Below are 48,889 nucleotides of genomic sequence, written 5' to 3'. Positions count from 1 at the left end.
AAGGGATAAGTGCTGAAAGCATCTAAGCATGAAGCCCCCCTCAAGATGAGATTTCCCATAGCGTAAGCTAGTAAGATCCCTGAAAGATGATCAGGTTGATAGGTTCGAGGTGGAAGCATGGTGACATGTGGAGCTGACGAATACTAATAGATCGAGGACTTAACCATATAATATGTAGCAAATGTTATCTAGTTTTGAAGGAATATGCCTTCAATAGTTTGGTGATGATGGCAGAGAGGTCACACCCGTTCCCATACCGAACACGGAAGTTAAGCTCTCTAGCGCCGATGGTAGTTGGGACCTTGTCCCTGTGAGAGTAGGACGTCGCCAAGCAACTAAAAACACAAGTCTTTTGACTTGTGTTTTTTTGTATTGTTAAAAAGAATGGGAAAGAAGTAATGGTAATACAAACACGTTGCCCAAGAGTTAATCATATTATATAAGAGATGAGTGTATATTTTTCTGGAAATTGTTAAGGATTAGAAGTATAAAATAGGTTCACTTAAATAGGGAGGGAAGGTTATGAAATTACAAAGTGAAGTTTGTATTGTTTGTGAGACAAAAAGAAAAGAAGGTATATATGTTTATAATAATTTAATATGTTATGAATGTGAAAAGGATATGGTGAATACAGAGACAGATGATCCGAAATATATACATTATTTAAAGCAACTTCGAAAATTAGAAGTATCATATTTTTAAATAGGCATATGCCTATTATTTTTTTTGTTCTGTATAATAGATGGAGAATGAATAATAAGGAAGAGATGTAGATGAATCAAAATCATATGCCTTTATATGAGGCGTTAATCGAGTTTAAAGAAAGAGGGCCGTTATCCTTTCATGTCCCAGGTCATAAGAATGGTTTAAACTTCCCTCAGAAGGCAATAAGAGAGTTTAAAGATATTCTATCTATTGATGTAACTGAGTTAGCAGGACTAGATGATTTGCATAGTCCGTTTGAATGTATAGATGAGGCACAACAATTATTGGCTGAAGTGTATGATACAAAGAAAAGTTATTTTTTAATTAATGGTTCAACAGTCGGGAACTTAGCGATGATTTTGTCTTGTTGTGGGGAACATGATATTGTTCTTGTACAAAGAAATTGTCATAAATCAATTATTAATGGTTTAAAACTAGCGGGAGCAAATCCCATTTTTTTAGATCCATGGATTGATGAAACTTATAATGTACCAGTGGGAGTTCGTAATGAAATTATTAAGAAAGCAATTGGAAAATATCCAAATGCGAAAGCACTCATTCTAACGCATCCTAATTATTATGGTATGGGGATGGATTTAGAGGCAAGCATCGCTTTTGCACATGCACATGAAATCCCTGTTTTGATAGATGAGGCACATGGGGCACATCTTTGTTTAGGAGAACCATTCCCGAAATCAGCGTTAACATATGGTGCAGATATTGTAGTGCATTCTGCACATAAGACATTACCCGCAATGACAATGGGTTCCTATTTACATATAAATAGTCACTTAGTAGACGAAGAGAAGGTTACTACTTATTTAAGTATGCTACAATCTAGTAGTCCATCGTATCCAATTATGGCTTCCTTGGATATAGCACGCTTTACAATGGCGCGTATAAAAGAAGAAGGTCATGGTGAAATTGTTGAGTTTTTACGGAGATTTAAGGAACGGTTACGTTCTATTCCCCAAATCGCCATTTTAGAATATCCGTTGCAAGACGAGTTAAAGGTTACCGTACAAACTCGTTGTCAGTTATCAGGGTACGAATTACAGTCCGTATTTGAAAAGGTCGGTATATATACAGAGATGGCTGATCCGTACAATGTCCTATTTATTTTACCCCTGCAAGCAAATGAGGGGTATATGAAGGTTATAGAGATGATCCGAGTAGCATTGCAACATTATGACGTGAAAGACAAGAGGGAATCTATTCGTTATACTTATAAAGGTGAATTCTCTCCGTTGCCGTATACGTATAAACAACTAGAAAGATATGGAACAAGGATAGTATCTATAGAAGAGGCTGTTGGAATGATAGCGGCGGAAATGGTGATTCCGTATCCACCTGGGATTCCATTGGTTATGTATGGAGAGAGAATTACTTCAGAGCATAAAGAGCAAATTATGTACTTAGAGAGAGCGGGAGCTCGTTTTCAAGGTAATACGAAATATATGAAAGTGTATGATATAGAAAGTAGGTTTTAGGATGAAGGGATTATTTGTAACAATTGAAGGCCCAGAAGGTTCAGGTAAAACAACGTTAATTAAAAGCTTATTGCCATATTTTGAACAAAAAGCACAAAAGGTAATGGCGACAAGGGAACCAGGTGGTATTGCAATTTCTGAGGACATTAGGACGATTTTACATAAACAAGAATATACGATGATGGAAGCACGTACAGAAGCGCTTCTTTATGCTGCTGCGCGCAGACAACATTTAGTAGAAAAAGTTATGCCAGCACTTAATGAGAACTATCTCGTGTTATGTGATCGTTTTATAGATAGTTCTTTAGCATATCAAGGCTATGCAAGAGGATTGGGTATGGATAAGGTATTTGAAATAAATCGTTTTGCAACAGAGGACTGTATGCCTAGTTTAACAATTTATCTAGACATTGAGCCTGAGGTTGGCTTGGCTCGGATTGAAAAAGATGCAGGACGTGAAGTAAATCGACTAGATATGGAAGATATCTCTTTCCATAAACGTGTGCGCGAAGGGTATTTACAAGTTGTAGAACGTTTCTCGGAGCGTATTGTATTGGTAAATGCTGATCAGCCGATGGAAAAACTTATAGAAGAAGTTGTTCAGATTATAGAAGATAAATTGTTATAATAGAAGGAAAGAATGAAATAAGTGAGGTATGCATTATGATGAAGACGTGGGAGCAGCTTTCTGCTATACAACCCATCGGTGTAAAAATGTTGATGAATAGCATTGCAAAAGAGCGTATATCCCACGCTTACTTGTTAGAGGGAGGGAAAGGTACGGGAAAGTTTGCGACAGCAATTCAAATGGCAAAGAGTTTCCTCTGTTCTCAGCGGAATGGAGTAGAGCCCTGTCATGTATGCACAAATTGTAAGCGAATTGATTCAGGTAACCACCCTAACTTACATATTGTAAAACCAGACGGATTATCTATTAAGAAGCAGCAAATTCATGATTTACAAGAAGAGTTTTCAAAAACAGGATTAGAGGCAAATAAAAAGTTATATATTATTGAGCACGCAGATCGTATGACGGCAAATGCGGCAAATACACTTTTGAAATTTTTAGAAGAACCAAGTAGTGATACAACCGCTATTTTACTTACTGAACAAAGTCATCAAATTTTAAATACGATTTTATCTCGTTGCCAAGTTGTTACGTTTAGACCGTTACCTACAGAATCTTTAATTAGAAGATTACAGGAAGAAGGTATTACAGCATCTTTATCGACACTTGCTGCTCAACTCACAAATAGTTTTGATGAAGCTTTAGCTTTATGTAGTGATGAATGGTTTGCACAAGCACGAGCTTTAGTGATAAAATTATGTGAAGCGCTCGAAAAAGATAAAACCTCTATTTTTTTTGTACAAGAAAAATGGGGAAAACACTTTGGAGAGAAAGAACAATTACAGCAAGGGTTAGATATGTTACTCCTTATTTATAAGGATTTACTATATGTTCAACTTGGAGAAGAAGATCGTCTTGTTTTTCATGAGCAGAAAGAGATGTTTGAATCGTTTTCCTATGCTCAGAAGCGCATTGTATCAGCTCTCTTTAATATATTAGAGGCAAAAAATAGAATCAACGCTAATGTAAATGCGCAGCTTGTGTTCGAACAGTTAGTGTTGCGGTTGCAGGAGGGATGACCGTTTTGTATGATGTAGTAGGTGTTCGCTTTAAGAAGGCCGGAAAGGTATATTACTTTGATCCAAATCAGTTCGATATCTCTGAAAATGAGTTTGTTATTGTAGAAACGGTAAGAGGTATTGAATACGGAAAAGTAGTTATTACCAAAAAGCAAGTTGATGAAAACGACGTTGTATTACCGCTAAAAAAGGTTATTCGTATTGCAAATGAAAATGATCGTACCATTGTTGAAGAGAACAAACATGCTGCAAAAGAAGCATATCAAGTCTGTCAGCAAAAGGTAGTAGAGCATAATCTTGATATGAAACTTGTAGATGTAGAGTATACATTCGATCGTAATAAGATTATTTTCTATTTTACTGCGGATGGTCGGATTGATTTCCGCGAACTAGTGAAGGACTTAGCGGCAATTTTTAGAACAAGAATTGAACTAAGACAAATTGGTGTTCGTGATGAAGCGAAGATGCTAGGTGGTATTGGTCCATGTGGTCGTATGCTTTGTTGTTCTACTTTTTTAGGAGATTTTGAACCTGTATCCATTAAAATGGCAAAGGATCAAAATTTATCATTAAATCCTGCAAAAATCTCTGGTTTATGTGGTCGCTTAATGTGTTGCTTAAAATATGAGAATGATGAATATGAGGCAGCAAAGGAACAACTTCCTGATTTAGATCAACGTATACAAACCCCGCATGGTACTGGCCGTGTGATCGGATTAAATATTTTAGAAAGATTAATTCAAGTGGAACTAGTAGACAAGGAACGGATAGTAGAATATACGTTAGATGAGTTAGTGAATAAAGGGGTCGTTTCGAGTCAAACCACAGATTAATGAGGTGGGTGCTTGTGGAGAAAAAAGATATTTTTGAATCGGTTTCTAGTATGGAAGAGCAAATTGGACATTTATACAAACAGTTGGGAGAGTTAAAACAGCATCTTGCAGAGTTGTTGGAAGAAAACCAGCATATAAAAATGGAAAATAACAATTTGCGACACCGTTTTGAAGAAGTGCAGAATAAAGAAAAACAAAAAACTCAAAAGCGTAAAGAAGTGAAGCCGAAGACAGATATTGGTGAAGGCTATGACAATTTAGCGAGACTGTATCAAGAAGGTTTTCATATTTGCAATCTACATTATGGAAGTGTACGTAAAGAGGGAGATTGTTTGTTCTGTCTGTCATTCTTAAATAAAAAGTGAAATTACCTTTCCAATTATAATTGGAAAGGTAATTTTTTATACATGAAATAGGGTAGGTTAAGGGTAAGAAAAGGAGCAGTATATGAATTTATATGAAGATGAACGTTTAGATTACTTATTAGCGCAAGACATGAAGATTATACAAAGCCCATCAGTATTTAATTTTTCTTTAGATGCTGTTTTACTGGCAGATTTTGCATGGGTACCAATTCAAAAGGGGAATTTACTTGATTTGTGTACAGGTAACGCAGTTGTCCCCCTTCTATTAAGTACAAGAACAAAAGGAAAGATTACTGGTGTGGAAATTCAAGAACGCTTATATGATATGGGAGTAAGAAGTGTTCAATATAATGGGCTGGAAGAAAGAATTCACCTCATACATGGAGATTTGAAAGATATGCCAGAGAAACTCGGACGTCATCAATATGATGTTGTTACATGTAATCCACCATATTTTCAAACACCTCAAACTTCAGAGAAAAATATGAATGAACATTTAGCGATAGCTCGTCATGAAATTATGTGTACATTAGAAGATGTTGTATCTGCAAGTAGTCAGTTAGTAAAACAAGGTGGGAAAGTGGCGTTTGTACATCGTCCAGGGCGATTACTCGACATTGTCACATTAATGCGTAAATATAAAATTGAACCAAAGCGTGTGCGATTTGTTTATCCTAAGGTTGGAAAAGAAGCAAATACATTGTTAATTGAAGGAATTAAGGATGGAAATGCAGATTTAAAAATTTTACCACCTCTCGTTGTATATGAGAAAAATAACGAATATACAAAGGAGATACGTTCAATTTTATATGGAGAAGAATAAGCATTTTTTTTATGTGGTAGAGTGCTCTGATGGAAGTTATTATGCTGGATATACAAACCATATAGAAAAACGAATACAGACTCATAATAGCGGCAAAGGAGCTAAGTATACACGCGTCAGGCTTCCTGTCGTTTTAAAATATGTAGAGACCCATGATGATAAACGTACAGCTATGCAAGCGGAGTATTACTTTAAGCAATTAACGAGAAAACAAAAAGAGGCATATATGCAAAAAGGAGAACGCTATGTGGCAACAAAAAAGCTTTCAACAAAATGAAAAGGGAGTTTTATATTTAGTACCAACTCCTATTGGAAATTTAGAAGATATGACATTTCGTGCAATCCGAATTTTAAAAGAAGTGGATTTAATTGCTGCTGAAGATACGAGACAAACGAAAAAACTTTGTAATTATTTTGAAATTGAAACACCTGTCACGAGTTATCATGAGCATAATAAAGAAGTAAGTGGAAAGAGAATATTAGAGAAGTTAGAGGATGGAAAGAATGTAGCACTTGTTAGTGACGCTGGTATGCCGTGTATTTCTGATCCGGGTTACGATATTGTTGTTGAGGCAGTAGCTGAGCAATATCATGTAATTCCGCTTCCTGGAGCAAATGCAGCCCTTACAGCATTAATTGCATCCGGTCTTGAAACAAAGCAGTTTTATTTCTATGGTTTCTTGCAGAGAAACAAAAAGGAACGGAAGATGGAGTTAGAAAAGCTTCGTTATGTACAAACTACAATGATGTTTTATGAAGCGCCTCATCGTTTAGATGATACTTTAATTTCGATGCAGGAAGTGTTGGGAAATAGAGAGATTGTATTGTGTCGAGAGTTAACGAAAAAATTTGAGGAATTTATTCGAGGGACAATTCAAGAAGCAATTGAGTGGACGAAGCAAAATGAAGTACGTGGTGAGTTTTGTATTTTAGTAGCTGGTTCAACAGAAGAACCTGCTCCAGAAGAACAATGGTGGGAATCTCTTTCAGTATATGATCATATTGAACACTATATAAATGAAAAAGGTATGAATTCAAAAGAAGCGATTAAAACAGTCGCTAAAGATCGAGATTTGTCGAAAAGAGATGTATATCAAATCTATCATGTCGATAAAAAATAAGCTTCTCATAATTGAGAAGCTTATTTTGCTGTTTCGATATAATCTTGAAGTTCGTTTAAGATTTGCTCAGCGCCTTCTTTGCTTAAGATGATTTTACCTTCAGCTAAAGAAAGGTTACCGTCAGATACTTCACCAGTTACTTGGCAAGTCATGTTTGGTTTATATTTCTTTAAGATGATTTTTTCGTCATCAACATAGATTTCAAGAGCGTCCTTTTCTGCAATACCTAAAGTACGGCGTAATTCGATTGGAATTACTACACGACCTAATTCATCAACTTTACGAACAATACCAGTAGATTTCATAATTTTTTTCCTCCTAAATAAATAGTTTATAAGTTTCGAGTCTATTTTTAGATTCGTCATTTTTCGACAAAATACCCTATGGACATATGATACCAATCATTTACATTTCCGTCAATTCTTAAATTCTATATTTTTTAAAAAGATTTATAGATTTCTTATTTCTTATATATAATAGATTGAGAGGAAATTCCACAATTATTTACAATATTTTCAGAAAAAAATAACAAATTTCAAGTGGAGATTGTATATTTTTTTGAAATATGAGCAATAGATGATAAAGATATCGAGCATTAAGACCCAGAATTCAAAATTAGGTTGGCTTAAAGAAGATAATTGAGATTCGGGCTGCTCGTAAAAGCCCGATTGATGTGGGCTAATAATCAGTGGGGATGAAGAAAAACCCCACTGATTAAAGTTTCACTTTATATATGAGTTTTTGATATACTGTTTATAAATACATATGAGGTTATTCGGGAGGTCCAAAACAATGACAGAGGAAAATAAGTCCTTTTATATTACTACCCCAATTTATTATCCAAGTGGAAAATTACACATTGGACATGCTTATACGACAGTAGCAGGAGATGCAATGGCACGATATAAGCGTATGCAAGGATATAATGTGCATTATTTAACAGGAACTGATGAGCATGGACAGAAGATCCAAAAGAAAGCAGAAGAGTTAAATATTACGCCACAGGCATATGTTGATAATATTGTTGCAGGAATTAAAGAGCTTTGGGAGAAGATGGATATTTCTTATGATGATTTTATTCGTACAACTGAAGATCGTCATAAAGATGTTGTCGAAAAAATCTTTAAGCAATTAGTAGATCAAGGTGACATTTATCTTGATGAATATGAAGGTTGGTATTCTGTACAAGATGAGACGTTCTATACAGAGCACCAATTAGTAGATCCAATTATGGAAGGTGACAAAGTAGTTGGAGGAAAAAGCCCAGATAGTGGTCATGATGTAGAACTTGTTCGTGAAGAATCTTATTTCTTTAGAATGGGTAAATATGTCGACAGACTATTAAAGTTCTATGAAGATAATCCACATTTCATTCAGCCGGAGTCTCGTAAAAATGAAATGATTAATAATTTTATTAAACCAGGATTAGAAGATTTAGCAGTTTCTCGTACTTCATTTGACTGGGGAGTTCGTGTTCCTGGTAACCCAAAACACGTTATTTACGTATGGGTTGACGCATTATCTAACTATATTACGGCGTTAGGTTATGGAACAGCAAATGAAGAGAAATATAAAAAATTCTGGCCTGCAGATGTGCATTTAGTTGGGAAAGAAATCGTTCGTTTCCATACAATTTATTGGCCGATAATTTTAATGGCATTAGATTTACCTCTTCCAAAGAAAGTCTTTGCTCATGGCTGGATTTTAATGAAGGATGGAAAGATGAGTAAGTCAAAAGGAAACGTAGTAGATCCAGTTACATTAATCGATCGTTATGGATTGGATGCATTACGTTATTACTTACTTCGTGAAGTTCCATTTGGATCTGATGGCGTATTTACACCAGAAGGATTTGTGGAGCGTATTAATTTCGACTTAGCAAATGACTTAGGTAATTTATTAAATCGTACAGTAGCTATGATTGATAAGTACTTTAACGGAGAAATCCCTGCATTTAAAGCAAATGTAACAGAATTTGATGAAACGTTAGTAGCGTTTGCACAAGATACTTTGAAAAAAGTAGAAGAAGCAATGGAGAATATGGAGTTCTCTGTAGCGTTAGGATCTATTTGGCAATTGGTTAGTCGTACGAATAAATATATTGATGAAACACAACCATGGGTATTAGCAAAAGATGAGAATGATCGTGAAAAGTTAGCTTCTGTAATGGCTCATTTAGCAGAAGTACTTCGTCAAACAGGTATTATGCTTATGCCATTCTTAACAGTAGCACCAAGCAAGATGTTTGCTCAGCTTGGCCTTACTGATGAGGCTCATAAATCTTGGGAAAGTTTATCTACAATTGGCTGTATTCCAGCTGGAACAAAAGTAGAAAAAGGAAACCCAATTTTCCCTCGTTTAGAAATAGAAGTGGAAGTAGAGTACATTAAAGAACAAATGAAAAGCTCTGCCCCTAAAGTAGAAGAGAAAAAAGAAGAAGAGCCGAAGGCAGAAGAAATTACAATTGATGATTTCTTTAAAGTAGAATTACGCGTAGCTGAAGTACTATCTGCTGAACCTGTGAAAAAAGCAGACAAGTTGTTAAAAATTCAACTAGACTTAGGCACAGAAAAGCGTCAAGTTGTTTCTGGAATTGCAAAATTCTATTCGCCAGAAGACCTAAAAGGTAAAAAGGTTATTTGTGTAACAAACTTAAAACCTGTAAAATTACGCGGTGAATTATCGCAAGGTATGATTTTAGCGGGTGAAGAGAATGGCGTATTGTCATTAGCATCAATTGACCAAAATCTACCAAATGGTACAAAAATCAAGTAATTAAGACAAGAAAAGAGATGTTTCACGTGTAACATGTGTGAAGCGTCTTTTTTCTTTTTACATTCTCTATTTTTGCATTAAGATTGTAGTATTGTTATCGTTAAGTTATTAAAGAACTTATTTTTGTAGAATAAACTTGATTTCAATATAAAAGGAGTTATGTATTATGTTGTTTGATACACATTCGCATTTGAATGCAGAGCAATTTGAAGAAGATTTGCAAGAAGTTATTGCCCGAATGAAAGAAGCGGGAGTTACTTATACAGTTGTTGTTGGTTTTGATGAAGTAACGATAAAAAAGGCGATGGAATTAGCTGAAGCTTATGATTTTATTTACGCTGCGGTTGGATGGCATCCAGTTGATGCAATTGACATGACAGAAGAACATTTAGCTTGGTTAGAAGAACTTGCTTCTCATCCTAAAGTCGTTGCACTTGGAGAAATGGGTTTAGATTATCATTGGGATAAGTCTCCAAAAGAAATACAGAAAGAAGTATTTCGTAAACAAATTGCATTAGCGAAAAAAGTGAAATTGCCGATTATTATACATAATCGCGATGCAACTCAAGATATTGTTGATATTCTAGAAGAAGAGAATGCAGCTGAAGTAGGAGGCATTATGCATTGTTTTAGCGGCAGCGTAGAAGTAGCAGAGCGATGTGTTGATATGAACTTTCTAATTTCGTTAGGCGGACCAGTTACATTTAAAAACGCTAAAAAGCCGAAAGAGGTTGCTACGGAGATTCCATTAGAGAAATTGTTAATAGAGACGGATTGTCCATATCTAACGCCGCATCCATTTCGAGGGAAACGAAATGAACCGAGTTATGTAAAACTCGTAGCAGAAGAAATTGCGAATTTAAAAGGTGTTTCTTATGAGGAAGTAGCAGAAATGACAACCAAAAATGCAAAAGCTTTATTTGGTGTTGAATAAAAAAGAATGGGGAAACCTGTTCTTTTTTATTTTGAAAAAACACTAGTAGAAGTGATGAAGAAAATAAATGTGAATGATGAAGTGTTACAATAAGGACAGAGAACAAAGATTTTTCTATTCTATTTTTTAAAATATAAGAATGAGGAAAATAATAATGGAAAAGTCGTCATTTTTTTGTTTTACTAAGTAGAGACGAAACGAGTGTGGAGGCAAGCATGAAAATAAAAGAGATTATCGTTGTAGAAGGTAAAGATGATACAGTTGCGATTAAGCGTGCTGTTGATGCGGATACAATTGAAACGAACGGTTCAGCAATCGGTGATCAAGTTATTGAGCAAGTTAAATTAGCGCAGCAAAAAAGGGGCGTTATTATTTTCACAGATCCAGATTATCCTGGAGAGCGTATTCGAAAAATTATTTCTGACAAGGTTCCCGGCTGTAAGCATGCCTTTTTACCGAAGGAAGAAGCGCTTGCTAAAAGGAAAAAGGGAGTTGGGATCGAACATGCTTCTAATGAGTCGATTCGCCGTGCTCTAGAGAATATACATGAAGAAATGGAAGCTTATACAAGTGAAATTAGTTGGAGTGATTTAGTCGATGCAGGCTTAGTGGGCGGAGAAATGGCAAAGAGCCGCAGAGAAAGAATGGGTAAGCTATTAAAGATTGGTTATACAAATGCAAAACAGTTACATAAACGATTACAGATGTTTCAAGTTTCAAAGGAATCATTTGGAGAAGCTTATAAGCAAGTAATACAGGAGGAAAAAAAATGAAGGATATCGCAACGCCAAATCGTACAAAAGACATTGTTGAAAAGTATGGATTTTCATTCAAAAAAAGTTTAGGACAAAACTTTTTAATTGATACAAATGTATTAAATCGTATTGTCGATCATGCAGAAATTGGTTCAGAAAGTGGTGCAATTGAAATTGGACCAGGTATCGGTGCATTAACAGAGCAATTAGCGAAGCGTGCTAAAAAAGTAGTGGCTTTTGAAATTGATCAAAGACTATTACCAATTTTAGATGAGACGTTAGCACCATATGGTAACGTTACAGTTATTAATAAAGACGTACTAAAAGCGGATGTACATGAAGTATTTAATGAGCAATTTGAAGAAGGGCAAGATGTAATGGTAGTAGCTAACTTGCCATACTATATTACAACGCCAATTTTATTTAAATTGCTTGAAGAAAAGTTACCAGTTCGTGGATTTGTTGTTATGATGCAAAAAGAAGTTGGAGATCGTTTAGCTGCTAAACCTGGAACGAAAGAGTATGGTTCTTTATCGATTGCTATTCAGTATTATACAGAAGTTGAAACAGTTATGACTGTACCGCGTACAGTGTTTGTACCACAGCCAAATGTTGATTCTGCAATTATTCGCCTTCTAAAGCGTCCGAAACCGGTTGTAGAGGTGACAGATGAAACATTCTTCTTTGAAGTAGTACGAGCAAGTTTCGCACAGCGCCGTAAAACTTTGATGAATAATTTATCAAATAATTTAAATGGTTTCCCGAAAGATAAGGAATTATTGGATCGAATTTTAACAGAAGTAGGAATTGATCCAAAGCGAAGAGGCGAAACGCTATCTATTGAAGAGTTTGCAACATTAAGTAATGCATTGGTTCTTCATAAATTATCATAAGAATATGAAAGGGACAGTTCAACTTGAACTGTCCCTTTTGTCACCTTTCTCCCTCTAAATTCATATTTTAAAAACAGGTAAGATGGCCTAATGAGTTTGGAGGTAGGAGAATGGTTTTACATGTTGGAGAATTAGTGGAACGATATTCTCATAAGAGGGATATTCTTTTTCGTATTATAGAAATAAAAGGCGAGATAGCTATATTGTTTGGAGAGGAAATTAGACTGGTGGCGGATGCGCCACTTGAAGATTTAATTAGTATAGATCAACGAGAACATAAAAAAAGGGTGAAGCGTGAGAAAGAAACAATGGAGCGCACGTATCGTTTGTTTCAACAAGATTATGTGTTAATGAAACAAAGGCATGAACATACTTCAACTGGTGGATACACAAGTGAGGTGAATTATTTTCAAATGCCGGGACGTGTATTGCATATAGATGGAGACCCTTTATATTTGCGCAAGTGCTTAGACTTATATAACAAAATTGGCGTTCCTGTACAAGGTATTCATTGTAAAGAAACGGAGATGCATGAAAAAGTAGTAGACTTAATAGATCACTTTCGCCCAGACATTCTCGTTATTACGGGGCATGATGCATATACAAAATCGAAAGGAGTGAAGGGAGATTTAGCGGCATATAGGCATTCAAGGCATTTTGTACAGGCTGTTCGAGAAGTGCGAAAAAAATATCCATCATTGGATCAACTTGTTATTTTTGCTGGGGCATGTCAATCGCACTTTGAGGCACTAATTCGTGCAGGGGCCAATTTCGCTAGTTCACCATCTAGAATTAATATTCATGCACTAGATCCTGTATATGTAGTTGGTAAAATTAGTTTTACTTCATTTATGGAGAGAGTCAATGTATGGGATGTCGTACGTAATACAATTACTGGTGAAAAGGGACTAGGTGGAATTGAAACGAGAGGGATTTTACGAACGGGATTACCTTTTCAACATTACGAAGAGTAAGCAGGGTACATATGTATCTTGCTTTTTTGTATGGAAGGATTTAAATGAATTTGGATAAAAAGAGACAAGAACGTACAGACTACGTAATGATACTTTTACAATATAGTATTTCTTCTATCTATTCAAACGCAAGATGATATTAGCTGTGAATCGAGGTTAATAATTAGGATAGATATATCGTGTTTTAAGTGTTCAATCTAAATTACAGCGAGGTGTAGCGAAGTATATGTCAAAACGTTTAGATGAAATTAAAAGCGAATTAGATCACCATCTTGGACAGCGACTTATGTTAAAAGCAAATAGTGGAAGAAGAAAAACTGTGGAGCAATCAGGTGTACTAGCAGAAACATACCGTTCTGTTTTTGTTGTACAATTGGATCAACAAGAAGATGCGTTGCAACGTGTATCTTATAGTTATGCAGATGTTTTAACAGAGACAGTAGAGTTAACATTTTATGGAGACCCTCATGATGAGGTCATTTTATAATCCGCATATCATTACATATATTTCCACAAATGAAAAGCTATATTATTTTGCATACTAACTATACCGTAGCAAAATAAGGAGGGACTCTGCATTGAGTAGACGAAGAGGTGTCATGTCAAACCAATTTAAAGAAGAGCTAGCAAAAGAGCTTGGCTTTTATGATGTTGTTCAGAAAGAAGGATGGGGCGGAATTCGTGCGAAAGATGCTGGTAACATGGTGAAACGTGCTATAGAAATTGCAGAACAGCAATTAATGAAACGAAACCAGTAGTTGTAAGATACTTTCTATGCTACGGTAGCCGAGGAGACATTCCTCGGCTTTTTGTACTCTAAAAGGTGCCATCATTTTACATAAGTAGTTTCATTCTGAATGCTTTTCGTTATAATTAGGGAAGTGTCATCGTCTTACTATAAATTTATGGTAAAATAAACGATAAAAGATTGAGTACATAGAGTGGGTGAATAGATTGAAGCTACTAGTGAAAGCACCAGCAAAGATTAATCTGTCGTTAGATGTACTGGGAAAAAGACAAGACGGATATCATGAAGTGAAAATGATTATGACAACCATTGATTTAGCAGATCGTCTAGAACTAACGGAATTAGCAGAAGACCGTATTGAAATTTTATCCCATAATCGGTATGTCCCAGACGACCAACGAAATTTAGCTTATCAGGCAGCGAAATTATTAAAAGAGAAGTTTAATGTAAAAAAAGGTGTATCTATTACTATTGAAAAAACGATTCCAGTAGCAGCTGGATTAGCAGGTGGAAGTAGTGATGCAGCAGCGACATTACGTGGTCTTAATAAATTATGGAATTTAGGGCTTACAATTGATGAGTTAGCAGAGCTTGGCGCAGAAATTGGATCAGATGTATCTTTCTGTGTATACGGCGGCACAGCAATTGCCACTGGAAGAGGAGAGAAAATTGAGCATATAAAGACTCCGCCTTCTTGTTGGGTTATTTTAGCGAAACCACATATAGGTGTATCTACTGCTGATGTGTATGGAAATTTAAAGTTAAATCGAGTTACACATCCAAATGTAGATAAAATGGTTGATGTCATAAATTCTGGAGATTATAAAGGGATTTGTGATACTGTTGGTAACGTTTTAGAAGATGTAACATTTGGAATGCATCCTGAAGTTGCACGTATTAAATCACAGATGAAGCGATTCGGAGCGGATGCTGTATTGATGAGTGGAAGTGGTCCAACTGTATTTGGACTTGTACACCATGATTCTCGAATGCATCGCATTTATAACGGATTAAAAGGATTTTGTGAACAGGTCTATGCGGTACGTTTATTAGGGGAGCGAGAAACGCTTGAATAAAGACGTATAATACGTTATGATTTGTTTAGAATATTCGTGATTTGAGGTGAGAGTATGAAAATTAGAAGAAGTACAAGATTAGTCGATATGACTTATTACTTGCTACAAAACCCTCGTCAGCTAGTATCTCTCACTTTTTTTGCTGAAAGGTATCAATCGGCTAAGTCTTCCATTAGTGAGGATTTAGTTATTATTAAGCAAACGTTTGAGCAACAAGGGGTCGGCACATTGCAAACGATACCAGGAGCAGCAGGAGGAGTGAAATATATACCGTATATAAGTGAAGAAGAGGCAGATCTAATTATTGATGAGCTTTGTGGCTTATTTGAAAACCCAGATCGTATTTTGCCTGGCGGTTACTTATACATGACAGATTTATTGAGTAATCCTCGCCATATTAATGGCGCAGGTCGTTTGTTTGCTTCTGTTTTTGCTAGGCAATCAATTGATGCGGTTATGACAGTGGCAACGAAAGGGATTCCACTTGCTTATGCAGTGGCAAATTACTTAGATGTACCAGTTGTAATTGCAAGGAAAGATAATAAGGTAACAGAAGGTCCGACTGTTAGTATTAACTATGTGTCGGGTTCTTCTAAACGAATTCAAACAATGACGTTAGCAAAACGCAGCCTTCCAGAAGGATCGAATGTTTTAATTATTGATGACTTCATGAAAGCTGGTGGAACGATTCAAGGTATGATGAGTATGTTAGAAGAGTTCAAGGCTAATGTTGTTGGTATTGGTGTATTAGTAGAATCCACAGATATTGAAGAACGACTAATTAATAATTTTGTATCATTAATTCGTCTATCGGAAGTTGATGTGAAAGAAAAAACAATTCAAGTGGAAAAAGGGAATTATTCTCTTGCACCATTTGATGAAGGGCTTGTAGAGGCTGAATAAAAGGTAGAGCAGATAGCTCTATCTTTTTTTATTTTATTTTATTTTATTTTATTTTATTTATAGATTATAAAATAGATGGACAAACTGCCTTTCGTACACTATTTTTAAAGAGTAAAATAAATAATAAAAGGGTGAAAAGTATGAAAGTTGTTCAAACAAGCAAGGCACCACAAGCGATTGGACCTTACTCACAAGGGATTATTGTAAATAATATGTTTTATAGCTCAGGACAAATTCCATTAACGGAAAATGGGGAGCTTGTAACAGGAGATGTAACAGTACAAACAGAACAAGTATTTCAAAATTTACAAGCGGTATTAGAGGAAGCGGGTGCTTCATTTGATACAGTCGTAAAAACAACAGTATTTTTAAAGGACATGGATGATTTTAATGCTGTGAATGAAGTATATAGCTCTTATTTCTCTACTCATAAACCAGCTCGATCTTGTGTGCAAGTAGCAAAATTACCGAAAGATGTTTCCGTTGAAATTGAAGTAATCGCCCTAGTTAAGTAACCTTTTGTAAGCGATAACCTCCACTAATCTCTATATTCAACTACATTAAAAATTTTTATCTTAAAAATTTTTAAAAAATTAAAGGGAAAATAGAAAATTTGTGGAATTTATACAAATATATCGCTTATTTAGAAAAGGGTGGTGAACACAAGATGGAAGTGACTGACGTAAGATTACGCCGCGTAAACACAGAAGGCCGCATGAGAGCAATTGCCTCTATTACTTTGGACCATGAATTTGTTGTTCATGATATTCGTGTAATTGATGGTAATAATGGATTATTTGTAGCAATGCCAAGTAAACGTACTCCAGATGGAGAGTTCCGTGACATTGCACATCCGATTAATTCTGGTACACGCTCTAAAATTCAAGATGCGGTTTTAACAGAGTATCATCGTTTAGGCGAGTTAGAAGAGGTTGAGTTTGAAGAAGCAGGTGCTTCGTAAAATTCGAATGAAAAGGGCTTTGACGAAAAGCCTTATAATTTTGTAGCAAACTCCTGTAAGCATTTACAGGAGTTTGTTTTTTTTTTGCTTTATATTTGAAAATTTCATAATTCATTAACATAAAAAGAAGAAACTACTAATTTTTTCAAAATCATTTTAAATAGTATAGCTTATTTCTTAAAAAAGATACTAAAGAGTAAAACATCTTATAAGAATTATGGTAAAATTTAATAGTTAAAATGTGTTTCTTGAAATATATGATGATTTAGGATAATATCTTTAATGGATAAATAGGTTGCGATGGAGGGTCTATATGTCAAACAGATTTGCAGTGATTCTAGCTGCAGGTAAAGGCACACGTATGAAGTCTAAGCTATACAAAGTGCTGCATCCTGTATGTGGAAAACCTATGGTACAACACGTAGTCGATCAAGTATCTCAATTAGGATTGCAGAAACTTGTAACGGTTGTTGGGCATGGTGCTGAAATGGTACAAGAACAGCTAGGAAACGTAAGTGAGTTTGCATTACAAGCAGAACAACTTGGTACAGCACATGCTGTAGATCAAGCTGCAAGTGTACTTGCAAATGAAGAAGGAACAACTTTAGTTATTTGTGGGGATACGCCGCTAATAACTGCTGAAACGATGGAAGCATTACTTCAGCAACATAAAGAAGCGGGAGCAATGGCGACGGTGCTAACAGCGTACATAGAAGAACCTGCTGGATATGGCCGTATTGTTCGTAATGAGAATGGTCATGTTGAAAAGATTGTTGAGCATAAAGATGCAAATGAGAAAGAATTAGCTATTAAAGAAATCAATACAGGTACGTATTGTTTTGATAATAAGGCTTTATTTGCTTCACTTTCTAAAGTTTCAAATGATAACGTACAAGGTGAATATTACCTTCCAGATGTTATTGAGATTTTAAAAAATGAAGGTCATATCGTATCAGCTTATCAAACAGAGCAGTTCGATGAAACGTTAGGTGTTAACGACAGAGTCGCTCTATCGCAAGCGGAAATTATTATGAAAAACCGTATCAACCGAAAGAACATGGTAAATGGTGTTACAATTATTGATCCAAGTAACACTTATATTTCTGCTGATGCAATTATCGGTAGTGATACAGTTCTTCATCCAGGAACAATTATTGAGGGGAACACTGTAATTGGTTCTGATTGTGAAATTGGACCACATACAGTAATTCGTGATAGTGAAATTGGAGATCGTACGACAATTCGTCAATCTACTGTACATGATAGTAAACTTGGTACAGAAGTATCGGTTGGTCCATTTGCACACATTCGCCCAGATTCAGTTATTGGAGACGAAGTACGCGTTGGAAACTTCGTGGAAATCAAAAAAACTGTCTTTGGTAATAGAAGTAAAGCTTCACACTTGAGTTATATCGGGGATGCACAAGTTGGAGAAGACGTGAATCTTGGTTGTGGTTCAATTACGGTGAACTATGACGGTAAGAATAAATTCAAAACTGTGATTGGTAATGGGGTATTTATTGGATGTAATTCAAACCTTGTTGCTCCAGTAACAGTTGAAGATGGTGCTTATGTGGCAGCAGGCTCTACAATTACAGAGAATGTTCCATCAAAAGCATTATCGGTAGCACGTGCACGTCAAGTTAACAAAGAAGACTATGTTGATCAATTGCTGAATAAGAAAAAATCATAATGTGGAGGGTTAATCTAGATGTCGACTCAATATCTAAATTCTAATTTGAAAGTATTCTCTTTAAACTCTAATAAGGAACTTGCTGAGCAGATTGCAAAGCATATTGGAGTAGGACTAGGAAAATGTTCTGTTGATCGTTTTAGTGATGGAGAAGTTCAAATTAACATTGAAGAAAGTATCCGTGGTTGCGATGTATTCATTATTCAATCTACAAGCTTCCCAGTAAACGAACATATCATGGAATTACTTATTATGATTGATGCATTAAAACGTGCATCTGCGAAAACAATTAATATTGTTATTCCTTATTATGGTTATGCGCGTCAAGACCGTAAAGCGCGTTCTCGTGAACCAATTACATCGAAACTTGTAGCAAACTTGCTTGAAACAGCAGGTGCAACTCGTGTAATCACTCTAGATTTACATGCTCCACAAATTCAAGGGTTCTTTGATATCCCAATCGACCACTTAATGGGTGTACCGATTCTTTCTGATTACTTTGAAACAAAAGGTCTTAAAGATATCGTAATCGTGTCTCCTGATCATGGTGGTGTAACTCGTGCAAGAAAAATGGCAGATCGTCTAAAAGCGCCAATCGCTATTATTGATAAGCGTCGTCCTCGCCCGAACGTATCAGAGGTAATGAACATTATCGGTAATATTGAAGGCAAAACAGCGATTTTAATTGATGACATTATTGATACAGCTGGTACAATTACATTAGCAGCAAACGCTCTTGTTGAGAACGGTGCTTCTGAAGTATATGCTTGCTGTACACACCCAGTATTATCTGGCCCAGCAATTGAGCGTATTCAAAATTCAAATATTAAAGAGTTAGTTGTAACGAACTCTATCGTATTACCAGAAGAGAAGAAAATCGACAAAGTACATGAACTTTCAGTTGCTCCATTAATTGGAGAAGCAATCATTCGTGTATACGAAGAAGAATCTGTGAGTGTATTATTCAATTAATTGGATAGAATGAGACGTAACCAATTTTGGTTACGTCTTTTCGTATCGAAAAAAGAAAGTAGTGGTACAAGAATGAAATTGATAGTAGGACTTGGGAACCCAGGTAGAGAATATGAATTAACAAGGCATAATATTGGATTTATGGCCATTGATGAACTTGCGAAGCGTTGGAACATTTCTTTGAATGAACAAAAATTTAAAGGTGTATTTGGTGCAGGGTTTGTTAATGGAGAAAAGGTAATCTTATTAAAGCCGCTAACATATATGAATTTATCTGGGGAAAGTATTCGTCCACTCATGGATTATTATAAAATTGATGTTGAGGACTTCGTTGTTATGTACGACGATTTAGACATTCCTGTAGGTAAATTGCGTCTTCGCATGAAAGGTAGTGCTGGTGGACATAATGGTGTAAAGTCAACGATTTCGCACCTAGGAACACAAGAATTTCAACGTATCCGTATGGGAATCAATCGCCCGAAAAATGGAATGAAGGTAGTCGATTATGTATTAGGACGCTTTACATCTGAAGAGATTCCGGATGTTAACCATTCTATTGAAAAAGCAGCGGATGCATGTGAAGAGTGGCTAAATAAGCCTTTTCTCCAAATCATGAATACTTTCAATAGTTAAAAGTGAGATTGGGAATATTTCTCTTTTGTTTTACCCATACTAGTAGTAATTGAATTTTTAGGAGGCTAGTATGGAAGGGTATTATTATTGCAGACACTGCGGAGGTAATGTAGGCTCCATTAACGCAGAAAAAGTATATAGCGACGTTTTATTTCAACTAACAGAGCAAGAAGTAGTAGAGATGATTCATTTTCATGAGAATGGAAATATATATATAAAAACAATTTGTGAATCGTGTCAAGAAACGCTCGCATCTTATCCTGAGTATTATGAGTATGAAAAATTTCTGCAATAAAATGTTGTCGCTTTGGCATGTCCAAAGCATTTTTCTGTTTTCCTTTTCCAAAATATTTGCATAAAATAGAATGACTTGCTCTTTATGTTGAGAGGAGTTTTAAAAATGATAGGTTTATTAGAGCAATTTTATAAAAATGAAGAGATACAATCGGTTATTAATGGATTAGAAGATGGGTTAAAAGAACAACTTATATCAGGGATGGCAACGTCTTCTCGTTCATTATTAATGGCGGCTTTATATAAAAAAACAAAAAAATCACAATTAATCGTTACACATAACTTATACCAAGCACAAAAAGTACATGAAGATTTAGTGGCGTTACTTGGTGAAAAAGATGTGTGGCTATATCCAGTGAATGAACTGATAGCATCGGAAATTGGGGTTGCAAGTCCAGAATTGAAGGCGCAACGTATAGAAGTGTTAAATCGCTTGGCTGCGGGAGAGAATGGAATCATTGTAGCGCCAGTGGCAGGATTGCGTAGATTTTTACCAATAAAAGAATTGTGGAAGCAAAAGCAAGTTGAAATCAATCTAGGGCAAGAGATTGATTTAGATGCGCTCTTGCATACTTTACATCATATTGGCTATGAACGTAAGTCGATGGTAGAAGCTCCAGGGGAGTTCAGTTTGCGCGGGGGAATATTAGATATTTATCCTTTAACTGAAGAACTACCATTTCGTATTGAATTTTTTGATACAGAAGTCGATTCTATTCGATTATTTGATGTGGATGAACAGCGTTCTCAAGGTAAAAAAGAAAGCGTTAGGTTTGGTCCGGCAACAGAGTTTTTATTTTCACAGGAAGAATTAAAATCAGGAATTCAGCATCTTGAAGAAGGTTTGACTAAGACGATGCAAAAACTTTCTGATGATAAACTAAAGACTACAGTGCTTGAGACGGTAAGTCATGAAATTGAGATGTTGAAAAACGGGCAAAGTATAGAACAGATGTTTAAATACTTATCTATTTTCTATAAAGAACCTGCTAGTCTGATAGATTATTTACCAGAAGATGGTGTTGTAATTTTAGATGAGATTTCCCGTATTCAAGAAACAGCATCACATCTTGAAACAGAAGAGGCGGAATGGTATATATCACTTCTTGGTGAAGGAACAATTATTCAAGATTTATCTTTCTCTCACGCATTTGAGGGGTTTCTTCATCATAAAAAAAGAAGTTTTGTATATTTAACGTTATTCTTGCGTCATATCGCACACACACATCCGCAAAATATTGTAAATGTAACATGTAAAACAATGCAAGATTTCCATGGACAGATGAATTTGTTAAAAACAGAAATTGATAGATGGAATGAAGGGCATTTTACGACTGTTGTACTTGGAACAGATGATGAACGTGTGAAGAAATTACAACATATTTTAAGTGATTATGATATTGAGGCAGATATTGTAGAAGGCACAGATATCTTATTGCCTGGAAGGCTACAAATTGCTGTAGGTGATTTACATGCAGGGTTTGAAATGCCGATGCAAAAGCTTGTTGTCATTACTGAAAAGGAGCTTTTTCATAAGAAAGTTAAAAAATCACAACGTAAACAAAAGTTATCGAATGCTGAACGTATTAAAAGTTATTCGGAATTAAAAGTTGGAGATTATGTAGTTCACGTAAATCATGGTATAGGTAAATTTTTAGGTATTGAGACATTAGAGATTAATGGTGTTCATAAAGATTATTTAAATATTAAATATCAAGGTAATGATAAGTTATACGTTCCAATTGAACAAATTGATCAAGTCCAAAAATATGTAGGGTCTGAAGGTAAGGATCCGAAAGTTTACAAATTAGGTGGAAATGATTGGAAAAAGGTTAAAACGAAAGTTGAAAAATCTGTACAAGACATTGCGGATGACCTAATTAAACTATATGCTGAGCGCGAAGCTTCAAAAGGCTATGCATATACGCCAGATACGGCAGAACAACAAGAGTTCGAATCATCTTTCCCATATCAAGAGACAGAGGATCAGTTACGTTCTATTGACGAGATTAAAAAAGATATGGAACGCGGACGCCCAATGGATAGGCTCCTTTGTGGTGATGTAGGGTATGGAAAGACGGAAGTGGCTATTCGTGCGGCATTTAAAGCAATTATGGATGAAAAACAAGTTGCAATTTTAGTACCGACAACGATTCTTGCGCAGCAACACTATGAAACAATTCGAGAGCGTTTTCAAGATTATCCAATCAATATAGGATTATTAAGTAGATTCCGTACGAGAAAACAACAAAATGAAACGATTAAGGGCTTAAAGGATGGCACAATAGATATTGTAATCGGAACACATCGTATTTTATCTAAAGATGTCACTTATAAAGATTTAGGGCTTCTTATTATTGATGAAGAACAAAGATTTGGTGTAACGCATAAAGAAAAAATTAAACAATTGAAGGCGAATGTTGACGTATTAACATTAACGGCAACTCCGATTCCGCGGACGCTTCATATGTCTATGCTTGGTGTGCGCGACTTATCTGTTATTGAGACACCGCCAGAAAATCGTTTCCCAGTCCAAACGTATGTAGTAGAGTATAATCCAGCATTAATGCGAGAGGCGATAGAGCGAGAGCTTGCAAGAGGCGGTCAAATTTACTTCCTATATAACCGTGTAGAGGATATTGAAAGAAAAGCAGATGAAATTTCGATGTTAGTTCCAGATGCTCGCGTAACGTACGCACATGGGAAAATGAACGAAAGTGAATTAGAGTCTGTTATGCTATCATTTTTAGAAGGACAGCATGATGTTCTTGTAAGTACAACAATTATTGAGACGGGTGTAGATATTCCGAACGTAAATACGTTAATTGTATTTGATGCAGATCGTATGGGGTTATCACAGTTGTACCAGCTTCGTGGGCGTGTTGGACGTTCTAATCGTGTTGCATATGCATACTTTGCCTATAAACGTGACAAAGTGCTGTCAGAAGTTGCAGAGAAGCGTCTGCAAGCAATTAAAGAGTTCACAGAACTTGGATCTGGTTTCAAAATTGCGATGAGAGATTTATCTATTCGTGGAGCAGGTAATTTGTTAGGAGCAGAACAGCATGGGTTTATTGATTCTGTCGGATTTGATCTATATTCTCAAATGTTAAAAGATGCAATTGAACAGCGAAGAGGAACAGATGGAGCTGAAAATACAGTTAATGTTGAAATTGACTTAGAGGTAGATGCATACTTACCAGATGCTTATATTTCAGATAGTAAGCAAAAAATTATGATGTATAAACAATTTAGAGGTGTTTCTGCAATTGAGGATATTGAAGAATTGCAGGAAGAAATGATCGATAGATTCGGTGATTACCCACAAGAAGTTGGTTATTTATTACAAATTGCAAATATTAAAGTGTTGGCAATGAAAGAACAAATTGAGTTAATTAAGCAGAATAAATTTGAAGTAACATTCCTGTTTTCTGAACAAGCAAGTCAAAATATTGATGGTGGAAAATTATTCATGCTCGGAAATAGTTTTGGGCGTATGATCGGTCTAGGAATGGAAGGATCACAATTGAAAATTGTTATGAAAACAAATGGCTTAGAGACATCGAAGTGGTTAACAATTGCTGAAAATTTATTAAAAGGCTTACCAGATGTGAAAAAAGAAGTAATAAATGCCTAAAATAAGATAAAAAAATACAATTCGACGTGCATAGAAGAACTAATGTGTAAAATACTATGTCTAACAGTTGGTGATTTTTACATGAACAGGTAAATTCACCACTTTGATCATCAGTAGAAAGTGAGGCAGCATTAGAATGAAAGCAACTGGAATCGTACGTCGAATTGATGATTTAGGCAGGGTAGTAATCCCAAAGGAAATTCGTAGAACTTTACGTATTCGAGAAGGAGACCCACTAGAAATATTTGTTGATCGCGATGGAGAAGTAATTTTAAAGAAGTATTCTCCAATTAGTGAACTAGGTGATTTTGCAAAGGAATATGCTGAGGCTTTATATGACAGCTTAGGACATAATGTGCTTGTCTGTGACCGAGATTCTATCATCGCAGTATCAGGCGTATCGAAAAAAGAATACTTAAATAAAAGTGTTGGCGATCTAATCGAAAAAACGATGGAAGAAAGAAAGTCTGTTATTATGACGGACGAAAGTGATATTTCCATTATCGATGGTGTAACAGAAAAGGTTCATTCTTATACAGTTGGACCGATTGTTGCAAACGGAGACCCAATTGGAGCCGTCATTATTTTTTCAAAAGAAGCTATTATAAGCGAAATCGAGCATAAAGCGGTTAATACTGCTGCCAGTTTCTTAGCGAAACAAATGGAACAGTAAGGGTATATTGATTTTAGAAGTAGCAATCTTTCCTAATTATGATCTTTCTTTTTGAGAAATCAATTATTTGGAGATATATGTATATTGAATGAAGGTAGCGCTTTGCTACCTTTTTTCGTTGAATATTTTTAACGTGTAGGGACCTAGTATTACCCGTGGTGGTAAGGGATTTTGTACTTTTCTTTATGATATAATACGAGAGGTGAGAATAGAAAAAGGAGTTTTCTTGTATGGAAGCGAAGAAGTATCAAGCCTTTTGGCGTGGGGCTATTATATTAACGATTGCAAGTTTTGTTACAAAAGTATTAAGCGCTTTTTACCGTATTCCATATCAAAATATAGCAGGGGATATTGGTTTTTATATTTACCAACAAATTTACCCGTTTTATGGATTTTGTTTAATTTTAGCTACTTATGGGTTTCCTGTTATCATTTCAAAAATGGTTGCAGAACGACTAGAGTGGGGAAAACAGAAAGAAGCAGAAGAAATTATTTGTGTATCTTTTTGGTTTTTATTAGGAATTGGTTTTATAGGTTTCTTTACATTGTTTTTTGGGGCCGAAACAATCGCGATAGCTATGGGCGATATGCACTTAGATAAGTTGCTACGTGTTATTTCGTTTTCGTTCTTATTGATGCCGTTTTTGTCTGTAGCAAGAGGGTATTTTCAAGGGTTCAATAATATGATGCCAACGGCTGTTTCGCAAGTAATAGAACAAACAATTCGAGTTTCTATTATTGTATTTTTATCGCTATTCCTAATTGCTCACGGATTTGATTTATATACAGTTGGTGCAGGGGCTATGTTAGGCTCAATTGCGGGTGGACTTATTGGGATTATTGTACTTATGTTGTATATGCGTCGAGATTTTCGTTCCATATTTTTTAAACGTGTAGCGAGAATTAAGGGTAAAAGGAAGATAATTAAAATCCTTTTTTGGCAGGGGTTAGCGATTTGTGTTAGTAATTTAGTGCTTATTTTTATACAGATGGCTGATTCAATGTCCTTGTACACTTTACTTATTGGTGCGGGAGAACAGGCTGAAAGTGCAAAAGTATTAAAGGGTGTTTATGATAGGAGTATTCCGCTAATGCAATTAGGTACTGTTGTGACGACTTCTTTCTCGTTATCACTTATTCCAATTATTACAGCGGCGAAGGAAAGAGGAGATCTTTCCTTTATTCAAGAAAAGGTAAAGTTAGCAATGAAAATAACATTTGTTATTGGATTTGCAGCAGCTATTGGACTAACTTGTATTATTCAACCTACGAATATTATGTTGTTTGAAAATAGTGATGGATCAGATGTTTTATCTATTTTATCTTTATCTATTTTATTTAGTTCATTGTCAATTACGACGGCTTCTATTTTACAAGGGTTGGGACAAACATTTAAGCCAGCATTATTTGTTGTATTTGGAGGTTGCTTAAAGTTAGCGTTAAATTATATATTCATGCCTTATTTTGGTGTGAAAGGGGCAGCCTTAGCGACTTTATGTGCGTTAATCATAATTTCTGGACTAAATAGTTTGTTGCTTATGAGAGCTGTATCAGGGTCACTTATCAATAAGCGAAATATGTTAGGTGTAGTAATTAGTGGTATCTGTATGGGATTTGTATTAATGATGTTCACGCGTGTGTTGCAGATGTCTGGATTAGTAATTGATACGGAACATAGAGCGAGCGCGACGCTTGAAGCGTTGTTAGGTGTAGCCATCGGCGGATTGACATATATGTTTTTTATTTTAAAATTACGTGTATTTACAAAAAAAGAATTAGGAACTGTTATGAAACAAGAGAAAAAAGAAGGTTCATTGAAGAAGAGTGGATAGAGGTGACAGGTTGTGAGTGGAATCATTACTGTTTTAGGTTTAGGTGCTGGTGAATTAGATCAGCTAACGATGGGTGTATATCGAAAAATAAAAGAAGCAGATCATCTGTTTGTTAGAACGAAGGAACATCCAGTTATAGAAGAATTGGAGAAAGAAGGCATACAATATACGGCTTTTGATGCTGTATATGAAGCACATGATACGTTTGAAATTGTATATGAAACAATTGCGAATAAATTGCTAGAACAAGCTGAAGGTACAGAAATTATCTATGCGGTTCCGGGGCATCCACTTGTAGCAGAAAGAACAGTTCAGCTATTGTTGGAAAAAGGAGACGTTTCAAATGTTGAAGTGCGAATTGAGGGTGGACAAAGTTTCCTTGATCCTATGTTTGCAAGCCTAAAAATTGATCCGATTGAAGGATTTCAATTACTTGATGCTACATCATTTGAAAGAGGGCAATTAGAATTACGTCAACATTTAATCTTTTGCCAAGTATATGATGCATTCGTTGCATCTGATGTGAAATTAACATTAATGGAGATGTTGCCAGATGATTATGAAGTGTATATCGTAACAGCTGCAGGAACTTCATTTGAACAAGTAAAGAAGGTACCGTTGTACATGTTAGATCATGAAACGGAATTGAATAATTTAACAAGTGTGTACGTGCCACCTGTTCAGGAGCGTGCGTCCTTGTATCAACAGTTTGATGTTCTTAGAGAAATTATTGCAGACCTGCGTGGTCCAAATGGTTGTCCGTGGGATAAAAAGCAAACGCATCAATCATTAAAGAAATATTTAATTGAGGAAGCTTATGAGGTGTTGGAAGCAATTGATGAAGAGGATGATGATCACTTAGTAGAAGAATTAGGTGATATATTATTACAAGTTATGCTTCATGCTCAAATCGGAGAAGATGAAGGTTGGTTCTCTATAGATGATATCATTCGAACTCTATCTGAAAAAATGGTTCGTCGTCATCCACATGTATTTGGAAATACGGATGTAAACAATGCGGATGAAGTGATTGCCAATTGGGAAGAAATTAAAAAACAAGAAAAAGGATTCGTGAAAGAATCTGTTTTAAATGGCGTTCCTAAAAGTTTGCCGCAGTTACTACGAGCCTTTGAAATTCAGAAGAAAGCTGGTAAGGTTGGATTTGATTGGGTTGATGTGCAGCCGATGATAGAGAAAGCTTTGGAAGAATGGCAAGAGTTCCAACAAGAAGTTACAAACATGGATGAGGAAAAGATGCTAGGTGAGTTTGGTGATTTACTATTTGCATTTGTTAATATAGCCCGTCATTACAAAATAGATCCAGAAGAGGCGTTACGTTCAACTAATGAGAAATTTACTGGTCGTTTTTTATACATGGAGGCAAAAGTAGCTGAAATGAATAAAGAGATGGAAGATTTATCATTAGAACAGTTAGATGTTTTATGGGAAGAAGCGAAACAAACAGAGCGTTAATAGGGGGATTTGATATGCGTCTAGATAAGTTTTTAAAAGTGTCACGTTTAATTAAAAGAAGAACATTAGCGAAAGAAGTAGCTGATCAAGGAAGAATATCTATTAATGGTCAAGTGGCAAAAGCGAGTTCTGATGTGAAAGTAGCTGATGAATTAACAATTCGTTTTGGTCAAAAAATAGTGACTGTAAAAATAAATGAATTGAAAGAAACAACTAAAAAAGAAGATGCAGCAAATATGTATAGCTTAGTTCGTGAAGAAAAAGTAAAAGCGGAAGAAGGCTTGTTCTAAAATCATGTATCCCCTCATACATTACTATTAGCTAGTAAAAACCTATGGGGGGATTTACGTGAATAATGGTTACTCACCTACGTCTTCTAATCAACAAAATGTTTCTGTAGAACATGACATTATTATGCGTGGCAGGCGTATAATTGATATTACCGGTGTGAAGCAGGTAGAGAGTTTTGATAGCGAAGAGTTTTTGCTAGAGACCGTAATGGGTTTTTTAACGATTCGTGGTCAAAATTTACAAATGAAAAATTTAGATGTAGAAAAAGGTATTGTGTCGATTAAAGGGAAAGTTAATGAGATGCTGTATATTGATGAAAATCAAGGGGAAAAAACTAAAGGTTTCTTTAGTAAGTTGTTTAAATGAGTCTAACAATTCAGTTGTATACAATGCTTTCAATGATTGGAATGGGTGCTTGGATTGGAGCGTCTTTAGATACATATCAACGTTTTTTAAAGCGCCAAGAACGTAAACGTTGGCTTGTATTTATACAAGATATATTATTTTGGATTGTCCAAGCATTATTCGTCTTTTATGTATTGCTTCTCGTAAATGAAGCTGAACTACGTATATATGTGTTTTTGGCATTGTTATGTGGTTTTGCGGCATATCAAAGCTTACTGAAAGCACTATACATGAAGCTGTTAAATTTTCTCATCTATATTTTTATGCAAACAACATATTTTTTTGTTCGAATTATACAGCTACTCATGATAAAACCTGTTATTATTATAGCGCAGCTATTTATTGCATTTATATTATTCTTATTTCGTATACTGCTTTCAATTGGACATGTGTTATGGAAAATTGTGATTTGGATATTACTTTTCATATGGAAAGTTTTTTTCTGGCCTGTTCGATTTATTGCTTCGCTCATATGGAAACTTCTCCCTAATCGTGTTAAACTTTTTATAGTGAAACATATAGGGTTCCTGCAATATATAGCAAAATTGAAGGGACATATCTTCCAAATATGGGAGCGTATAAAAAAGAAGTTAGGGGGACCTCGGAAATGAGGGAACTGAGACAAAGAACAATCGAAAAACAGAGTCCAAATCCTGTTAAAGAGCATATAATACAAACGGATGAGAACAGGAAGCGACTTTATCGCCGTTTAGCGGTTTTTCTTGTCTTTACTTTTACAATTATTGCGAGTATTAGTGTAACGTTTTATCAACAAAACAGTTCCATTAAAGCAAAAGAAGCAAAAGTTAAGGACATGAAAAAAGAACTGGATTCATTAACGAATAAAGAAAAAAGTCTAAAAGACGAAGTTCAAAAGTTAAATGATGAAGAGTACGTATTAAAGATTGCTAGAAGGGATTATTTCTTCTCTGGTAAAGGGGAGATAATTTTTCCTGTTTCGAAGTAGAGTATGTCTTATTGACACTATATTTTAGGATTATATATAATAAAGTAAAATTTGACTTTTTAACCACTAAGGAGGAGCATTTTTTTTATGTCAATCGAGGTAGGCAGCAAGTTACAGGGTAAAGTAACAGGTATTACAAATTTTGGGGCTTTTGTGGAGCTGCCAGAAGGCTTAACTGGTCTTGTTCATATTAGTGAAGTTGCTGATAACTATGTAAAAGATATTAACGATCACTTAAAAGTGGGCGACCAAGTAGAAGTAAAAGTTATTAATGTTGAAAAAGATGGAAAGATTGGTTTATCTATCAAAAAAGCGAAAGAACGTGAAAAAACAGAAGGAGATCGTCCACGCGGTGAATACCAACGCGGTGGTGATCAACAACGTTCTGGACGTCCACAACGTAATAATCGCTCTTTCAACAGAGATAATCGTGGTGGCGGTAACGACCGAGCTCCAAAAGAAACATTTGAGCAAAAGATGGCACGCTTCTTAAAGGATAGCGAAGATCGTTTAACTTCTTTAAAGCGTAACACAGAGTCTAAACGTGGTGGCCGTGGCGCACGTCGCGGATAATAAGGCCGTTTAGTTTTTAACATATAGAGAGGTACCCAGAGTGATGGCTCAGGGTGCTTTTTTATATGTGAAAATATATTTTAAAAAAGTTTTCAAGATGTGTTGACTTTAAATAATATCTGATGTAAGATACTAATTGTCCGTTAAATACGACGACATGGCGGTGTAGCTCAGCTGGCTAGAGCGTACGGTTCATACCCGTGAGGTCGGGGGTTCGATCCCCTCCGCCGCTATATTTATTTTAACGGCCCGTTGGTCAAGTGGTTAAGACACCGCCCTTTCACGGCGGTAACACGGGTTCGAATCCCGTACGGGTCATCTAAAAAGATCATGCAAATTTGCATGATCTTTTTTTGTTAAATGGATTAAGACATACAACACTTCTACAAAATCACCCTATATTTTCTGAATATTTAATTAAAAAATCAAGGATAACTTACATACCGTGTATATCTGTAGAGTTATTTCGAATAAAAAGTCGAACGATTATAAAAGTGAAAACTGTTGTTTTGACAAAAATCCCAACAATCATCTTTTATAATGACAGTAATTAAACTATGCAGGTGGTGTTAAAAATATGCCTAAAGCAGGAAGGAATACTATGAATACAAGTGCATTGGCAATGAATGAGAGTCAGCTTGGAGGAATAAAGTGGACGAGTAAGTTGCGAATGAAATTCGAACAAGTTTTCTTTAGATGGGGATTTATTATTGTTGTTATTGGTTTTCTTTTGGGAAGAGCATATATATTAACAAATATTTTACCGTTTGCACTACCGTTTTTTGCTGCTGTTTATGTTATGAAGCGGGATAAGATGCCGCTAGCATTTTTAGCTCTAATGGGAGGAGCTCTTTCAGTCTCGATAGATAATTTGTTTTTTACTTTTGCATCTATCTTTACTTTCTTCATTTATAATATCTTCTTTAGTAGATTTACACGTAAAACCGTTGGACTTGTTCCATTTCAAGTATTTATCTCCGCATTAACCGCACACTTAGTTGTTGTATATTTTGCGCAACAAACTGTCACCATGTACGATTTACTCGTTAGTACCATTGAGGCTGGGCTTAGTTTCGTATTAACTATGATATTTTTACAAAGTGTCCCGCTTTTAGTGGAAAGGAAAGGAAAGCAACAGGCGTTAGAGACGGAAGAAATTGTTTGTTTGATTATATTACTAGCATCTGTTTTAACGGGTACAACAGATTGGTTTGTATATGATGCTTCTATTCAACATATTTTTACAAGGTATTTAGTACTAGTATTTGCATTTATTGCGGGTGCTGCTACAGGATCTACAGTGGGGGTCGTAACAGGATTGATATTAAGTTTAGCAAATGTGTCTAGTTTGTCTCAGCTTAGCCTTCTCGCTTTTTCTGGATTACTTGGTGGGTTGTTAAAAGAAGGGAAGCGTTTAGGTGTTAGTTTAGGTTTATTAATAGGGACAAGCTTAATTACATTATATGTAGACAAGCAGACAAATATTGTAACAACTTTAATTGAGTCAGGTGTAGCGATTGCTATCTTCTTATTAACGCCAAAGCTTGTTTTGGATCGTATTGCTAAATTTATGCCAGGTACACAAGAGCATTCGCAAGATCAACAACAATATTTAAGAAGGATGCGTGATGTTACAGCGAACAAAATCAACCAATTCGCAAATGTATTTGCTGCTTTATCTAATAGTTTTTCTGTATATGGGTATGTAGAGGAAGAAGATAAAGAGACAGAAGCAGATTTGTTTTTGAGTACAATTACTGCGAAAACATGTCAAACGTGCTTTAAAAAGGATCAATGCTGGGTAGTGAATTTCGATAAAACGTACGATTATATGAAACAAATAATGAATGAAACGGAAGAAGGAACCCTGCAACATAATCGTAAATTAGTTCGTGAGTGGGATAAGCATTGTGTGAGAGGGAAAAAAGTGACGGATTTAGTAGCGGGTGAATTAGATCACTTCTATGAGGGACAAAAATTGCGAAAACAAATGAAGGAAAATCGTAGAATAGTAGCGGAGCAACTATTAGGTGTATCAAAGGTTATGGAAGATTTTGCTAAGGAAATACAACGAGAGCGTGAAAATCATCAAGTGCAGGAAGAGCAGATTATGCAAGCGTTCCGTGATTTTGGTGTCGAAGTAGAGCATGTTGATATTTATTGTTTAGATAGAGGAAGTATTGATATTGAAATGTTGATTCCAGTTGCATCTAATGAACATGGTGAATGTGAAAAGTTAGTTGCACCGATGCTTTCGGATATCCTTAAAGAAAATATTGTCGTTAAACATGAAGAAAAGTCTTCTTATCCGAATGGCCACAGTTTAATATCATTTGGTTCGGCGAAGACGTATTCTCTTGATACAGGATTGGCTACAGCCGCAAAAGGCGGTGGGTTTGTTTCGGGTGACTCTTATGCGATGATGGATTTAAGTGTTGGTAAATACGCACTTGCGATTAGTGATGGTATGGGTAATGGGCAAAGAGCTCATATGGAAAGTAAGGAAACGGTGAAATTATTACAAAAAATACTCCAATCGGGTATTGATGAAGAAATAGCTATTAAGTCTATCAATTCAATTCTTTCTTTGAGAACGACAGAAGAGATGTTTACAACATTAGATTTAGCTATGGTAGATTTGCGGGATGCGAGTGCTAGGTTTTTAAAGATTGGATCAACCCCGAGTTTTGTTAAACGCGCGAATAATATTTTGAAAATTGAAGCAAGTAATTTGCCGATGGGAATCATCGAAGATGTTGAAGTTGATGTGGTGGGTGAACAATTAAAAACGGGCGATATCCTTATTATGATGAGCGATGGGATTTTTGAGGGCGCGCAGCATGTAGAGAATCATGAATTATGGATGAAGCGGAAAATTAAAGAATTGCAAACCGAAGACCCGCAAGAAATTGCTGATATCATTATGGAAGAAGTGATTCGCTCTTGTGATGGTTATATAAATGATGATATGACTATTGTGGTGGCAAAAGTGAAGAAAAATATGCCGAAGTGGGCTACGATTCCGATTGTAGGAATGCAGGCGCAGTAAAATATAAGTGGAATGTTTATCTATAATTTGATTTTAAAAACCTAGGTGAATACCTAGGTTTTTTTGTGGGAAAAGGTAATGTTATTGATTTTATGAATATACACGGAGGATGTAAGATAAAAATGTAATTTTTGTATATCTTTTTTTTGCACAATGTTTGTAAAAGTTGTACCATTATAGACAAGGTAACTAACGTTGCTGTTCTTGTTTAATGAAAGGTGATTGCGAAGTTGAAAGATACATTTGTTGAAAAAGTAGATGACTTTGTAAAGCAGCATGATGTATTAAAGAATGATTCAACAATTGTTGTGGGAGTTTCTGGTGGTCCTGACTCGTTAGCCCTTTTATATTATTTATTAGAAAAAAGAGCGGAAAAACAGTTGGAAATTGTAGTAGCTCATGTAGATCATATGTTTAGAGGTGATGAATCTCATGAGGATTTACAGTTTGTGCAGGACCTTTGTGAAGAACTGGGAATTATTTGTGAAACGATAAGGATTAATGTATCACAATATCAACAGCAATACGGAATGAATGCACAGGTTGCTGCTAGAGAATGCAGATATGCATTTTTGGAAAGAATAATGAAGAAATATGATGCAAGATATGTTGCTCTTGGACATCATGGAGATGATCAAGTCGAGACAATTTTAATGCGTCTTGTAAGAGGGAGTACTCCGAAAGGATATGCAGGAATTGCAGTGAAGCGTCCTTTTCATAATGGATATTTAATTAGGCCGTTACTTGGGGTAACGAAGGAAGAAATTGTTGATTACTGTAATAAGCTAAATTTAATTCCACGTATAGATCCGAGTAATAAAAAGGAAGTATATACAAGGAATCGATTACGTAAATATGTCCTTCCTCACTTAAAAGAAGAAAATCCACAAATGCATGAGAAATTCCAAAAATTTAGCGTGCAGATGCAAGAGGATGAGGCTTATTTGCAGGAATTAGCTTTTGAGAAAATGAATAAAGTAATTACAAAAAAAAGTGATAAACAAATTAGCTTATCAATTCCTGCCTTTGAATCCATGTCTATGCCTTTACAAAGAAGAGGGATTCAACTAATATTAAACTATCTTTATGAATATAAGATTCCATCTTCTCTTTCTTCTATACATATTGACAAGGTGATTGAGTTTTTTAAGCGGACACAACCTTCAGGTTCACTTGATTTTCCAGGTGATTTGAAAATTGTTCGCACATACGAGGAGTGTAGCTTTAGATTTAAACAAGAAATTGTCTCTCCTTTTTTGCAAGATTTATCAGTACCCGGGACCATTACACTATTGAACGGGGATGAATTTGTAACAGAGGTGAGCGAAGATATACCAAGTAACATGAATGAAACAGTATTTGTTGCTAAGTATAATGATATATCATATCCACTTCGTATTCGTTCTAGGGAAAATGGAGATCGCATGTCAATACAAGGTATGGATGGCACGAAAAAGATAAAAGCTATTTTTATCGAAGCGAAAGTACCAAAAGAAAAAAGAGAAGAATGGCCGGTCGTTTGTGATGCAAGTGGGAACATTATTTGGGTACCCTTGTTGAAGCGATCTGCATTTGCAATTTCGAAAGAGATGGCAAAGAAGGGTAAATATATGATTATTCACTACAAAAGCAAGGAGTCTTCCGGGAGGATAATGAAATGATGAATCAAGATATCGAAAAAGTATTAATTTCTGAAGAACAAATACAAGAAAAGGTGCGCGAACTAGGTGCAGTTATTGCAGAGGATTATAAAAACACAGTACCTCTTGCAATTGGTGTATTAAAAGGCGCAATGCCATTTATGGCAGATTTATTAAAGAGAACAGATACATATCTTGAAATGGATTTTATGGCTGTATCTAGTTATGGTCACTCTACAGTTTCAACAGGCGAAGTGAAAATTTTAAAAGATCTTGATACTTCTGTAGAAGGTCGCGATATTTTAATCGTCGAAGATATTATTGATAGTGGTCTTACACTAAGCTACTTAGTAGACTTATTCAAATATCGTAAAGCGAAGTCTGTAAAAATTGTTACATTATTAGATAAGCCAACAGGCCGTAAGGTTGATCTGAAAGCGGATTATGTTGGATTTACTGTTCCACATGAATTTGTAGTAGGATATGGATTAGATTATAAAGAGCAGTACCGTAATCTTCCTTATGTAGGCGTATTAAAACCAAGCGTTTACTCAAATTAATTAAATACAGGCTTTACAATTGTATAGGAAAGTTTTTCTATGTTACGATTTACTATAGTGTTTATGCCGTGAGAGGAGGTTAGGAATGAATCGTATCTTCCGTAATACCATCTTTTATTTACTGATATTCTTAGTAGTAATTGGAATCGTGAGCTATTTTAATGGTTCGACACAAAAAACGACATCAGTTAGCTACGACAAATTCATTACTAAACTAGAAAGCGGTGAAGTGCGTAATGTGCAACTTCAACCGAAAAATGGTGTATTTGAGGTAAAAGGACAATTCAATAACTCTAGCCAAGGAGAACAATTTGTTACTTATGCACCAAATACTGAGGAATTACAAAAGAAAATCAATGATAAAGCGAAAGGTGCCGAAGTTAAGTATCAACCAGCAGAAGAAACAAGTGCTTGGGTAACATTCTTTACTTCAATCATTCCGTTTGTCATCATCTTCATTTTATTCTTCTTCTTATTAAACCAGGCTCAAGGCGGCGGTAGCCGTGTTATGAACTTCGGGAAAAGTAAGGCGAAGTTATATAATGATGAAAAGAAAAAAGTTCGTTTCAGAGATGTTGCTGGGGCGGATGAAGAGAAACAAGAACTTGTCGAGGTAGTTGAATTCTTAAAAGACCCTCGTAAGTTTTCTGAAGTTGGTGCCCGTATTCCAAAGGGTGTCCTATTAGTTGGACCTCCAGGTACAGGTAAAACTTTATTAGCACGTGCTGTTGCAGGTGAGGCTGGCGTTCCATTCTTCTCTATCAGTGGTTCTGACTTTGTAGAGATGTTTGTCGGTGTCGGTGCATCACGTGTACGTGATTTATTTGAAAATGCAAAGAAAAATGCTCCTTGTATCATTTTCATTGATGAAATTGATGCAGTAGGTCGTCAACGTGGCGCAGGTCTTGGTGGTGGTCATGATGAGCGTGAGCAAACATTGAACCAGTTACTTGTTGAAATGGATGGATTCGGTGCAAACGAAGGTATTATTATCATTGCTGCGACAAACCGTCCAGACATTCTTGACCCAGCGTTATTACGTCCAGGTCGTTTTGACCGTCAAATTACAGTAGATCGTCCAGATGTAAATGGCCGTGAAGCTGTACTGAAAGTACATGCGCGTAATAAACCGCTTGATGAGCATATTAATTTAAGAGCAATTGCGACTCGTACACCAGGATTCTCTGGTGCGGATCTTGAAAACTTATTAAACGAAGCTGCTTTAGTAGCTGCACGTCGAGATAAGAAGAAGATTGATATGAGTGATATCGATGAAGCAACGGATCGTGTTATTGCAGGTCCAGCTAAGAAAAGTCGTGTTATCTCTGAAAAAGAACGTAATATCGTTGCTTTCCATGAAGCAGGCCATACTGTAATTGGTGTTGTTCTTGATGAAGCTGATGTCGTTCATAAAGTAACAATTGTCCCTCGTGGTCAGGCTGGTGGATATGCGGTAATGCTTCCGAAGGAAGATCGTTACTTCATGACAAAGCCAGAGTTACTTGATAAAATCACTGGTTTACTTGGTGGTCGAGTAGCTGAGGAGATTGTATTTGGTGAAGCAAGTACAGGTGCTCACAACGATTTCCAACGTGCAACTGGTATTGCAAGACGTATGGTTACGGAATTCGGTATGAGTGATAAGCTTGGACCGATGCAATTTGGTAGCTCACAAGGTGGTCAGGTATTCTTAGGAAGAGACTTCCATTCAGAACAAAACTACAGTGATGCAATCGCACATGAAATTGATGTGGAAATGCAAACAATTATTAAAGAATGTTATGCTCGTGCGAAACATATTCTTACTGAAAAACGAGATAAGCTTGATATTATCGCGAAAACGTTACTTGAAGTAGAAACATTAGACGCAGAGCAAATTAATCATTTATATGATTATGGCAGATTACCTGAGCGTCCAACATCTTCAGATGATGTGAAAGTAAACATCAATATGAAGAAAGACGATGAAGATAAAGAAGATAAGTAAGAAATGAAGGAGTGACTATCGTCACTCCTTTTTTGTTTGTTAAGATTTTTGTTAATTACTATTAAGGGCTTAGTGGATAAAGTAATTTAAGTAAAACTAGTATTAAAAATTGAAATAGAGAGCAATCTTTTTGTAAAATGATGAGGATAGGAAAGCTGATTATATAAGTATGTGTGATATGATGTTTTTATAAGTTTTATACATACTACACAAATATAGATTAAATAAGATAAGTGGTGAGAATATGATTTTTGTATTGGATGTAGGGAACACAAATGCTGTACTAGGCGTGTTTGAAGAGGGGGAACTTCGTCAGCATTGGCGCATGGAAACAGATCGTCATAAGACAGAAGATGAATATGGAATGCTTGTAAAACAGTTACTTGATCATGAGGGTCTTTCGTTTGAAGATGTGAAAGGTATTATTGTGTCTTCAGTCGTACCACCAATTATGTTCGCTTTAGAACGTATGTGTGAAAAATATTTTAAAATTAAACCGCTTGTAGTAGGGCCTGGAATAAAAACGGGGCTAAATATTAAATATGAAAATCCACGTGAAGTAGGCGCAGATCGAATTGTAAATGCAGTAGCGGGAATCCAATTGTATGGAAGTCCACTTATTATTGTTGATTTTGGTACGGCTACTACATATTGTTATATTAATGAAGAAAAGCATTATATGGGTGGAGTTATTACGCCAGGAATTATGATTTCAGCAGAGGCTTTATATAGTAGGGCAGCAAAACTTCCTCGTATTGAAATTACAAAACCGAGCAGTGTTGTTGGGAAGAATACAGTAAGTGCGATGCAATCAGGTATTCTTTATGGTTATGTAGGACAAGTGGAAGGTATTGTTAAGCGTATGAAAGAAGAAGCTAAACAAGAACCGAAAGTTATTGCAACAGGTGGATTGGCGAAATTAATTTCAGAAGAATCGAATGTAATTGATATTGTAGATCCATTTTTAACGTTAAAAGGCTTGTATATGTTATATGAGCGTAATGCAAATTTACAGCATGAGAAAGGTGAATAAATAAGTATGAAAGATTATTTAGTAAAAGCGTTAGCGTTTGATGGAGAAGTACGTGCGTATAGTGTACGTACAACGAATACAGTAAGTGAGGCACAAAGACGTCATGATACATGGAGGACAGCTTCGGCGGCACTTGGTCGTTCTTTAACTGCAGGTACAATGATGGGTGCGATGTTAAAAGGTGATCAAAAGTTAACGATTAAGGTAGAAGGTAATGGTCCGATTGGCCCTATCTTAGTAGATGCTCATGCAAATGGGGATGTACGTGGCTACGTAACGAATCCACATGTTGATTTTGAAGGAACGGAACAAGGGAAATTACGTGTATATCAAGCGGTAGGTACAGAAGGGTTTGTAACAGTAATTAAAGATATTGGTATGCGTGAGCCGTTTATCGGTCAATCTCCAATCGTTTCGGGAGAACTAGGGGAAGATTTCACGTATTATTTCGCAGTTTCTGAGCAGACGCCTTCTTCTGTTGGTGTGGGTGTACTTGTAAATGGAGATGACAGCGTATTAGCGGCGGGTGGATTTATCCTTCAAATTATGCCGGGCGCACAGGAAGAAACAATTTCATTCATTGAAGATCGTTTGCAAAAAATCCCGCCTGTATCAACATTGATCGAACAAGGTCTTTCTCCAGAAGAGCTACTATATGCAGTCCTTGGAGAAGATAAAGTAAAAGTATTAGAAACAATGGATGTTCAATTTAATTGTACGTGCTCACGTGAACGTATTGAGAGTGTGTTAATTAGTTTAGGTAAAACAGAGTTAGAGCAAATTCGTGAAGAAGAAGAAGAAACAGAAGTTCATTGTCATTTCTGTAATGAACGATACAAGTTCTCTAAAGAAGATATTACAAATTTAATTGAGAATTTGTAATAAGGGGATTAACCCTCCGAATAGATTGACAAACAGGGAATTTTCTGACAAAATCTAAATATAGATAAAACCAATAAAAATACTCGGTGTTAGGAGTGACAGGAATGCGAGTGGCACAATCAGTTTCAGAATTAATCGGGAAAACGCCGATCGTTAAGTTGAACCGCATCGTAGAATCAGACAGCGCAGATATATACTTAAAACTAGAATTTATGAATCCAGGGAGTAGCGTTAAAGATCGTATTGCACTAGCTATGATTGAAGATGCTGAAAAAAAGGGATTGTTAAAAGAGGGCGATACAATCATTGAGCCAACAAGTGGTAACACAGGGATTGGTTTAGCGATGGTAGCGGCTGCTAAAGGATATAATGCAATTTTAGTAATGCCAGAAACAATGAGTATTGAGCGTCGTAATTTATTACGTGCTTACGGTGCTGAATTAGTATTGACTCCAGGTCCTGAAGGGATGGGTGGAGCAATTCGTAAAGCGACTGAATTAGCGAAAGAGCATGGCTACTTTATACCACAACAGTTCAAAAACCAATCAAATCCAGAAATTCACCGTTTAACAACAGGTCCAGAAATTATTGAACAAATGGGCGACCAATTAGATGCGTTTATTGCAGGTATTGGTACAGGTGGAACGATTACTGGTGCTGGTGAAGTGCTGAAGGAAGCGTATAAAGATATTAAAATTTATGCAGTAGAACCTGCAGATTCACCAGTATTATCTGGGGGGAAACCAGGTCCACATAAAATCCAAGGAATTGGGGCGGGATTTGTTCCGGAGACGTTGGATGTAGAAGTATATGATGAAATTATTCAAGTGAAAACAGAGCAAGCATTTGAATATGCGAGAAGAGTGGCTAAAGAGGAAGGTATTTTAGTTGGTATCTCTTCAGGCGCAGTTATTTATGCAGCAACAGAAGTTGCGAAAAAGTTAGGTAAAGGGAAAAAGGTACTTGTTATTATCCCGAGTAACGGTGAACGTTATTTAAGTACACCACTTTATCAATTTGAATCATAATTAAATGCGATTGAAAAAGCATCCTTGAAAAAGGATGCTTTTTCTTTTTGGATTGGAAATAGGAAAAGAGTGAATGACTAGAAAACTTCATGTAAAATAAGAGGTAGTATAATTAAATTATTTTCACTAGCCTTCGAGTATAATCAATCTCTATATAAATAACTTATGTAGTTGGAGCTGGTTCATCTAAGAGGGTGGGATAAAAGAAGACGGGGTGTTGATATGCAACGAAGAAAATCTTTAGCGCTTTCTATTCCATATCAGTTAGATTTCTTTAAGCAATATAAATTTCTTTCTCAGGATAAGCCGCAACATATTTTGCTGGAAAGTGGACGTGGCGGTCGTTATAACATAGTGGGTTTAAACCCGGTAGCGGTAATCCAAGGGAAGGGTGAAAAGTTACATATAAGTGAAAGCGGTAAGGAAACAATAAAAAGAGGGAATCCATTAGATTTAATGCAAGAATATATGGAGAAATGGAAAACAGACTACAATCCAGAGTACCCGCTTTTTCAAGGTGGTGCAATTGGCTACTTTAGTTATGATTGTATCCGTTATATCGAAAAACTCCCTTCTCTTGCAGAGGATGATCTGAATATACCCGATATATACTTTTTATTATTTGACGATGTGTTTGTCTATGATCAAAAAGAAAAGCTATTGTGGATTATTACACATTATGTAGATAAGCATGCAGAAGCAGAAGAACGTTTAAATGAATGGAAGGATCTTTGGGTGGCAGAAGTGCCTGAAGTGACTATGCCGTTTGAACGTCCTAAAAAGAAAAATGAAGCGGTTGCCTTTACAGAAACAGGCTTTATGAAGGCAGTTGAATGTATTCAAGAATATATTGGAGCGGGTGATGTGTTCCAAGTAAACTTGTCGACTAGACAAGAAAGAACTTTACAAACGCATCCACTAGAAATTTATACAAGTCTTCGTGAAATTAATCCATCTCCATATATGGGTTACCTGGAGCTTGGGGATTTTCAAATTGTTAGTGGATCGCCAGAGTTGTTAATTAAGAAACAAGGAACTGAAGTAAGTACAAGACCAATTGCTGGAACGAGATCTAGAGGCGCGGATGAGCAAGAGGATGAAGAATTAGCAAGAGAATTAATTGAGAACGAAAAAGAAAGAGCAGAGCATGTAATGCTTGTGGATTTAGAAAGAAATGATTTAGGGCGTGTTTGTAAATATGGCACTGTAGAAGTAGATGAATTTATGGTAATTGAGAAATACTCACATGTTATGCATATTGTTTCTAATGTGCGTGGTGAGGTGGAAGAAGATAAAGATGCTTTTGATTTAGTGAAGGCTGTATTCCCTGGTGGAACAATTACTGGTGCCCCGAAAATACGTACAATGGAAATTATTGAGGAATTAGAACCTGTTCGCCGAGGGATTTATACAGGTTCAATCGGTTGGATTGGTTATTCTGGAGATACAGAATTGAATATTGTAATTAGAACACTTCTTGCTAAAGATGGAAAAGCTCATGTACAAGCGGGGGCGGGAATTGTAATTGATTCAAATCCGGAAAACGAATATAAAGAGTCGTTAAAAAAGGCGATTGCTTTATGGCGTGCAAAAGAACGTAGCGAAGAAACGGTTAGGTGAGAGAAATGATATTAATGATTGATAATTATGATTCTTTTACATTTAATTTAGTGCAGTTTCTTGGAGAACTTGGACAAGAGCTCGTTGTTAAACGTAACGATGAAGTGACGATTTCAGATATCGAGAATATGAAACCAGATTTTCTAATGATTTCTCCAGGTCCATGTAGTCCTAATGAAGCGGGGATTAGTATGGAAGTTATTAAATACTTCGCGGGGAAGATTCCGATTTTTGGAGTTTGTTTAGGGCATCAATCTATTGCACAAGTGTTTGGTGGAGAGGTTGTTCGTGCAGAACGATTAATGCATGGGAAAACTTCGCTTATGCATCATGATGGAAAGACGATTTTTTCGGATATTCCTAATCCGTTTACTGCGACGCGCTATCATTCCCTTATTGTTAAGAAAGAGACGTTACCAGATTGCTTAGAGGTAACATCTTGGACGGAGGAAGGGGAAATTATGGCACTTCGTCATAAGACATTGCCGATAGAGGGTGTGCAATTCCATCCGGAATCTATTATGACTTCTCATGGGAAAGAGTTATTGCAGAATTTCATTCGTAAATACAGTCCAAGTGCGACATTATGTTAATTTACGTAAATGGTCAGTATGTAGAAGCAAGTGAAGCGAGAATTTCTCCTTATGATCATGGTTATTTATATGGTCTTGGAGTTTTTGAAACGTTTCGTATTTATAATGGTCATCCTTTCTTATTGGATGATCATTATGACCGTTTAATAGAGGCGCTGGATACATTGCAAATTAAATGGACAATGACAAAAAATGATGTGATGCTTATTTTGAAAGATTTACTCGCTAAGAATGAATTGAAGCATGCATATGTACGTTTTAATGTATCGGCAGGTATAGATGAAATAGGATTACAAACGGAAATATACGAAGAGCCTTCGGTTATTGTTTTTATAAAACCTTTAACAGCTCCAGGAGATGTAGTAGAAAAAGAAGGTGTTATTTTAAAACAAGTGCGAAATACACCGGAAGGGACATTTCGCCTGAAGTCTCATCACTATTTAAATAATATTTTAGGTAAGCGTGAAATTGGAAATGTTGTGAGCAAGGAAGGTATTTTCCTTACTGAAGCAGGTTATGTTGCAGAGGGTATTGTTTCGAATCTATTTTTTGTGAAAGGTGATGTTTTATATACACCTTCGTTAGAGACAGGTATTTTAAATGGTATCACTCGTGCGTTTATTATAAAGAGTGCTGAAGAATTAAATATAGAAGTAAAGGAAGGTTTCTTTACAAAAGATGAGCTACTTTCAGCGGATGAAGTCTTCGTAACAAACTCCATTCAAGAAATTGTTCCGCTTTATCGTATAGAAGCGCAGGATTTCCCGGGTAAAGTAGGAGTGGTTACAAAAAGTTTAATGTACCTTTATGGAATGCAAAGAGAGAAATTATGGAGCAGAAATGAATTACGAAGAGGAGATGTGTAGTTTGAAGTGGGATTATGATTTACGCTGCGGCGAATATACATTGAATTTAAATGAAAAGACATTAATTATGGGGATTTTAAATGTAACACCAGATTCGTTTTCTGATGGTGGGAGTTACAACGAGGTAGATGCTGCGGTACGTCACGCAAAAGAAATGCAAGGTGAAGGTGCTCATATTATTGATATTGGTGGCGAATCTACTCGCCCAGGTTTTGCTAAAGTATCAGTAGAGGAAGAAATAAAGCGAGTCGTCCCGATGATTCAAGCAGTTTCAAAAGAAGTAAAATTACCTATATCTATCGATACATATAAAGCTGAAGTTGCAAAACAAGCAATTGAGGCTGGTGCTCATATTATTAATGATATTTGGGGGGCGAAGGCGGAGCCGAAAATTGCTGAAGTCGCAGCCCATTATGATGTACCCATCATTTTAATGCATAACCGTGATAATATGAATTATCGTAATTTAATGGCGGATATGATTGCTGATTTGTATGACAGTATTAAAATTGCTAAAAATGCTGGTGTGCGAGATGAGAATATTATTTTAGATCCAGGTATCGGTTTTGCTAAAACACCGGAGCAGAACTTAGAGGCGATGCGTAATTTAGAACAGTTAAATATGCTAGGTTATCCGGTTCTCTTAGGTACTTCGAGAAAGTCCTTTATTGGGCACGTATTAGATTTGCCAGTAGAGGAACGCCTTGAGGGAACAGGAGCTACTGTTTGTCTTGGTATTGAAAAGGGCTGTGAGTTTGTTCGTGTCCATGATGTGAAAGAAATGGCGCGTATGGCTAAAATGATGGATGCGATGATTGGTAAGGGGGTAAGGTAATTGGATAAAATTTATATCCATGATATGGAATTTTACGGTTATCATGGTGTGTTTCCAGAGGAGAATAGATTAGGTCAGAGATTTAAAGTTGACTTAACGGTGGAGTTGGATTTAAAGCGTGCAGGGGAAAGTGATGACTTAGAGCATTCTGTCAATTATGGAGAGCTTTTCGAATTATGTAGAAAAGTTGTTGAGGATAGAAAGTATAAGCTTGTGGAGAGTATCGCTGAAAATATTGCTGCAGATATATTAAAGCAATATAAAAGGATTTCACGGTGTACAATTAAGGTGATTAAACCAGATCCGCCGATACCGGGCCATTATCGCGCTGTAGCAGTAGAAATTACGAGAGAACGTCCATGAATAATATAGCGTACATTGCATTAGGGTCAAATATTGGAGAGCGTTATACGTATTTAACTGAAGCCATTCAGTTTTTAAATAAAAGTCCGTATATTCAAGTTGATGATGTTTCGTCAGTGTATGAAACTGATCCAGTTGGCTATACTGACCAAAGTTGTTTTTTAAATTTAGTTATAAAAATTTCTACCAATTTATCACCGCAAGAATTATTGAAAGTAACACAAAAAGTAGAAAATGACCTAGGAAGAAAAAGGGAAATTAGGTGGGGGCCGAGGACTATCGACCTTGACATTTTACTTTATAATCAAGAGAATATTGAAGCAGAGAATCTTATTGTTCCGCATCCGCGGATGTTCGAAAGAGCTTTTGTTATCGTTCCGTTGTTAGAGATTAATCAAGATATAAAACAAAACATTTCACGTTCACAAGTAGAAGAAATGAAAAGGCGAGAGGGAGTAACGGTATGGAAGCAGAAAAATGGGGAAGACGCATTCGTGCTTTTCGAAAGCTAAAAGGCTACACGCAAGAAGGTTTTGCTAAAGAATTAGGGGTATCAGTATCTGTTTTAGGTGAAGTTGAGAGAGGGAATCGATCGCCTTCTCAAGATTTTGTAGTAGAAGTTGCTAAGGCGTTAAATGTTTCGATAGATGAATTAATGCCAAAGTGACTGTGCAGGAAGGAGTAGGTTGATTGTTAAAGATTGCAAATATTGAGATGAAAAATCCGGTTGTATTAGCACCGATGGCGGGAGTGTGTAACTCTGCATTCCGTTTAACAGTTAAAGAATTTGGTGCAGGTTTAGTTTGTGCTGAAATGGTAAGTGATAAGGCAATATTACTGAATAACAAAAGAACATTAGATATGTTATATATTGATGAGAGAGAAAAACCATTAAGTTTACAAATTTTCGGTGGAGAGAAAGAAACGCTTGTAGATGCTGCGAAATACGTAGATAAATATACGACAGCAGACATTATTGATATTAATATGGGTTGCCCAGTACCGAAAATCGTTAAATGTGATGCGGGGGCAAGGTGGCTTCTAGATCCAAATAAAATATACGAAATGGTAGCAGCGGTTGTAGATGCTGTTGAAAAGCCGGTTACGGTTAAAATGCGTATCGGTTGGGATGAAGAACATATTTTCGCAATAGAAAATGCTAGAGCTGTTGAGCGTGCTGGCGGACAAGCTGTGGCGGTTCACGGACGTACGCGAGTGCAAATGTATGAAGGGAAAGCAGATTGGGATATCATTAAACAAGTAAAGCAAGCTGTGAATATCCCGGTTATCGGAAATGGTGATGTCGAAACACCGCAAGATGCGAAGCGTATGCTTGATGAGATTGGTGTAGATGGTGTTATGATTGGTCGTGCAGCTCTTGGGGATCCATGGATGATTTATCGTACGGTAAAGTATTTAGAGACAGGTGAATTAATGCCGGAACCAACAGTCCGTGAGAAAATTGATGTATGTATGTTGCATCTAGATCGTCTTATCGATTTAAAGAACGAAAATGTTGCTGTAAGAGAGATGAGAAAGCATGCGGCTTGGTATTTAAAAGGTGTTCGTGGTAATGCGAGTGTGCGTAATGGTATCAATACTTGCAACACGCGTGAAGACCTTGCGAATGTATTAGGTGCATTTGTAGAAGAAGTAGAGGCGAAACAACAAACAATTTACGTTGGTTAATAAGGAGGACGGAGAAGATTGACATTCTTCTACACACTTCCTATAATTACGTGAAAGAAAGAAGAACTGCCAGTTAGTTGCTGGCAGTTTTTCTAGTTGAGTAGAAAATGCTATACTGTATATATTGTAAAAATTAATAGAGCTGGAGTGATATCAATATCATGGATAACATGAACCACGAAGAATTAAACGACCAATTGCTTGTTCGTCGTGAAAAGCTACATAATTTACGTGAGCAAGGAATCGATCCGTTTGGTAAACGATTTGAACGCACAAATTCAACAACCGACTTAGTAAGTCTATATGGAGAATTCTCTAAAGAAGAATTAGAAGAGAAGGAAATCACGGTTTCTATCGCTGGTCGTATTATGACAAAACGCGGTAAAGGAAAAGCTGGATTCGCACACATTCAAGATTTACACGGACAAGTTCAAATTTACGTTCGTAAAGATACTGTTGGAGATGAAGAGTACGAGTTATTTACGACAGCAGATTTAGGTGACTTAGTAGGTATTGAAGGTAAAGTGTTCAAAACAAACGTTGGAGAACTTTCAGTAAAAGCAACAGGATTTACGCTTTTAACGAAATCTCTTCGTCCATTACCGGATAAATACCATGGATTAAAAGATGTTGAACAACGATACCGTCAACGTTACTTAGACTTAATTACAAGTATGGAAAGTCGTGAAACATTTGTTACTCGTAGTAAAATCATTCGTGAAATGAGAAGATATTTAGATGACAACGGTTATCTTGAAGTAGAAACGCCTATGATGCACGCGATTGCGGGTGGAGCATCTGCTCGTCCTTTCACTACGCATCATAATGCGTTAGATATGGAATTATATATGCGTATCGCAATTGAACTTCATTTAAAACGTCTTATTGTGGGCGGATTAGAAAAAGTTTATGAGATCGGCCGTGTATTCCGTAATGAGGGTGTATCAACTCGTCATAATCCTGAGTTTACGATGATTGAATTATATGAAGCGTACGCTGATTATAATGATATTATGAAACTAACAGAAAATATGGTTGCTCATATTGCGAAAAAAGTATTGGGTACAACAACGATCCAATATGGTGATTATGAAATTAATCTAGAACCAGAATGGACACGTCTTCATATGGTAGATGCAATTAAGCAACACTCTGGAGCGGATTTCTGGACTCCGATGAGTGTAGAAGAAGCGCGTGAGCTTGCAAAAGAACATAATGTAGAAATTAAGGATACAATGGAAGTTGGTCATATCATTAATGAGTTCTTCGAGCAAAAAGTAGAAGATAAATTAATTCAACCAACATTTATTTACGGTCATCCGGTAGAAATTTCGCCACTTGCGAAAAAGAATGACGAAGATCCACGATTCACAGATCGTTTCGAGTTATTTATCGTTGCACGTGAACATGCAAATGCATTCACTGAGTTAAACGATCCAATTGATCAAAAAGAACGTTTTGAAGCTCAATTAAAAGAGCGTGAGCAAGGTAATGACGAAGCTCACATGATGGATGATGATTATATCGAAGCTCTTGAGTACGGTATGCCTCCTACGGGTGGATTAGGAATCGGTATTGATCGTCTAGTTATGTTATTAACAAATGCACCATCTATTCGTGATGTATTATTATTCCCTGCTATGCGTCATAAACAAGACTAAGCTTTGGAGATTTCTCCAAAGCTTTTTTTATTTGAGTATGAGTTGCGTGGGTATAATAGATCTTGATGGTGCGAGAAATTATATTTATATAGAAGAAATGTGCTGTTTTTATACTTTTTTACTAAGTTAAAAATTTTATTAGAAAAACTATTGCATTTTAATAATTAAACTGGTATATTTATATCCGTTACCACGAAAGGTAACAAGCAAAACAAACGAAAAACAACTTATTGAAAAAAGTTGTTGACGAAAATATAACAAAATGTTATATTGATAAAGTCGCTTGTGAGCGACAACGTAGTTCTTTGAAAACTGAACGAAACAAACAACGTGAAACGTCAATTTTTATTTTTAGATGCTAGACAAACTAACTTTATTGGAGAGTTTGATCCTGGCTCAGGATGAACGCTGGCGGCGTGCCTAATACATGCAAGTCGAGCGAATGGATTGAGAGCTTGCTCTCAAGAAGTTAGCGGCGGACGGGTGAGTAACACGTGGGTAACCTGCCCATAAGACTGGGATAACTCCGGGAAACCGGGGCTAATACCGGATAACATTTTGAACTGCATGGTTCGAAATTGAAAGGCGGCTTCGGCTGTCACTTATGGATGGACCCGCGTCGCATTAGCTAGTTGGT

Annotated in this window: 50 protein-coding genes, 2 tRNA genes and 3 rRNA genes; 54 read left to right on the top strand and 1 reads right to left on the bottom strand. The window is 36.2% G+C overall.

Annotated features, from left to right (window positions below):
- The 11 genes from BUA87_RS27995 to rsmI all read left to right on the top strand — a co-directional run.
- A 23S ribosomal RNA gene (locus BUA87_RS27995) occupies window positions 1-167 on the top strand; the annotation flags it as partial.
- A gap of 50 nt (window positions 168-217) precedes the next feature.
- Window positions 218-333, top strand: a 5S ribosomal RNA gene (rrf, locus tag BUA87_RS27990).
- Window positions 334-522: 189 nt separating this feature from the next.
- On the top strand, window positions 523-702 hold the full coding sequence (locus BUA87_RS27985; protein WP_000776279.1) for a sigma factor G inhibitor Gin: 180 nt from the start codon (window positions 523-525) through the stop codon (window positions 700-702).
- 71 nt (window positions 703-773) lie between these two features.
- A complete protein-coding gene (locus BUA87_RS27980) occupies window positions 774-2,195 on the top strand; it encodes an aminotransferase class I/II-fold pyridoxal phosphate-dependent enzyme (protein ID WP_001073004.1) in 1,422 nt (473 codons plus the stop codon).
- Between the two features lies 1 nt (window position 2,196).
- Window positions 2,197-2,823 carry a dTMP kinase gene (tmk, locus tag BUA87_RS27975; protein WP_000677220.1) on the top strand — a complete coding sequence of 209 codons (627 nt, stop codon included), beginning with the start codon at window positions 2,197-2,199 and terminating at the stop codon, window positions 2,821-2,823.
- 35 nt (window positions 2,824-2,858) lie between these two features.
- On the top strand, window positions 2,859-3,842 hold the full coding sequence (gene holB / locus BUA87_RS27970; RefSeq protein WP_000978578.1) for a DNA polymerase III subunit delta': 984 nt from the start codon (window positions 2,859-2,861) through the stop codon (window positions 3,840-3,842).
- Window positions 3,843-3,847: 5 nt separating this feature from the next.
- Window positions 3,848-4,675: a PSP1 domain-containing protein gene (locus BUA87_RS27965; protein WP_000272429.1), complete on the top strand. Its 828-nt coding sequence runs from the start codon at window positions 3,848-3,850 to the stop codon at window positions 4,673-4,675.
- A gap of 14 nt (window positions 4,676-4,689) precedes the next feature.
- Window positions 4,690-5,040: a DNA replication initiation control protein YabA gene (gene yabA, locus BUA87_RS27960; protein ID WP_000412063.1), complete on the top strand. Its 351-nt coding sequence runs from the start codon at window positions 4,690-4,692 to the stop codon at window positions 5,038-5,040.
- An 82-nt stretch (window positions 5,041-5,122) separates the two neighbouring features.
- Window positions 5,123-5,863 (top strand): tRNA1(Val) (adenine(37)-N6)-methyltransferase, encoded by a 741-nt coding sequence (locus BUA87_RS27955; protein ID WP_071713452.1) that lies wholly within the window; start codon window positions 5,123-5,125, stop codon window positions 5,861-5,863.
- Window positions 5,850-6,140, top strand: a complete 291-nt coding sequence (locus BUA87_RS27950) for a GIY-YIG nuclease family protein (RefSeq protein ID WP_000414350.1) — start codon at window positions 5,850-5,852, stop codon at window positions 6,138-6,140. Before BUA87_RS27955 ends, BUA87_RS27950 begins: the two co-directional genes overlap by 14 nt.
- Window positions 6,109-6,984 carry a 16S rRNA (cytidine(1402)-2'-O)-methyltransferase gene (gene rsmI / locus BUA87_RS27945; RefSeq protein ID WP_000267824.1) on the top strand — a complete coding sequence of 292 codons (876 nt, stop codon included), beginning with the start codon at window positions 6,109-6,111 and terminating at the stop codon, window positions 6,982-6,984. Before BUA87_RS27950 ends, rsmI begins: the two co-directional genes overlap by 32 nt.
- 20 nt (window positions 6,985-7,004) lie before the next feature.
- On the opposite strand, the gene BUA87_RS27940 is transcribed toward rsmI, so the two are convergent.
- Entirely contained in the window at window positions 7,005-7,289 is a 285-nt protein-coding gene (locus tag BUA87_RS27940) for an AbrB/MazE/SpoVT family DNA-binding domain-containing protein (protein ID WP_000843036.1), read from the bottom strand.
- Window positions 7,290-7,749: 460 nt separating this feature from the next.
- Between BUA87_RS27940 and metG the strand changes: the two genes are divergently transcribed.
- The 43 genes from metG to BUA87_RS27725 all read left to right on the top strand — a co-directional run.
- Complete coding sequence (gene metG / locus BUA87_RS27935; RefSeq protein ID WP_071713453.1) at window positions 7,750-9,759, top strand: methionine--tRNA ligase; 2,010 nt, start codon at window positions 7,750-7,752, stop codon at window positions 9,757-9,759.
- Window positions 9,760-9,925: 166 nt separating this feature from the next.
- Window positions 9,926-10,693: a TatD family hydrolase gene (locus BUA87_RS27930; RefSeq protein ID WP_000895840.1), complete on the top strand. Its 768-nt coding sequence runs from the start codon at window positions 9,926-9,928 to the stop codon at window positions 10,691-10,693.
- A 215-nt stretch (window positions 10,694-10,908) separates the two neighbouring features.
- Complete coding sequence (rnmV, locus tag BUA87_RS27925; RefSeq protein WP_072941453.1) at window positions 10,909-11,466, top strand: ribonuclease M5; 558 nt, start codon at window positions 10,909-10,911, stop codon at window positions 11,464-11,466.
- Window positions 11,463-12,341 carry a 16S rRNA (adenine(1518)-N(6)/adenine(1519)-N(6))-dimethyltransferase RsmA gene (rsmA, locus tag BUA87_RS27920; RefSeq protein ID WP_000651548.1) on the top strand — a complete coding sequence of 293 codons (879 nt, stop codon included), beginning with the start codon at window positions 11,463-11,465 and terminating at the stop codon, window positions 12,339-12,341. Before rnmV ends, rsmA begins: the two co-directional genes overlap by 4 nt.
- A 110-nt stretch (window positions 12,342-12,451) precedes the next feature.
- Entirely contained in the window at window positions 12,452-13,315 is an 864-nt protein-coding gene (gene yabG, locus BUA87_RS27915; protein ID WP_000242868.1) for a sporulation peptidase YabG, read from the top strand.
- A 226-nt stretch (window positions 13,316-13,541) separates the two neighbouring features.
- A complete protein-coding gene (locus tag BUA87_RS27910) occupies window positions 13,542-13,802 on the top strand; it encodes a biofilm formation stimulator Veg (protein ID WP_000044346.1) in 261 nt (86 codons plus the stop codon).
- A 112-nt stretch (window positions 13,803-13,914) separates the two neighbouring features.
- Complete coding sequence (locus BUA87_RS27905) at window positions 13,915-14,073, top strand: small, acid-soluble spore protein, alpha/beta type (protein WP_000070633.1); 159 nt, start codon at window positions 13,915-13,917, stop codon at window positions 14,071-14,073.
- 196 nt (window positions 14,074-14,269) lie between these two features.
- Window positions 14,270-15,139, top strand: a complete 870-nt coding sequence (gene ispE / locus BUA87_RS27900; RefSeq protein WP_000772104.1) for a 4-(cytidine 5'-diphospho)-2-C-methyl-D-erythritol kinase — start codon at window positions 14,270-14,272, stop codon at window positions 15,137-15,139.
- Window positions 15,140-15,193: 54 nt separating this feature from the next.
- Window positions 15,194-16,042: a pur operon repressor gene (gene purR, locus BUA87_RS27895; RefSeq protein ID WP_000702467.1), complete on the top strand. Its 849-nt coding sequence runs from the start codon at window positions 15,194-15,196 to the stop codon at window positions 16,040-16,042.
- A 140-nt stretch (window positions 16,043-16,182) separates the two neighbouring features.
- The gene (locus BUA87_RS27890) at window positions 16,183-16,557 is read left to right on the top strand and encodes a RidA family protein (protein WP_000869823.1); all 375 of its coding nucleotides are present in this window, start codon (window positions 16,183-16,185) and stop codon (window positions 16,555-16,557) included.
- A gap of 152 nt (window positions 16,558-16,709) precedes the next feature.
- Entirely contained in the window at window positions 16,710-17,003 is a 294-nt protein-coding gene (spoVG, locus tag BUA87_RS27885; protein WP_000454041.1) for a septation regulator SpoVG, read from the top strand.
- Between the two features lie 313 nt (window positions 17,004-17,316).
- Window positions 17,317-18,696 carry a bifunctional UDP-N-acetylglucosamine diphosphorylase/glucosamine-1-phosphate N-acetyltransferase GlmU gene (gene glmU, locus BUA87_RS27880; protein ID WP_000071039.1) on the top strand — a complete coding sequence of 460 codons (1,380 nt, stop codon included), beginning with the start codon at window positions 17,317-17,319 and terminating at the stop codon, window positions 18,694-18,696.
- An 18-nt stretch (window positions 18,697-18,714) separates the two neighbouring features.
- Window positions 18,715-19,668 (top strand): ribose-phosphate diphosphokinase, encoded by a 954-nt coding sequence (locus BUA87_RS27875; protein WP_000107420.1) that lies wholly within the window; start codon window positions 18,715-18,717, stop codon window positions 19,666-19,668.
- A gap of 72 nt (window positions 19,669-19,740) precedes the next feature.
- Complete coding sequence (gene pth / locus BUA87_RS27870) at window positions 19,741-20,301, top strand: aminoacyl-tRNA hydrolase (protein ID WP_083530696.1); 561 nt, start codon at window positions 19,741-19,743, stop codon at window positions 20,299-20,301.
- 70 nt (window positions 20,302-20,371) lie between these two features.
- Window positions 20,372-20,596, top strand: a complete 225-nt coding sequence (locus tag BUA87_RS27865; RefSeq protein ID WP_000399438.1) for an anti-sigma-F factor Fin family protein — start codon at window positions 20,372-20,374, stop codon at window positions 20,594-20,596.
- Between the two features lie 105 nt (window positions 20,597-20,701).
- Window positions 20,702-24,232 (top strand): transcription-repair coupling factor, encoded by a 3,531-nt coding sequence (gene mfd, locus BUA87_RS27860; protein WP_000579684.1) that lies wholly within the window; start codon window positions 20,702-20,704, stop codon window positions 24,230-24,232.
- A 136-nt stretch (window positions 24,233-24,368) separates the two neighbouring features.
- Window positions 24,369-24,905 (top strand): stage V sporulation protein T, encoded by a 537-nt coding sequence (spoVT, locus tag BUA87_RS27855; RefSeq protein ID WP_000648306.1) that lies wholly within the window; start codon window positions 24,369-24,371, stop codon window positions 24,903-24,905.
- Window positions 24,906-25,135: 230 nt separating this feature from the next.
- Entirely contained in the window at window positions 25,136-26,737 is a 1,602-nt protein-coding gene (locus BUA87_RS27850) for a putative polysaccharide biosynthesis protein (protein ID WP_000387594.1), read from the top strand.
- 12 nt (window positions 26,738-26,749) lie between these two features.
- Window positions 26,750-28,210, top strand: a complete 1,461-nt coding sequence (gene mazG / locus BUA87_RS27845) for a bifunctional methyltransferase/pyrophosphohydrolase YabN (RefSeq protein ID WP_000014278.1) — start codon at window positions 26,750-26,752, stop codon at window positions 28,208-28,210.
- A gap of 14 nt (window positions 28,211-28,224) precedes the next feature.
- Window positions 28,225-28,500 carry an RNA-binding S4 domain-containing protein gene (locus BUA87_RS27840; protein WP_001234876.1) on the top strand — a complete coding sequence of 92 codons (276 nt, stop codon included), beginning with the start codon at window positions 28,225-28,227 and terminating at the stop codon, window positions 28,498-28,500.
- Between the two features lie 58 nt (window positions 28,501-28,558).
- Window positions 28,559-28,867, top strand: coding sequence for a sporulation protein YabP (gene yabP, locus BUA87_RS27835; RefSeq protein WP_001059104.1), 309 nt, complete (start codon window positions 28,559-28,561; stop codon window positions 28,865-28,867).
- A complete protein-coding gene (gene yabQ, locus BUA87_RS27830; RefSeq protein WP_000059781.1) occupies window positions 28,864-29,517 on the top strand; it encodes a spore cortex biosynthesis protein YabQ in 654 nt (217 codons plus the stop codon). Before yabP ends, yabQ begins: the two co-directional genes overlap by 4 nt.
- The gene (gene divIC, locus BUA87_RS27825; RefSeq protein WP_001208739.1) at window positions 29,514-29,873 is read left to right on the top strand and encodes a cell division protein DivIC; all 360 of its coding nucleotides are present in this window, start codon (window positions 29,514-29,516) and stop codon (window positions 29,871-29,873) included. The genes yabQ and divIC overlap by 4 nt, the downstream gene beginning before the upstream one ends.
- A gap of 87 nt (window positions 29,874-29,960) precedes the next feature.
- Window positions 29,961-30,446 carry a S1 domain-containing RNA-binding protein gene (locus BUA87_RS27820; protein WP_000021451.1) on the top strand — a complete coding sequence of 162 codons (486 nt, stop codon included), beginning with the start codon at window positions 29,961-29,963 and terminating at the stop codon, window positions 30,444-30,446.
- Between the two features lie 159 nt (window positions 30,447-30,605).
- Window positions 30,606-30,679, top strand: a tRNA-Met gene (locus BUA87_RS27815).
- Window positions 30,680-30,692: 13 nt separating this feature from the next.
- A tRNA-Glu gene (locus tag BUA87_RS27810) sits at window positions 30,693-30,764 on the top strand.
- 259 nt (window positions 30,765-31,023) lie between these two features.
- On the top strand, window positions 31,024-33,495 hold the full coding sequence (gene spoIIE / locus BUA87_RS27805) for a stage II sporulation protein E (protein WP_001123550.1): 2,472 nt from the start codon (window positions 31,024-31,026) through the stop codon (window positions 33,493-33,495).
- Between the two features lie 230 nt (window positions 33,496-33,725).
- Window positions 33,726-35,156, top strand: a complete 1,431-nt coding sequence (gene tilS / locus BUA87_RS27800) for a tRNA lysidine(34) synthetase TilS (protein WP_000655457.1) — start codon at window positions 33,726-33,728, stop codon at window positions 35,154-35,156.
- Window positions 35,153-35,695, top strand: a complete 543-nt coding sequence (gene hpt, locus BUA87_RS27795; RefSeq protein ID WP_000981846.1) for a hypoxanthine phosphoribosyltransferase — start codon at window positions 35,153-35,155, stop codon at window positions 35,693-35,695. Before tilS ends, hpt begins: the two co-directional genes overlap by 4 nt.
- Window positions 35,696-35,780: 85 nt before the next feature.
- Entirely contained in the window at window positions 35,781-37,682 is a 1,902-nt protein-coding gene (gene ftsH, locus BUA87_RS27790; RefSeq protein WP_001079669.1) for an ATP-dependent zinc metalloprotease FtsH, read from the top strand.
- 244 nt (window positions 37,683-37,926) lie between these two features.
- On the top strand, window positions 37,927-38,715 hold the full coding sequence (locus BUA87_RS27785) for a type III pantothenate kinase (protein WP_000578365.1): 789 nt from the start codon (window positions 37,927-37,929) through the stop codon (window positions 38,713-38,715).
- Between the two features lie 6 nt (window positions 38,716-38,721).
- Entirely contained in the window at window positions 38,722-39,597 is an 876-nt protein-coding gene (gene hslO / locus BUA87_RS27780; protein ID WP_000656367.1) for a redox-regulated molecular chaperone HslO, read from the top strand.
- A gap of 104 nt (window positions 39,598-39,701) precedes the next feature.
- On the top strand, window positions 39,702-40,625 hold the full coding sequence (gene cysK / locus BUA87_RS27775; RefSeq protein ID WP_001261712.1) for a cysteine synthase A: 924 nt from the start codon (window positions 39,702-39,704) through the stop codon (window positions 40,623-40,625).
- Between the two features lie 222 nt (window positions 40,626-40,847).
- Window positions 40,848-42,245 carry an aminodeoxychorismate synthase component I gene (pabB, locus tag BUA87_RS27770; RefSeq protein ID WP_071713456.1) on the top strand — a complete coding sequence of 466 codons (1,398 nt, stop codon included), beginning with the start codon at window positions 40,848-40,850 and terminating at the stop codon, window positions 42,243-42,245.
- A 5-nt stretch (window positions 42,246-42,250) separates the two neighbouring features.
- On the top strand, window positions 42,251-42,838 hold the full coding sequence (gene pabA, locus BUA87_RS27765; protein ID WP_000602297.1) for an aminodeoxychorismate/anthranilate synthase component II: 588 nt from the start codon (window positions 42,251-42,253) through the stop codon (window positions 42,836-42,838).
- Window positions 42,832-43,704 carry an aminodeoxychorismate lyase gene (pabC, locus tag BUA87_RS27760; RefSeq protein WP_016513295.1) on the top strand — a complete coding sequence of 291 codons (873 nt, stop codon included), beginning with the start codon at window positions 42,832-42,834 and terminating at the stop codon, window positions 43,702-43,704. Before pabA ends, pabC begins: the two co-directional genes overlap by 7 nt.
- Window positions 43,679-44,539, top strand: coding sequence for a dihydropteroate synthase (folP, locus tag BUA87_RS27755; protein WP_072941450.1), 861 nt, complete (start codon window positions 43,679-43,681; stop codon window positions 44,537-44,539). Before pabC ends, folP begins: the two co-directional genes overlap by 26 nt.
- On the top strand, window positions 44,540-44,902 hold the full coding sequence (folB, locus tag BUA87_RS27750) for a dihydroneopterin aldolase (RefSeq protein WP_000358069.1): 363 nt from the start codon (window positions 44,540-44,542) through the stop codon (window positions 44,900-44,902).
- A complete protein-coding gene (gene folK, locus BUA87_RS27745; RefSeq protein ID WP_001059456.1) occupies window positions 44,899-45,414 on the top strand; it encodes a 2-amino-4-hydroxy-6-hydroxymethyldihydropteridine diphosphokinase in 516 nt (171 codons plus the stop codon). Before folB ends, folK begins: the two co-directional genes overlap by 4 nt.
- Window positions 45,366-45,569: a helix-turn-helix domain-containing protein gene (locus tag BUA87_RS27740; protein ID WP_000387030.1), complete on the top strand. Its 204-nt coding sequence runs from the start codon at window positions 45,366-45,368 to the stop codon at window positions 45,567-45,569. The genes folK and BUA87_RS27740 overlap by 49 nt, the downstream gene beginning before the upstream one ends.
- A 23-nt stretch (window positions 45,570-45,592) precedes the next feature.
- A complete protein-coding gene (dusB, locus tag BUA87_RS27735; RefSeq protein ID WP_000912249.1) occupies window positions 45,593-46,591 on the top strand; it encodes a tRNA dihydrouridine synthase DusB in 999 nt (332 codons plus the stop codon).
- A 161-nt stretch (window positions 46,592-46,752) separates the two neighbouring features.
- Complete coding sequence (lysS, locus tag BUA87_RS27730; protein ID WP_000369686.1) at window positions 46,753-48,252, top strand: lysine--tRNA ligase; 1,500 nt, start codon at window positions 46,753-46,755, stop codon at window positions 48,250-48,252.
- Window positions 48,253-48,625: 373 nt separating this feature from the next.
- Window positions 48,626-48,889: ribosomal RNA gene (locus BUA87_RS27725) — 16S ribosomal RNA — on the top strand; the annotation flags it as partial.

Origin of the sequence: Bacillus sp. bc15 (genome assembly GCF_900142585.1) — a bacterium.
In the GTDB taxonomy this organism is placed as follows: domain Bacteria; phylum Bacillota; class Bacilli; order Bacillales; family Bacillaceae_G; genus Bacillus_A; species Bacillus_A cereus.
This window is presented reverse-complemented; position numbering and strand designations above follow the sequence as displayed.

Coding starts and splice junctions, on each gene's coding strand:
- pabA (WP_000602297.1), top strand. CDS start 42,251: ATGATATTAATGATTGATAATTATGATTCTTTTACATTTAATTTAGTG.
- pabB (WP_071713456.1), top strand. CDS start 40,848: ATGCAACGAAGAAAATCTTTAGCGCTTTCTATTCCATATCAGTTAGAT.
- divIC (WP_001208739.1), top strand. CDS start 29,514: ATGAGGGAACTGAGACAAAGAACAATCGAAAAACAGAGTCCAAATCCT.
- BUA87_RS27980 (WP_001073004.1), top strand. CDS start 774: ATGAATCAAAATCATATGCCTTTATATGAGGCGTTAATCGAGTTTAAA.
- BUA87_RS27985 (WP_000776279.1), top strand. CDS start 523: ATGAAATTACAAAGTGAAGTTTGTATTGTTTGTGAGACAAAAAGAAAA.
- purR (WP_000702467.1), top strand. CDS start 15,194: ATGAAAATTAGAAGAAGTACAAGATTAGTCGATATGACTTATTACTTG.
- BUA87_RS27890 (WP_000869823.1), top strand. CDS start 16,183: ATGAAAGTTGTTCAAACAAGCAAGGCACCACAAGCGATTGGACCTTAC.
- spoVT (WP_000648306.1), top strand. CDS start 24,369: ATGAAAGCAACTGGAATCGTACGTCGAATTGATGATTTAGGCAGGGTA.
- lysS (WP_000369686.1), top strand. CDS start 46,753: ATGGATAACATGAACCACGAAGAATTAAACGACCAATTGCTTGTTCGT.
- BUA87_RS27910 (WP_000044346.1), top strand. CDS start 13,542: ATGTCAAAACGTTTAGATGAAATTAAAAGCGAATTAGATCACCATCTT.
- BUA87_RS27940 (WP_000843036.1), bottom strand. CDS start 7,289: ATGAAATCTACTGGTATTGTTCGTAAAGTTGATGAATTAGGTCGTGTA.
- cysK (WP_001261712.1), top strand. CDS start 39,702: ATGCGAGTGGCACAATCAGTTTCAGAATTAATCGGGAAAACGCCGATC.
- BUA87_RS27955 (WP_071713452.1), top strand. CDS start 5,123: ATGAATTTATATGAAGATGAACGTTTAGATTACTTATTAGCGCAAGAC.
- BUA87_RS27930 (WP_000895840.1), top strand. CDS start 9,926: ATGTTGTTTGATACACATTCGCATTTGAATGCAGAGCAATTTGAAGAA.
- BUA87_RS27865 (WP_000399438.1), top strand. CDS start 20,372: ATGGAAGGGTATTATTATTGCAGACACTGCGGAGGTAATGTAGGCTCC.
- BUA87_RS27740 (WP_000387030.1), top strand. CDS start 45,366: ATGGAAGCAGAAAAATGGGGAAGACGCATTCGTGCTTTTCGAAAGCTA.
- BUA87_RS27850 (WP_000387594.1), top strand. CDS start 25,136: ATGGAAGCGAAGAAGTATCAAGCCTTTTGGCGTGGGGCTATTATATTA.
- folP (WP_072941450.1), top strand. CDS start 43,679: ATGAATTACGAAGAGGAGATGTGTAGTTTGAAGTGGGATTATGATTTA.
- metG (WP_071713453.1), top strand. CDS start 7,750: ATGAGGTTATTCGGGAGGTCCAAAACAATGACAGAGGAAAATAAGTCC.
- BUA87_RS27785 (WP_000578365.1), top strand. CDS start 37,927: ATGATTTTTGTATTGGATGTAGGGAACACAAATGCTGTACTAGGCGTG.
- spoVG (WP_000454041.1), top strand. CDS start 16,710: ATGGAAGTGACTGACGTAAGATTACGCCGCGTAAACACAGAAGGCCGC.
- BUA87_RS27905 (WP_000070633.1), top strand. CDS start 13,915: ATGTCAAACCAATTTAAAGAAGAGCTAGCAAAAGAGCTTGGCTTTTAT.
- holB (WP_000978578.1), top strand. CDS start 2,859: ATGATGAAGACGTGGGAGCAGCTTTCTGCTATACAACCCATCGGTGTA.
- spoIIE (WP_001123550.1), top strand. CDS start 31,024: ATGCCTAAAGCAGGAAGGAATACTATGAATACAAGTGCATTGGCAATG.
- folK (WP_001059456.1), top strand. CDS start 44,899: ATGAATAATATAGCGTACATTGCATTAGGGTCAAATATTGGAGAGCGT.
- yabG (WP_000242868.1), top strand. CDS start 12,452: ATGGTTTTACATGTTGGAGAATTAGTGGAACGATATTCTCATAAGAGG.
- pth (WP_083530696.1), top strand. CDS start 19,741: ATGAAATTGATAGTAGGACTTGGGAACCCAGGTAGAGAATATGAATTA.
- glmU (WP_000071039.1), top strand. CDS start 17,317: ATGTCAAACAGATTTGCAGTGATTCTAGCTGCAGGTAAAGGCACACGT.
- rsmI (WP_000267824.1), top strand. CDS start 6,109: ATGTGGCAACAAAAAAGCTTTCAACAAAATGAAAAGGGAGTTTTATAT.
- rsmA (WP_000651548.1), top strand. CDS start 11,463: ATGAAGGATATCGCAACGCCAAATCGTACAAAAGACATTGTTGAAAAG.
- BUA87_RS27820 (WP_000021451.1), top strand. CDS start 29,961: ATGTCAATCGAGGTAGGCAGCAAGTTACAGGGTAAAGTAACAGGTATT.
- BUA87_RS27840 (WP_001234876.1), top strand. CDS start 28,225: ATGCGTCTAGATAAGTTTTTAAAAGTGTCACGTTTAATTAAAAGAAGA.
- yabQ (WP_000059781.1), top strand. CDS start 28,864: ATGAGTCTAACAATTCAGTTGTATACAATGCTTTCAATGATTGGAATG.
- rnmV (WP_072941453.1), top strand. CDS start 10,909: ATGAAAATAAAAGAGATTATCGTTGTAGAAGGTAAAGATGATACAGTT.
- BUA87_RS27950 (WP_000414350.1), top strand. CDS start 5,850: ATGGAGAAGAATAAGCATTTTTTTTATGTGGTAGAGTGCTCTGATGGA.
- pabC (WP_016513295.1), top strand. CDS start 42,832: ATGTTAATTTACGTAAATGGTCAGTATGTAGAAGCAAGTGAAGCGAGA.
- ftsH (WP_001079669.1), top strand. CDS start 35,781: ATGAATCGTATCTTCCGTAATACCATCTTTTATTTACTGATATTCTTA.
- hslO (WP_000656367.1), top strand. CDS start 38,722: ATGAAAGATTATTTAGTAAAAGCGTTAGCGTTTGATGGAGAAGTACGT.
- BUA87_RS27875 (WP_000107420.1), top strand. CDS start 18,715: ATGTCGACTCAATATCTAAATTCTAATTTGAAAGTATTCTCTTTAAAC.
- hpt (WP_000981846.1), top strand. CDS start 35,153: ATGATGAATCAAGATATCGAAAAAGTATTAATTTCTGAAGAACAAATA.
- mfd (WP_000579684.1), top strand. CDS start 20,702: ATGATAGGTTTATTAGAGCAATTTTATAAAAATGAAGAGATACAATCG.
- tmk (WP_000677220.1), top strand. CDS start 2,197: ATGAAGGGATTATTTGTAACAATTGAAGGCCCAGAAGGTTCAGGTAAA.